Annotated in this window: 54 protein-coding genes, 3 tRNA genes and 1 other RNA gene (2 of these 58 running past the window's edge); 51 read left to right on the top strand and 7 right to left on the bottom strand. The window is 29.8% G+C overall.

Annotation, left to right across the window (positions count from 1 at the left end):
• The 13 genes from ACZ41D_RS01135 to ACZ41D_RS01075 all read left to right on the top strand — a co-directional run.
• A protein-coding gene (locus tag ACZ41D_RS01135; RefSeq protein ID WP_464152099.1) for a GerAB/ArcD/ProY family transporter crosses the window boundary here: on the top strand, positions 1-1,050 show its 3' portion. The gene continues 39 nt to the left of window position 1, outside the view; 1,050 of the gene's 1,089 nt are visible here — the last part of the coding sequence; its start codon lies beyond the left edge, outside the window; the stop codon is at positions 1,048-1,050.
• A 124-nt stretch (positions 1,051-1,174) separates the two neighbouring features.
• Positions 1,175-2,935: a sigma-54 interaction domain-containing protein gene (locus ACZ41D_RS01130; RefSeq protein ID WP_464152098.1), complete on the top strand. Its 1,761-nt coding sequence runs from the start codon at positions 1,175-1,177 to the stop codon at positions 2,933-2,935.
• 268 nt (positions 2,936-3,203) lie between these two features.
• Complete coding sequence (locus tag ACZ41D_RS01125) at positions 3,204-4,490, top strand: L-cysteine desulfidase family protein (RefSeq protein ID WP_464152097.1); 1,287 nt, start codon at positions 3,204-3,206, stop codon at positions 4,488-4,490.
• Between the two features lie 347 nt (positions 4,491-4,837).
• Positions 4,838-5,857 carry a calcium/sodium antiporter gene (locus ACZ41D_RS01120; RefSeq protein WP_464152096.1) on the top strand — a complete coding sequence of 340 codons (1,020 nt, stop codon included), beginning with the start codon at positions 4,838-4,840 and terminating at the stop codon, positions 5,855-5,857.
• A 96-nt stretch (positions 5,858-5,953) separates the two neighbouring features.
• On the top strand, positions 5,954-7,426 hold the full coding sequence (gene gltX, locus ACZ41D_RS01115) for a glutamate--tRNA ligase (RefSeq protein ID WP_464153100.1): 1,473 nt from the start codon (positions 5,954-5,956) through the stop codon (positions 7,424-7,426).
• Positions 7,427-7,448: 22 nt separating this feature from the next.
• Positions 7,449-7,523, top strand: a tRNA-Gln gene (locus ACZ41D_RS01110).
• Between the two features lies 1 nt (position 7,524).
• Positions 7,525-7,599 (top strand) — tRNA-Glu (locus ACZ41D_RS01105).
• A gap of 132 nt (positions 7,600-7,731) precedes the next feature.
• Positions 7,732-7,968 (top strand): FeoA family protein, encoded by a 237-nt coding sequence (locus ACZ41D_RS01100; protein ID WP_464152095.1) that lies wholly within the window; start codon positions 7,732-7,734, stop codon positions 7,966-7,968.
• On the top strand, positions 7,969-9,786 hold the full coding sequence (locus ACZ41D_RS01095) for a FeoB small GTPase domain-containing protein (RefSeq protein WP_464152094.1): 1,818 nt from the start codon (positions 7,969-7,971) through the stop codon (positions 9,784-9,786). It begins immediately after the preceding gene.
• Between the two features lie 335 nt (positions 9,787-10,121).
• Positions 10,122-11,918, top strand: coding sequence for a methyl-accepting chemotaxis protein (locus ACZ41D_RS01090; protein ID WP_464152093.1), 1,797 nt, complete (start codon positions 10,122-10,124; stop codon positions 11,916-11,918).
• A 323-nt stretch (positions 11,919-12,241) separates the two neighbouring features.
• A complete protein-coding gene (locus ACZ41D_RS01085) occupies positions 12,242-13,054 on the top strand; it encodes a basic amino acid ABC transporter substrate-binding protein (protein ID WP_464152092.1) in 813 nt (270 codons plus the stop codon).
• 15 nt (positions 13,055-13,069) lie between these two features.
• Positions 13,070-13,744: an amino acid ABC transporter permease gene (locus tag ACZ41D_RS01080; protein WP_464152091.1), complete on the top strand. Its 675-nt coding sequence runs from the start codon at positions 13,070-13,072 to the stop codon at positions 13,742-13,744.
• Positions 13,737-14,459: an amino acid ABC transporter ATP-binding protein gene (locus ACZ41D_RS01075; RefSeq protein ID WP_464152090.1), complete on the top strand. Its 723-nt coding sequence runs from the start codon at positions 13,737-13,739 to the stop codon at positions 14,457-14,459. Before ACZ41D_RS01080 ends, ACZ41D_RS01075 begins: the two co-directional genes overlap by 8 nt.
• Before the next feature lie 218 nt (positions 14,460-14,677).
• Here the strand turns inward: ACZ41D_RS01075 and ACZ41D_RS01070 are convergent, their stop codons facing one another.
• Together ACZ41D_RS01070 and ACZ41D_RS01065 are read right to left on the bottom strand one after the other, a co-directional pair.
• A complete protein-coding gene (locus ACZ41D_RS01070; protein WP_464152089.1) occupies positions 14,678-15,850 on the bottom strand; it encodes a CD0519/CD1768 family membrane protein in 1,173 nt (390 codons plus the stop codon).
• Between the two features lie 342 nt (positions 15,851-16,192).
• Positions 16,193-17,335, bottom strand: a complete 1,143-nt coding sequence (locus ACZ41D_RS01065; RefSeq protein WP_464152088.1) for a sigma-54 interaction domain-containing protein — start codon at positions 17,333-17,335, stop codon at positions 16,193-16,195.
• Positions 17,336-17,631: 296 nt separating this feature from the next.
• On the opposite strand from ACZ41D_RS01065, the gene ACZ41D_RS01060 reads away from it, so the two are divergent.
• Together ACZ41D_RS01060 and ACZ41D_RS01055 are read left to right on the top strand one after the other, a co-directional pair.
• Positions 17,632-18,912 carry a LysM peptidoglycan-binding domain-containing protein gene (locus ACZ41D_RS01060; RefSeq protein WP_464152087.1) on the top strand — a complete coding sequence of 427 codons (1,281 nt, stop codon included), beginning with the start codon at positions 17,632-17,634 and terminating at the stop codon, positions 18,910-18,912.
• Between the two features lie 308 nt (positions 18,913-19,220).
• On the top strand, positions 19,221-19,676 hold the full coding sequence (locus ACZ41D_RS01055) for an Hsp20/alpha crystallin family protein (protein WP_464152086.1): 456 nt from the start codon (positions 19,221-19,223) through the stop codon (positions 19,674-19,676).
• A 10-nt stretch (positions 19,677-19,686) separates the two neighbouring features.
• On the opposite strand, the gene ACZ41D_RS01050 is transcribed toward ACZ41D_RS01055, so the two are convergent.
• Positions 19,687-20,088: an NUDIX domain-containing protein gene (locus ACZ41D_RS01050; protein ID WP_464152085.1), complete on the bottom strand. Its 402-nt coding sequence runs from the start codon at positions 20,086-20,088 to the stop codon at positions 19,687-19,689.
• Positions 20,089-20,263: 175 nt separating this feature from the next.
• Here ACZ41D_RS01050 and ACZ41D_RS01045 point away from each other — a divergent pair, with 175 nt between their 5' ends.
• The 15 genes from ACZ41D_RS01045 to ACZ41D_RS00975 all read left to right on the top strand — a co-directional run bounded on the left by ACZ41D_RS01045 (position 20,264) and on the right by ACZ41D_RS00975 (position 33,919).
• Complete coding sequence (locus tag ACZ41D_RS01045; protein WP_464152084.1) at positions 20,264-20,395, top strand: hypothetical protein; 132 nt, start codon at positions 20,264-20,266, stop codon at positions 20,393-20,395.
• 111 nt (positions 20,396-20,506) lie between these two features.
• On the top strand, positions 20,507-20,641 hold the full coding sequence (locus ACZ41D_RS01040) for a hypothetical protein (protein WP_464152083.1): 135 nt from the start codon (positions 20,507-20,509) through the stop codon (positions 20,639-20,641).
• An 86-nt stretch (positions 20,642-20,727) separates the two neighbouring features.
• On the top strand, positions 20,728-22,500 hold the full coding sequence (iorA, locus tag ACZ41D_RS01035) for an indolepyruvate ferredoxin oxidoreductase subunit alpha (protein WP_464152082.1): 1,773 nt from the start codon (positions 20,728-20,730) through the stop codon (positions 22,498-22,500).
• Positions 22,493-23,062: an indolepyruvate oxidoreductase subunit beta gene (locus ACZ41D_RS01030; RefSeq protein WP_464152081.1), complete on the top strand. Its 570-nt coding sequence runs from the start codon at positions 22,493-22,495 to the stop codon at positions 23,060-23,062. Before iorA ends, ACZ41D_RS01030 begins: the two co-directional genes overlap by 8 nt.
• Before the next feature lie 168 nt (positions 23,063-23,230).
• The gene (locus ACZ41D_RS01025; protein WP_464152080.1) at positions 23,231-23,611 is read left to right on the top strand and encodes a RidA family protein; all 381 of its coding nucleotides are present in this window, start codon (positions 23,231-23,233) and stop codon (positions 23,609-23,611) included.
• Between the two features lie 168 nt (positions 23,612-23,779).
• Positions 23,780-24,085: a hypothetical protein gene (locus ACZ41D_RS01020; protein ID WP_464152079.1), complete on the top strand. Its 306-nt coding sequence runs from the start codon at positions 23,780-23,782 to the stop codon at positions 24,083-24,085.
• 28 nt (positions 24,086-24,113) lie between these two features.
• A complete protein-coding gene (locus tag ACZ41D_RS01015) occupies positions 24,114-25,175 on the top strand; it encodes a V-type ATPase subunit (protein WP_464152078.1) in 1,062 nt (353 codons plus the stop codon).
• Positions 25,175-27,127, top strand: a complete 1,953-nt coding sequence (locus ACZ41D_RS01010) for a V-type ATP synthase subunit I (RefSeq protein ID WP_464152077.1) — start codon at positions 25,175-25,177, stop codon at positions 27,125-27,127. The genes ACZ41D_RS01015 and ACZ41D_RS01010 overlap by 1 nt, the downstream gene beginning before the upstream one ends.
• 32 nt (positions 27,128-27,159) lie before the next feature.
• On the top strand, positions 27,160-27,588 hold the full coding sequence (locus ACZ41D_RS01005; RefSeq protein WP_464152076.1) for an ATP synthase subunit C: 429 nt from the start codon (positions 27,160-27,162) through the stop codon (positions 27,586-27,588).
• A gap of 9 nt (positions 27,589-27,597) precedes the next feature.
• Complete coding sequence (locus tag ACZ41D_RS01000; protein ID WP_464152075.1) at positions 27,598-27,906, top strand: V-type ATP synthase subunit F; 309 nt, start codon at positions 27,598-27,600, stop codon at positions 27,904-27,906.
• Positions 27,907-27,916: 10 nt separating this feature from the next.
• Positions 27,917-28,558: a V-type ATP synthase subunit E gene (locus ACZ41D_RS00995; RefSeq protein ID WP_464152074.1), complete on the top strand. Its 642-nt coding sequence runs from the start codon at positions 27,917-27,919 to the stop codon at positions 28,556-28,558.
• Positions 28,551-30,317: a V-type ATP synthase subunit A gene (locus ACZ41D_RS00990; protein ID WP_464152073.1), complete on the top strand. Its 1,767-nt coding sequence runs from the start codon at positions 28,551-28,553 to the stop codon at positions 30,315-30,317. The genes ACZ41D_RS00995 and ACZ41D_RS00990 overlap by 8 nt, the downstream gene beginning before the upstream one ends.
• Before the next feature lie 14 nt (positions 30,318-30,331).
• Positions 30,332-31,720 carry a V-type ATP synthase subunit B gene (locus tag ACZ41D_RS00985; RefSeq protein ID WP_464152072.1) on the top strand — a complete coding sequence of 463 codons (1,389 nt, stop codon included), beginning with the start codon at positions 30,332-30,334 and terminating at the stop codon, positions 31,718-31,720.
• Between the two features lie 2 nt (positions 31,721-31,722).
• Positions 31,723-32,337, top strand: coding sequence for a V-type ATP synthase subunit D (locus ACZ41D_RS00980; RefSeq protein ID WP_464152071.1), 615 nt, complete (start codon positions 31,723-31,725; stop codon positions 32,335-32,337).
• Positions 32,338-32,434: 97 nt separating this feature from the next.
• Positions 32,435-33,919, top strand: coding sequence for a nicotinate phosphoribosyltransferase (locus ACZ41D_RS00975; protein WP_464152070.1), 1,485 nt, complete (start codon positions 32,435-32,437; stop codon positions 33,917-33,919).
• A gap of 91 nt (positions 33,920-34,010) precedes the next feature.
• Here ACZ41D_RS00975 and ACZ41D_RS00970 read toward each other — a convergent pair whose 3' ends face one another.
• Entirely contained in the window at positions 34,011-35,114 is a 1,104-nt protein-coding gene (locus tag ACZ41D_RS00970) for a YibE/F family protein (RefSeq protein WP_464152069.1), read from the bottom strand.
• 386 nt (positions 35,115-35,500) lie between these two features.
• On the opposite strand from ACZ41D_RS00970, the gene ACZ41D_RS00965 reads away from it, so the two are divergent.
• The 12 genes from ACZ41D_RS00965 to ACZ41D_RS00910 all read left to right on the top strand — a co-directional run bounded on the left by ACZ41D_RS00965 (position 35,501) and on the right by ACZ41D_RS00910 (position 48,723).
• Positions 35,501-35,728: a FeoA family protein gene (locus tag ACZ41D_RS00965; RefSeq protein ID WP_464152068.1), complete on the top strand. Its 228-nt coding sequence runs from the start codon at positions 35,501-35,503 to the stop codon at positions 35,726-35,728.
• A 66-nt stretch (positions 35,729-35,794) separates the two neighbouring features.
• Complete coding sequence (locus ACZ41D_RS00960; RefSeq protein WP_464152067.1) at positions 35,795-36,019, top strand: FeoA family protein; 225 nt, start codon at positions 35,795-35,797, stop codon at positions 36,017-36,019.
• A gap of 58 nt (positions 36,020-36,077) precedes the next feature.
• Entirely contained in the window at positions 36,078-38,138 is a 2,061-nt protein-coding gene (gene feoB, locus ACZ41D_RS00955) for a ferrous iron transport protein B (protein WP_464152066.1), read from the top strand.
• A gap of 106 nt (positions 38,139-38,244) precedes the next feature.
• Entirely contained in the window at positions 38,245-38,394 is a 150-nt protein-coding gene (locus ACZ41D_RS00950; RefSeq protein ID WP_464152065.1) for a FeoB-associated Cys-rich membrane protein, read from the top strand.
• Between the two features lie 103 nt (positions 38,395-38,497).
• Entirely contained in the window at positions 38,498-38,671 is a 174-nt protein-coding gene (locus ACZ41D_RS00945) for a FeoB-associated Cys-rich membrane protein (RefSeq protein WP_464152064.1), read from the top strand.
• Positions 38,672-38,976: 305 nt separating this feature from the next.
• Positions 38,977-39,906, top strand: a complete 930-nt coding sequence (locus tag ACZ41D_RS00940; protein WP_464152063.1) for a DnaJ C-terminal domain-containing protein — start codon at positions 38,977-38,979, stop codon at positions 39,904-39,906.
• Between the two features lie 99 nt (positions 39,907-40,005).
• Positions 40,006-42,594: an ATP-dependent chaperone ClpB gene (gene clpB / locus ACZ41D_RS00935; protein WP_464152062.1), complete on the top strand. Its 2,589-nt coding sequence runs from the start codon at positions 40,006-40,008 to the stop codon at positions 42,592-42,594.
• 406 nt (positions 42,595-43,000) lie between these two features.
• Positions 43,001-44,731, top strand: a complete 1,731-nt coding sequence (locus tag ACZ41D_RS00930) for a peptide ABC transporter substrate-binding protein (protein ID WP_464152061.1) — start codon at positions 43,001-43,003, stop codon at positions 44,729-44,731.
• 108 nt (positions 44,732-44,839) lie between these two features.
• Positions 44,840-45,778 carry an ABC transporter permease gene (locus ACZ41D_RS00925; RefSeq protein ID WP_464152060.1) on the top strand — a complete coding sequence of 313 codons (939 nt, stop codon included), beginning with the start codon at positions 44,840-44,842 and terminating at the stop codon, positions 45,776-45,778.
• Between the two features lie 48 nt (positions 45,779-45,826).
• Positions 45,827-46,726 (top strand): ABC transporter permease, encoded by a 900-nt coding sequence (locus tag ACZ41D_RS00920; protein ID WP_464153099.1) that lies wholly within the window; start codon positions 45,827-45,829, stop codon positions 46,724-46,726.
• Positions 46,727-46,738: 12 nt separating this feature from the next.
• Positions 46,739-47,758, top strand: coding sequence for an ABC transporter ATP-binding protein (locus tag ACZ41D_RS00915; RefSeq protein WP_464152059.1), 1,020 nt, complete (start codon positions 46,739-46,741; stop codon positions 47,756-47,758).
• A complete protein-coding gene (locus ACZ41D_RS00910) occupies positions 47,758-48,723 on the top strand; it encodes an ABC transporter ATP-binding protein (RefSeq protein ID WP_464152058.1) in 966 nt (321 codons plus the stop codon). Before ACZ41D_RS00915 ends, ACZ41D_RS00910 begins: the two co-directional genes overlap by 1 nt.
• A gap of 80 nt (positions 48,724-48,803) precedes the next feature.
• On the opposite strand, the gene ACZ41D_RS00905 is transcribed toward ACZ41D_RS00910, so the two are convergent.
• Entirely contained in the window at positions 48,804-50,384 is a 1,581-nt protein-coding gene (locus tag ACZ41D_RS00905) for an ABC1 kinase family protein (protein ID WP_464152057.1), read from the bottom strand.
• Positions 50,385-50,437: 53 nt separating this feature from the next.
• The gene (locus ACZ41D_RS00900) at positions 50,438-50,734 is read right to left on the bottom strand and encodes a phasin family protein (protein ID WP_464152056.1); all 297 of its coding nucleotides are present in this window, start codon (positions 50,732-50,734) and stop codon (positions 50,438-50,440) included.
• 239 nt (positions 50,735-50,973) lie between these two features.
• Here ACZ41D_RS00900 and ACZ41D_RS00895 point away from each other — a divergent pair.
• From ACZ41D_RS00895 to ACZ41D_RS00855, 9 genes are all read left to right on the top strand, one after another.
• Positions 50,974-51,067: transfer RNA gene (locus ACZ41D_RS00895), tRNA-Ser, on the top strand.
• Positions 51,068-51,079: 12 nt separating this feature from the next.
• Positions 51,080-51,344: signal recognition particle sRNA large type (ffs, locus tag ACZ41D_RS00890), an RNA gene on the top strand.
• 339 nt (positions 51,345-51,683) lie between these two features.
• Positions 51,684-53,378 carry a DNA polymerase III subunit gamma/tau gene (dnaX, locus tag ACZ41D_RS00885; RefSeq protein ID WP_464152055.1) on the top strand — a complete coding sequence of 565 codons (1,695 nt, stop codon included), beginning with the start codon at positions 51,684-51,686 and terminating at the stop codon, positions 53,376-53,378.
• A gap of 21 nt (positions 53,379-53,399) precedes the next feature.
• Positions 53,400-53,738, top strand: coding sequence for a YbaB/EbfC family nucleoid-associated protein (locus ACZ41D_RS00880; RefSeq protein ID WP_464152054.1), 339 nt, complete (start codon positions 53,400-53,402; stop codon positions 53,736-53,738).
• A gap of 52 nt (positions 53,739-53,790) precedes the next feature.
• A complete protein-coding gene (gene recR / locus ACZ41D_RS00875; RefSeq protein ID WP_464152053.1) occupies positions 53,791-54,390 on the top strand; it encodes a recombination mediator RecR in 600 nt (199 codons plus the stop codon).
• Between the two features lie 1,255 nt (positions 54,391-55,645).
• Positions 55,646-55,813: a hypothetical protein gene (locus ACZ41D_RS00870; RefSeq protein ID WP_464152052.1), complete on the top strand. Its 168-nt coding sequence runs from the start codon at positions 55,646-55,648 to the stop codon at positions 55,811-55,813.
• Positions 55,814-55,974: 161 nt separating this feature from the next.
• A complete protein-coding gene (locus ACZ41D_RS00865) occupies positions 55,975-56,121 on the top strand; it encodes a hypothetical protein (protein ID WP_464152051.1) in 147 nt (48 codons plus the stop codon).
• On the top strand, positions 56,090-57,025 hold the full coding sequence (locus ACZ41D_RS00860; protein WP_464152050.1) for a hypothetical protein: 936 nt from the start codon (positions 56,090-56,092) through the stop codon (positions 57,023-57,025). The genes ACZ41D_RS00865 and ACZ41D_RS00860 overlap by 32 nt, the downstream gene beginning before the upstream one ends.
• A gap of 176 nt (positions 57,026-57,201) precedes the next feature.
• Complete coding sequence (locus tag ACZ41D_RS00855) at positions 57,202-57,417, top strand: hypothetical protein (protein ID WP_464152049.1); 216 nt, start codon at positions 57,202-57,204, stop codon at positions 57,415-57,417.
• A 141-nt stretch (positions 57,418-57,558) separates the two neighbouring features.
• Here the strand turns inward: ACZ41D_RS00855 and ACZ41D_RS00850 are convergent, their stop codons facing one another.
• Positions 57,559-57,671: the end of a transposase gene (locus ACZ41D_RS00850; RefSeq protein WP_464152048.1), read on the bottom strand. 1,141 nt of this gene lie beyond the right edge of the window; 113 of the gene's 1,254 nt are visible here — the last part of the coding sequence; its start codon lies off the right edge, out of view; the stop codon is at positions 57,559-57,561.

The raw sequence follows: 57,671 nt of genomic DNA, 5'->3' as shown, positions 1-57,671 counted from the left end.
ATGATATTATACTTAACTTCAATATATTCTCCATATGTAAGAACTGTTGCAGGTAATACTGTAAAAGAAGCTCATCAAGCAGCATGGTTAGCACCTGCTGTTAGTTGTGTTTTCACATATTTAATCATTGTTATACTATCAAAATTCTATGTAAAATACAAAAATGAATCATTTATGGAAATTACATATTCTATTACTGGAGGAATAGTTGGTAAAATTATAGTTTTAGTATATTTTGTATGGGTTACTATATTGTTATCTATATATGTAAGATTTTTTAGTGAAAGATTAGTTACATCTATTTATTCTGATACTGATATTAGCTTTTTTATTATATCTATGCTTGTATTTGTATCATTTGTACTGCATTCTGGGTTAGTACCAGTAGCTAGAATGAGTGAGGTTATTTTTATATTTATTACTACAATATTTTTAGTTTTAGCAATATTGCTAATTCCAAATGTAGATATAGATAAATTAACTCCTATTTCTTATTTAGATATATTTCCTATTATTAAGGCGGCAATTAATATTACTGGTATAAATATTTATATTTTTTATTTTATGATGATAAGTGACCAAATAAACAACAAAGAACATTTAAAAAAAATAGGATTAAAGACAGTAAGTTTTGTAGCAGTATTATCATCGTTATTAATTATTTTAACAATAGGAACTCTAGGCCCTAATGTTATCCCGAAACTACCTTCGGCATTTTTATCTGCTGTAAAAATAATATCGGTTTTGGGAATTTTAGAAAAGCTAGAGTCTGTTTTAATTTCAACATGGATTGCCACAGATTTTATTATAATAACTATGTTTTCTTTAATAGCTTTAAAATTATTTAAATCACTTTTTAATTTATCAGATGAAAAACCTTTTATTAATATATTTATTTTATTAATATATTTTCTTAGCTTATATATATGTAATGAAGTTTTTGAGTTACAAGTTTTTTCAACTGAATTTGTAGAGTATATAAACATTGTTCTTGGGTTAATAATTCCTATTATATTATTTATAGTGGCAAAAATTAGAAAAAAGGTATAGTAGAAATAGAGGAATTTGTATAATAAAAAAATATTTTATTATCTAATTTCCTTAATGGACATTATATGAAATGTTTTGATAAAATTAAATATAGATATAAGTATTATTATAAGGAGTTGTTTTTATGTCCATGAACAATATTTACGGGGATGTAAGAGTTGTTGCTGAAGCTCTTTCAGCTATGCTTGGAGCAGATGTTACTATAGTTGATAAAAATTTTAAAAGAATAGCTGCTACAGGTAAATATGAGAATCTTGTAGGATATAGAATACCTAAAAACTGCCTTTTTGAGAGGATTTTTAGAGAAGGTAAGCTTGGATATATAGATAGATCTGATAGCAATAATCCTTGTAAAAATTGTTCTGCAAAGGATATTTGTACTGAGCTTGCAACAATAGGACAACCTATAATAGAAGATAACACTAATACTGTTGTGGGTATAATAGGAATAAGTGTATTTAATGAAGAACAAAGACAAAAAATTATTTCAAATATAAACTTTACTAATGAAATATTGAATAAGTTTAGTAAGATGCTTATTTATGATACTTTGATACATCGTATGGAACAAAAGCTTTGGGTGCAGAATAAAGAAATTGAAAAAATTATAAATAGTATAAATTATGGCATTATTTCATTAGACCAGAATGATAAAATAAAATATATAAACAGAAGTGCTGAGATTATGTTAAATATTAATGGTAAAGATTATATTGGTAAACCTTTAGATAGTCTTGATTCGTGTGAGGGCATAGGACAGTTAAAACGAAACAAAAATGATGGTGAAATAACACTTCATAAATCAAATGTAAATTTGATAGCATCAAAGGATAGTATTCATATAAATAGAGAAAAGGTTAGTTCGATTATTACAATTAAAAAGAAAGAAAATATAAAAGAAAATCAATGCTGTAGAGTAAAGAAGATTAATTTTGATGATATAATAGGACGAAGTGAGAGTATAAATGAAGCAAAAAATATTGCTAAGAAAGTGGCAAAACGCAATTGCTCAGTTATATTAAGAGGAGAAAGTGGGACAGGTAAAGAGTTATTTGCAAGGGCTATTCACTTTGAGAGTGATCGTAAAGATAAACCTTTTGTGGCTATAAATTGTGCATCAATTCCTCAAAATTTACTAGAAAGTGAGTTTTTTGGATATGAAAGAGGGGCTTTTACTGGAGCAAAAAGGCAAGGGTATAGTGGAAAGCTTGAACTTGCAGATAAAGGAACATTGTTTTTAGATGAAATTGGAGATTTACCTCTCAGCATTCAGCCTAAACTATTAAGAGTACTTCAAGAAAAAGAGTTTAGAAGATTAGGCGGTAAAGACTTAGTTAAAGTAGATATAAGAATTATAGCAGCAACTAATAAAAATCTTGAAGAAATGGTGAAGAAAGGTGAATTTAGAGAGGATTTGTATTATAGAATAAATGTAATACCTATACAAATACCACCTTTGAGGGAAAGAAAAGATGATATTTTAATTATATCCAATTATTTATTAAAGAAGTATTGTCAAGAGATAGGAGTAAAATTAAAGACCTTTTCCAAAGATTTAATAGATGTTTTGTTAAAATATGATTGGCCAGGAAATATAAGAGAGTTGGAAAACGTTATCCAATACCTTGTTAATATTGCTGAAGGTGATATTATCGATAGTAGTTATTTGCCGTATTTGATAAGAGAGAGAATGAAGGATAACAAAATATATAGTAAGGATGATACTACATTAAAATCTCAAATGGAAATGTATGAATGTAGTATTTTAGATTCAATGCTTAAGAAGTATGGTACATCAACTGAGGCTAAGGAAAAAATAGCTTCTATTCTTGGAGTAAATCTTTCCACTTTATATAGAAAATTAATGAAGTACGGATTGTGTTAGAAATTAAAAATGATTATATTTTGCAAATGTGAGAATTCTTTTGCAAAGTTTCAAATTATTTAATCATTTTTATAATGCATTAGGAAAACGTTTTATAAATATTTTTTTATAAAACGTTTTAAAAATAGAAGAGTAACTATATTCCTATAAAAATTATATATATCCACTTCTTTGGCATTCTTCTTGCAATATTATTTAATGTGTTGCTTATAATTATGAAAATATTTATAAAACTAAAGTTATTTTTATGAAAGGAAGATGATGGAGGGTGGATATAACTAAGGATATTATATCAAAATTAATAAATTTAGTTAGAGAAGAAACAAAACCAGCTGTAGGATGTACTGAGCCTGTTGCAGTAGCTTTTGCTGCAGCAAATGCAAGGAAGTATTTAGAAGGAGAAATTAATAGTATTGATGTAAATGTAAGTTTAAATATTTTTAAGAATGGGAAATCTGTTTATATTCCAAATACTAACGAATGGGGGCTTGAATTAGCTGCAGCGCTTGGCGCAATATGTGGAAATCCTGATAATGGATTGTGCATTTTTAATAATGTAAATGATGAATATTTAAATGTTGCAAAAAAAATGTTAGAAAATAAAATAGTAAAAGTTTATCCTATTGACAACGGAGAAAGTATTTTTATAGAAGTTAAAATCAAATCAGATTGTAATTGTGTGAAAGTAATAGTTAATAAAGCTCATACTCACGTTCAACAAATTGAAGTTAATGGGAAAGTAATATTTGAAGATAATATCAAGGAAGAATCAATTAAAGAAGACCATATTCTAAAACAATTAAGTTTTAAAGATTTAAGACAAGTAGTTGAAGAAGCAGATAAAGAAGAAATACTTTTTTTACTAGAGGGAATAGAAATGAATAAACGTGCTGCAGAAGAAGGGCTTAAAGGTAATAAAGGTATAAATGTAGGTGCTGAATTGATAAGGATGCAAAATAAAGGTATCTTATGTAATGATATTTTTACAAAGGCAAGAATTTTAACAGTTTCTGCAGCAGGCTATAGAATGAGAGGTGGCAAATGTCCTATTATGACTAGTGGAGGTAGTGGCAATCAGGGTATAGGTGTAACTTTACCAATATATGTAGTAGCAAAGAAAGAAAATCTTTCTGATGAGATTATTTCAAGAGCTCTTTTATATGCTCATTTAGTTAATTTATATATAAAAGAATATACAGGTAAACTATCATCAATGTGTGGTTGTGCAATTGCTGCTGGAGCAGGTGTTAGTGCAGCTGTAGCTTGGTTGTTAGGAGGAGATGATACTCAGATAGAAGGTGCTGTTAAAAATTTACTTTCTAATTTAACTGGAATGCTATGTGATGGAGCAAAAGAAAGCTGTGCGTTAAAACTATCGGTTTCTGCTGAGGAAGCTTTGATAGCTGCTTATTTATCAGTTTCAAATAAAATAGTTTCTTCTGGAACTGGTATTATAGGTAATACAATAGAAAGTACTATATCAAATCTTGAGATTTTATGTAGAGAAGGATTAAAGAATATGGAAATGGTGTTAGTTGATGTAATGAATTCTTAATAATTAACACTCAAATCAATCTAAAAAATTTAAAAATTCAAAAATTCGCAGTGACATATAAAAGGAATTTTTATATTATGAACTATTATATTATACATGTTTTTCAATTAAATAAATCATTGACAATCATAGAAATATTAGTTATATTTAATGAGTAAGTAAAAATTAAAATATTGCAGGGGAGTAACTAGCACTTTTGTGGATTTTAGTCAACATCATGATAAACTGTGTTTATCTGGCTAAATTTGAAACGGTGAGACCTGTGTGTAACGAGTATGCGTTATACATAGGTTTTTTTTGATTAAAAACTAAATATAAGGTTAAATTAATAAATAGGAGGTACTATTATGGACGCTTATATTGCAAGTTTTATTTCGGGGTTACCTTTACTATTTTTATTTGCAATAATAGCTGTATCTTTATATACTTTAAGTAAAGGCGCAGATATTTTAGTAGATGAAGCTGTTGCTTTGTCGGAAGAGATGGGAATTTCAAAAATGATTATAGGGGCTACTATTGTAAGTCTTGGCACTACATTGCCAGAAGCCACCGTTTCTATTATGGCTGCATTATCTGGAAATCCAGATTTATCCTTAGGAAATGCTGTTGGTTCAATTATATGCAACACAGGTCTTATTCTCGGAATATCAGCTGTTTTACGTCCCCTTCCATTGCCAAAAAAAATTATTAATAAACAAGGACGAATTAAATTTGGAACAGGAATATTGCTCATTCTTGTAACTATTCCATATAAATCTTTAAATAAGATGTTTACTGAAGGTGGTCACATTAGTCAGGAGATGGGCTTTATTTTTGTAGGACTTTTAATTATATACATATATTTATCTATTAAATGGGCTAAAGAGGATAATGAAACTGTTTCTACAGATATTAAGGAAATAGAAACTTCAAGTAAATTATCAACATTTTTAAAGTTATTTCTTGGGATTTTTATAGTAATAATTTCTTCAAAAATATTAATACCTACTGTACAGGAAACTGCCTTAAGAATGAATGTTCCCAATAGTGTTATAGCTGCTACATTAGTTGCATTTGGTACTTCACTACCTGAACTTGTTACTGCTATTACAGCTACATTAAAAGGACATGGTGAATTAGCTGTAGGAAATGTTATTGGAGCAGATATATTAAATGTTTTATTTGTGATTGGTTCAGCTGCTAGCTTTTCTAAGACTGGACTTTATGCAACGCCAAAGTTTTTTACCTTATATTTTCCAGCAATGATATTAGTATTAGGTGTATTTAGAATAGGTTCACTTCTTTCTAAAGGTTACATGAAGAGATTTTTTGGTTTTACATTACTTAGTGTATATATATTGGTGAGTATTTTTAGCTACATTATGTAAATTTTTATTTCAAAAAATGGTTTACAAATATTACTTAGTGTTGTATAATATCATATGTGTTCAATGTAGAGTGTGTATCAAGAAGGGAGTCTTTTGATGAGCCAAGTCAGAGTTCGCTTTGCTCCAAGCCCTACAGGTTATCTCCATATAGGTGGAGCAAGGACAGCATTATATAATTGGATACTAGCAAGACAAATGAATGGAAAGATGATTCTAAGAATAGAAGATACTGATACTGAAAGGCTTAAAGATGACTCCATATCTCAAATTTTAGCTAGCTTACGTTGGTTGGGATTAGATTGGGACGAGGGTCCAGAAAAGGGAGGAGATTTTGGACCATATTTTCAATCACAAAGGCTGAGTTTATATAAAAAAGAAGCACAAAGATTAGTTGACGAAGGTAAAGCATATTATTGTTTTTGTACTAAAGAAGAACTTGAATTAGTTAGAGAAGAGCAAAGAAAAAATAAACTTCCGTTTCGTTATTCTGGTAAATGTCGTAGATTGACAAGTGAGAAAGTTCAAAAATACCTAAACGAAGGACGACCTTACGTAATAAGGCTTAAGGTGCCTTATGAAGGTGAAGTTGTTGTAAATGATTTAATAAGAGGAAAAGTTACATTCCAAATGGATCAAATGGATGATTATATTATACAGAAATCTAATGGAATGCCAACATATAATTTTGCTTGTGTAGTAGACGATAATGCTATGAATATAACTCATGTTCTTAGAGCAGAGGAACATTTGTCTAATACACCTAAGCAGATTTTGATATATGAAGCATTAGGTTACAAGTTGCCTAAGTTTGGTCATATGCCAATGATATTAGCTCCTGATCGTAGTAAACTTAGTAAAAGGCATGGAGCTACTTCTGTAGAGGAATTTAAAGATCAAGGGTTTATGAGTGAAGCTATTATAAATTATCTCACTCTTTTAGGATGGTCTCCTGGTGAAAATCAAGAAATATTTAGCATAGAAGATACTATAGCTAAGTTTTCGCTTGATAAGGTTTCTAAAAATGCTGCAATCTATGATACTAACAAACTTAGTTGGATAAATGGTCAATATTTAACATTGTTAGATGCAGATACTATTACTAGGCGGGCTATTCCTTATATGATTGAAAGTGGGTTAATTAGTGAAAAAGATGTAAAAGATAATTATGAGTATATAAAAGAAGTTGTTAGTCTTGTCAAAGAAAAAGTAAGATTATTGCCTGAGATTGCAAGTGCTAGTGAGTATTTCTTTAAAGAAGTTAATGAATATGACCCAAAAGGGGTTAAAAAGAGATTTCTTAAAGATAATGTGGTAGATGTATTAGAAGAAGGTAAAAAAGCTCTTGAACAACTTGAAGAGTTTGATATTGAAAATACTGAAAAAGTTTATAGAGAAGTAATAGATAGGCTAGGTATAAAGAGTGGAGATTTAATACATCCTACTAGGCTTGCTATAAGTGGTCGTACTGTAACACCTGGATTATTTGAAGTTATGGCTCTTTTGGGCAAAGAAGTATGTATAAGACGTATTGATAAAGCAATAAAATATATAAAAAAACAAGTGAACTAGCAGTTTTCTGCTTTGCATATATTCCGAGATGGTGTAATTGGTAGCACATGTGACTCTGGATCATATAGTCTAGGTTCGAGTCCTAGTCTCGGAGCCATGGCCTCATGGTCAAGCGGTTAAGACGCCGCCCTCTCACGGCGGAAACAGGGGTTCGATTCCCCTTGAGGCTGCCATAATATCTATAAAAAGAGTGACTATATGGTCATTCTTTTTTTTATATCTATTGACAATGAAAAATTTTTTTTATAAACTGATAATGAAAATAGTTATCAATATATAAAGGTTATCATTCTAGGGGGGATTGTATGACTACTTGTACATTATATGAAGTAAACGAAGGTAAACAATGTAAAGTTATTGCAATAAATGGAGGCAATGGATTGATAACTAAGCTTGACAATTTAGGTATAAGACTTGGAAAAGAAATTGTAAAGATAAATAACTCATTTTTCGGTGGGCCTATCGCTGTAAAAGTTGATAATATTAAAATTGCTATAGGAAAAAATATGGCTAATAAGATTATAGTAGAGGCGGATAGATAAATGAAAGTATTATTGATGGGGAACCCTAATGTTGGTAAAAGTGTTATTTTTTCAAGGCTTACAGGAACTAATGTAGTATCATCTAATTATGCTGGTACTACAGTTGAATATACAAAGGGTCATATAAAATGGAAAAATGAAATAGTAGAGATAATTGATGTCCCTGGAACTTATACATTAAACCCTACTAATAAAGCTGAAGAAGTAGCTGTACAGATGCTAAAAGAAGGAGATTTAATAGTAAATGTAGTTGATGCTACTAATTTAGAGAGAAATTTGAACTTAACTTTACAGCTTCTAGAGAAAGATATACCTATGATTATATCTTTAAACCTTTGGGACGAAGCTCAACATAAAGGAATAATGTTAGATATAGATAAGCTAAGGGATAAATTAGGTGTGCCTATTATTCCTACTATAGCAGTAAAAGGTAATGGTATTAAGGAAATAATAGATTACTTTGATTATGATAAGATAGTAAAACATAACTATGGGGATGCTAATCAAAGATGGGCTAAAATAGGTGAAATCATTAAAGAGGTACAGAAGATAGATTATAAAAGTCACTCATTTCTTGATATCTTAGAAGATATATCCATAAAGCCTTTAACTGGATTGCCATTAGCTATTTTTATATTATATATTTCTTTTTCTGTAATAAGATTTATTGGAGAAGGACTTATTACTTATGTAACAGAACCTTTTTTTGAATATTTATATAAGCCATTGATGTTAAAATTGAGTGTTTTTCTTGGTTCTGGAGGTTTTATTCATAATATATTAGTTGGAGAACTTATTAACGGTGATATAGACTTTGAACAATCTTTTGGACTGCTTACTACAGGTATTCATATACCCATTGGAGCTGTATTGCCGTATATAGTATCCTTTTATTTAATATTAGGATTATTAGAAGATACGGGGTATTTGCCACGTATATCAGTACTTGTTGATAATATTATGCATAAGGTTGGACTTCATGGATTTTCTATTATTCCTATGATCTTAGGGTTTGGCTGCAATGTTCCTGCAGCTCTTGCTATACGTAATTTAGAGAGTACTAGAGAAAAATTTATAGCAACAACATTGATGTCTATTGCGATACCCTGTATATCACAAACAGCAATGATTATTGCTTTGTTAGGTCCATATGGAAATAGATATATTTTTTATGTTTTTGCTACATTATTGGTAGTTTGGATTATAGTAGGGTCATTGCTCAATAAATTAATACCGGGTTTTAGTTCTGACTTGTTGTTAGAGATACCATCATTTAGAATACCAAGTATTAAAACAATATTTAAAAAACTTCAAGTTCGTATACTAGGTTTTTTAAGAGAAGCTATTCCACTTATGATATTTGGCGTATTTATTATTAACATTTTTTATACGATTGGTGTATTTGATATGATGGCATCTACATTAGGGCCATTTTTAAATAAAGCATTTGGGCTTCCAGACCAAGCTATTAATGCACTTTTAATGGGATTTTTGAGAAAAGATTTAGCTATGGGAGTTCTTATGCCTATGGGACTTAATCCTAAACAAATGCTTACTATAAGTATATTGCTAGTCATTTATTTCCCTTGTATAGCTACATTTGTGGTATTAATAAGAGAATTAGGGGTTGTAAATATGTTAAAAGCGACAGTTATAATGCTTATATCTACTTTTTTGGTAGGAGTATATATAAATTTTGCTTTCCAAGGTGAAAGATTTAGCTTGATAAGATTAAGTATAATTGTACTATTATTTATAATAATACAAATGATACCTAAAAGAAAAGATAAAGAAAAAATACTTCATTATAATGTATAAACTAAATATAGTATAAAATACCCATAGAGTTTTTCTATGGGTTTTGTTATTTTTGTAATATATTATCGAAATTTATAGAACATTGACTATTTTTAAGTAAAATTATAATATATATACTATAGATTACATTAACATGATACATATTCATAAATTACTATTATTTAGTTGTTTTATTATGTGAGGAAATTGCATAATTACTGAAGAATTAAGGTTTTACAAGTTATAATTTTTATAAAATTCCTTAAAGTGTATTATTATGCAATTCCCTTATACCATTTGTTTAAATTTTTTAATTAAGATTTTTATTTAATTTACTTATTAAGGGGGCTCATGACATGAAAAAAAGCATTAAAAGTAAAATTTCTAAAAGTAAATTAAGAGAAAAAGCAAAAAGTAAAGGTAAAAGAAAGTTTAAATTTCAAAAATCTTTTTCATTTAGATTAAGAAATTTAAACATAGGAGTTAAATATTTATTGGCATTATTTGTAGTTATTATTTTGTTTTTAAGTTCAGCATTAACAACTGTAAGGCTTTTAATTAGTATTCAAAAAGATATATTTACTCTTGAGGAAAAGGGAAGACAAGCGTTAATGGTAACAAAATTAGGTTCTATTTTTAGAGAAAAAGATATTATTATATCTGATTATTTAAAGTCTAAGGACGAGGGATTAATAGAAGAATATGATAATAAAAGTAAGGAATTTAGTGAAATATTAAATGGCATGGAAAAATATATGGATACACCAGAATTACAAGATGTATTTGCAAATATTCAAAGTAGAGATAATGCAATAAACTCCATTTTTATGAATGAGGTTGTTCCTTATTCTAAAAAAAGTTATGAAAGTATTATTGATTATGTTAGAAATAGGGTATCTACTATAAGGGAAGACACGATTGTTTTTTTGGATCAAATACGAGATCACCAAATGAAACAAAGGGAAATAGCAGTAAATAATGCTTCAGCTAATATAAAAAGAACTATTTATCTTTTAGGTGTATTTTTTGTACTTTCAACAGTATTAGGAATAATTACAGTTTTAATTATAAGTAGATCTGTGAGTAGAAATTTAAATAAAGTAGTCAATATAAGCAATAAAATAACAGAAGGAGATTTAGCTGTAGAAAAAATTACTTACGAAGGAAAAGATGAGATAGGAAAGCTTGCTAGATCTATAAATGAAATGGTAGATAGCTTAAGGAATATGGTTATGGAGACTTCATATGCATCTAAAAATTTGAAAAGCCAAAGCGATGAATTAGATGCTGTGGCTAAGGAAGTTTTACAAGGTAGTAATGAAATAACTGGTACTATGCAAGAAATGGCTGCAGATATCGAAGAACAAGCAGGAACTTCTAATAATATAGCTAATATTGTAAATGAATTTAGCAAATTAATTGAAAAGTCCAATTTAGAAGGAAAGAAATTAAATGAATCATCTCAAGTTGTATTAAGAATGGCAGATGAAGGCAATCGTCAAATGGAAGAATCAGTAGACCAAATGAATATTATTAATAAGATTATTAAAGATTCAGTAGAAAAGATAAAAGAATTAGAAATTAATATAGGTAATATAACTAAATTAATAAATGTTATAAATGATATATCTCAACAGACCAACCTATTGGCTTTAAATGCTTCAATAGAAGCTGCAAGAGCTGGTGAAGCTGGAAGAGGGTTTGCAGTAGTAGCAGAGGAAATAAGGAAATTAGCAGAGCAGGTAGGAAAATCTGTAACAGAGATAACAGAAATCGTTAAAGATATACAAAAAGAATCCAACATAGTAACAGAAGCTTTAAAAATAGGATATCAAGAAGTTGAACAAGGAACAAATCAAGTTAAAAATACAGGAGAGTTCTTTGCTAAAATAAATAATGAAGTAAACAACATAGGAAAGATGATAGAAGAGCTTACAACAAACCTTGAAAAAGTAGCAGAAAATAGCGAAAATATAAATAAGTCAGTAGAAGAAGCAGCTTCTATTTCAGAAAGGAATGCAGGAGGAGTTGAAGAAATTTCAGCACTTGTTGAGCAACAAAATAGCTCTATGGAAAATGTAAAGAAGAATGCTGAATTAATGGAAAAATTAGTTGAAAAATTAAATAATTCAATAAAGAAATATAAGATCTAAAACAAAAGTGGCATACTAGTATGCCACTTTTGTTTTATAATAAATAAAATATTATAACAAATTAACGGGAAAAATTAATGTATTATAAATATTTTAAACCAGTTGTAATTTCTATATTTTCTAGCAAAAATATAAAAAGAAAAAATATTAATACAATGCATAAATATAAATAGCTATTTTAATACTAAAATTTTTTTTGCTAAATAAACAATTTTTATAAAAATAATATAAAAAATCATTGAAAATATATACAAAAATATGTATAATAATCAATATACAAAAACATACTTGCTTGCAAGCTAAAATATTAAGGGGGAATTGTGATGTTAAAAAATAAGAAAATTAAGGTGTTGTTATTTCTAGCTTTGGTAGTAATGATTCTTACTTTCACAGGATGTGCAAATACAAATAATAATAGCAGTCAAGATGAAACAGGTTTACAAAAAGATGTTACAGAATTAGATAAAATAAAGGAAAAAGGAGTAATAGTAATGGCTACTAGCCCTGATTATCCACCTTTTGAAACAGTAGATGATGCTGGAAATGTAGTAGGTTTTGATATAGATCTTGCAAATGAAATAGCTAAAGAATTAGGAGTAGAAATTGATCTAAAGGAAATGAGTTTTGGAACAATTATTGATGCAGTTAGAAATGGTCAAGTAGATATTGGAATATCTGGTTTTTCTATTACTCCAGACCGTCTAGAAAGTGTAGATATGACAGATCCTTATTTAATAGGAGGGCAAGTCATCGTTACTACAAGTGATTCGGGAGTAAATGGGCCTGAAGATCTTAATGGTGAAAAGGTAGCAGTTGGCATGGGAAGTACCTGTGAGAAAGCAGCTATGACTATTGAAGGTGCTGAGGTTGTGTCTCTTGATGATTTTAATTTAGGTTTTGTAATGCTTGAAAATGGTAGTGTAAAGGCGGTAGTTGCGGATATTTCAGTAGCTAATGATTATATAGAAAAAAATGATAATTTTGTAATAGCAGGAGAACCATTGACTTATGAGGAAACAGCCATAGTTGTAAAAAAAGGAAATGATGATTTAACAGAGGCTTTAAATAAAATTATCAAAGAACTTAAAGAAAATGGTAAGATTGATGAACTTAAAAGTAAATGGGAAATTCAGTAAAAGGAGCGAATACATTTGAACGGGTTCTTAAGAGTATGGCAGTACAAGGGGTTTTTACTTACTGGAACATTAGTAACATTGGAAATGACAATTGGTGCTACTTTTATAGGAATAGTACTAGGGACTATATTTGGACTTTTTAGAATATCACACAATAAAATACTAAGAGCAATTTCTGGATTTTATCTGTGGATTATTAGAGGAACTCCAATGTTGCTTCAGATAATATTTGTTTATATAGGTATACCTCAAATTTATAAAATATTAACAGGAAATGTTGTATTTTTTGATCCAGTTATGGCTGGAATAGCTGGTATAGGAATTAATAGTGGGGCATATGTAGCTGAAATAGTAAGAGCAGGTATTCAATCAGTAGACAAAGGTCAAATGGAGGCTGCACGATCTTTAGGATTGACACATGGTCAAGCTATGAGATATGTAATACTGCCACAAGGATTTCGTACCATTATACCTGCTTTAGGAAATGAACTTATTGTATTACTTAAAGATACATCCCTTGTTTCTGCTATAGGAGCAAGAGAACTGATGAACTCAGCTAGAATTATGGGTGCAAAGTATTACCAATATGCAGAATTTCTTACTGGGGCAGCAGTCATATACCTTATATTGACATTTTGTATTTCTCAATTAGTTAATTATACAGAAAGGAAGTTTAAAACAGTTGATTAAAGTAAAAGGATTATTTAAAAGTTTTAATGATTTAGAAATTATTAAAGGTATTGATTTACACATAAATAAAGGAGAAGTAGTAGTAATAATAGGTCCTAGTGGATCTGGAAAAAGTACTTTATTAAGATGCCTAAACCTTCTTGAAAAGCCGGATAAGGGAGAGATAATTTTTGAAGGTATATCCATAACGGATAGCAAAACAGATATAAACAGTCTTAGACAAAAAATGGGCATGGTATTTCAACAATTTAATTTATTTTCTAATATGAATGTTTTAGATAATATTACGTTAGCTCCTAGAAAAGCAAAAAACTTACCAAAAGATGAAGCTGAAATATTGGCTTTTAAGTTTCTAGATAGAATTGGGCTTAAGGATAAGGCATATGTTTATCCAACTCAGCTTTCTGGAGGGCAAAAACAAAGGATAGCTATTGCTAGAGCATTATGTATGGAGCCTGATGTCATTCTTTTTGATGAACCAACTTCAGCATTGGACCCTGAGATGGTAGGAGAAGTGTTAGATGTAATGAAGAAACTAGCTTATGAGGGAATGACGATGATTATAGTTAGTCATGAGATGGGATTTGTTAGAGAGGTTGCTGATAGAGTAATATTTATTGATGATGGTATTATTGTAGAAGAAGGAACACCAAAAGAAATTTTTTCAAATCCTAAAAATAAGAGAACAAAAGAGTTTTTAAGTAAAGTATTGTAAATTGTATAGGTATCTAAAATTAACACTTTAATTATTATCTCTTGGAAAGTCAACTTTTCATATTATGGTATTTAAATACGTTGTTAAGGTAATATTTAAATAAGTCGTGATGAAAGTTGACTTTCCGTAAACTTATTTTGATTTTTAAAACCTGTTTATTTTTATAGTTAATGAAATTGCAAAATTTTTATGTTAAATTAAAGAATCATATAAATTTCTTAACTTATCAATAACATAATTAAATGAGCAACTATTCCAGCTACTAAGCCGCCTATAGCGTGACTTCCTATTGCTTTACTAGTGAATTTTCTATAACCTAAAATATCCATCATAGCTACATGAGTACTTAAATATCCACTCCAGCACATTCCCATTGCAGTAAAGACTGCTATTTCATTAGCTCCAATAAGTCCTTCTTCCAGAAATTTTGGAACAAGGCTAAGAGCTGACCCTACTGCACCTAAAGCAGTTATAGGAAATGCTATTGCTTCTGGACTATGAAATCCAAATAAAGGTTTTAATATAAAAGATAATTTTTCGCCAATATATGGCAGGACTGCTACTCCTTCAAATGCTTTTCCTTGATATCCTACTGATGGGTCTGCTGGACCGAAAGTTAACATCATAACTATTGTACATATAATAAGAACTCCAGGGATTATACTTAATCCTACATCAACTCCAAATTTTCCTCCATCAAGCAATGCAGTTAAAAATCTTTCAAAAAAACTTCCATTATTTCTGGATATAAAAGAATCACTTAAATCTGCTTTTTTATCGATTTTTTTATTTACGTTTTTTACTTGAATATTCATAGATTTTTTAACTCTAATTTGCATAAGTCTTACACTTACTATACTTCCTATGACAGCAGCTAAATTTCCTACTAAAGCTGCTTTAAAGAAACCTGTTCCTTTTAATCCAATCATAAAAGTAGTCACTATAAATCCCATTCCAAAAGATGTGCCTAAGTTACACAAACATGGGATTTCATACTCTTCATAATATTTTAGGTACTCTTTATCTTCAGCAAGTGCTATGATAGCTGGATTATCTGATAAATACGTTGTAATAATACCTAAAAAAGCAACTCCTGGCATATTATATAAAGGTCTCATTAATGGTGAAAATATTTTATTTAATATATTAACAACTCCGAATTCCATAAAAAGCTTACTAATTGAACCTGCTAATACTGCAATGGCCATGATATATAGTACTGTTTCTAATAGGAGTTTATAAGCTGTTTCCATTAAAGAAGAGAACATATTTCCTATTCCCATTTTGCTGCCTAATAAACCGAAAAACAGAGTTAATATTGTTATAAGTGCTAGAGTGTCTAAATACGGAATGTATTTTTTAGTAGTTATTGCTTCATTAGATTTTTTCATTTTTCAAGCTCCTTTATATAATTTTATTTATTCTGATTTATCAAATTTAACTAAAGCAAGAAATATGCCAAGTATAAGTAATAAACAAATTATTAATTTTTCAACTAAATAAAAAGGTTTTCATACAGCATACAAATACTTACAAGACATTATTTTGACACTTTTTAATTACTTATTATATAGAAAAAATATATAGGTACAAATTTAAAATTTGAATTTCTATATAAATTGCAATATATAGTCATATACTTATCGAGACAAAAATACAGTCAATTAATTGACGACAATGTCAATTAATTGACTTTTCTATAGCAATTATGCAATTTTGTCAATAAGTAAAAATCAAAAATTTAAGTTATATTTTTTGATTTTAAAATGTAGGGTACTTCTAGGTATATTTAACAATTTTGCAGCTTTAGTTTTATTATTATTAGTTAAATTCATAACTTTAATTATTAGTTCCTTTTCAGTATTTGCTATTGCTTTATTTAAATCATATTGACAATCATTTTTAACAGATATTTTTTTATCATATATATTGTTAATGATATCTTCAGGCAAGTATTCAAGTTTAATTACATTAGAGTGTTGATTTTTAGCTAAAACAACAGCTCTTTCTATGACATTTTTTAGTTCTCTTACATTTCCTTCCCACCGATAATTTATGAGTATATTCATTATATCCGATGGAATATTTATCATATTAGTATGATATTGAGTACAGAAATCCTCTGCAAATTTATTCACAAGAATAGGGATATCATCTTTCCTTTCTCTGAGTGGAGGAATTTTAATTTGTACAGTGTTTAATCTATAATATAAATCTTTTCTAAAGGATCCTTTTTTAACCATATCAGCTAAATCTTTATTTGATGCTGATATTACTCTTACATCTACTTTTATAGAATTTTGGCTACCAACTCTAGTAATTACTCTATCTTCTAATGCTCTTAAAAGTTTAGCTTGAAGGTTTAATGGCATATCTCCTACTTCATCTAAAAAAATAGTTCCTTTGTGGGCAAATTCAATTTTACCCATTTTACCTGTTTTTAATGCTCCTGTAAATGCACCGGCTTCATAACCAAAAAATTCGCTTTCAATTAATTCACTTGGGATAGCACTGCAGTTAATTGGAACAAAATATCCTTCTCTTTCACTTTCTGTGTGTATTGCTCTTGCAAATAATTCTTTACCTGTACCACTTTCTCCCAATATGACTACGCTAACATTGGATTTAGAAATTCCTTTAGCTAAATTTATCATATCTCTAAATGTTTTATTATCCCCTAGTATTTGTGAAAAAGAGTTTTTTATTTTATTCATCTTAGTTATTTCTTGTTCAAATAATTGTAAATTACTATAATTTTTTTTAAGGGATTCTGCTGTTTCAATAAGTTCAGATATATCTCTGTCAAGGCTTAATCCTCCGATTAATTTACCTTCTTTATATAACGGGGTTGCACTTATGATATTATAGCATGTCAAGTATATTTTTTAGCAGATCATTTTCATTAATATTTAATAAGTCAAATTTATCTTCCATTTATAATCACCTTGTTTAATATATTATTACACCTAAAAGATATTTACATCTTAAGTGTATATGAAAATAGGCTAAATTTCAATCTTTACGTTTCTATGCTTTATATATAGTATTTCAATTTTAAGCTTTTAATTATATTACATTTAAAATTAAAAATTAGTTTGCAATGGATATAGTGAACCAAAAGATATTAAATTACATATATTAAACTACCAAGAAATTGAAAGGTGTGATTAGTGTGATTATTCACGTGGTTAAACCAGGAGAAAATATATATTCCATTTCGAGACAATATGGAGTTATGCCGAATAAAATAATAGCAGATAATGAGTTAACTAACCCAGACCGTTTAGTTATAGGGCAGACTTTAGTTATACTGGGTGGTACTATACGCCATGTGGTTATACCGGGAGAGAGTATATATTCTATAGCACAAAATTATGGTGTAAGTGTGGACATTATACTAAGAGCAAATCCCCAAATAACAAATCCAATGCTAATTTATCCAGGGCAGATAATACTAGTTCCTAATGTAACTCAGAAACTAGGGAACATAGATGTAAATGGTTATGCCTTTCCTAATATAAACATGGAGGTTTTAAGAAAAACATTACTTTATTTAACTTATTTAAGTATATTTAGTTATGAAGTAAGAGAAGATGGTTCTTTAAATTCAATAAATGACAAATCTCTTATTGAAATTGTTAGGGAAGCAGGAGTTGCTCCTGTAATGGTAATAACTAATCTTGAATCTGGAGGCGGTTTTAGCAGTGATTTAGCTAGAACTATATTGACAGATGAAGAAGTACAGGCAAATTTAATAAATAATATAATTACAACACTTGAAGAGAAAAATTATTATGGAGTAGATGTTGATTTCGAATATATATACCCTGAAAATAGAGAGGATTACAATAATTTTTTGAGGAAGCTTAATGTGAGGTTAGACCCTTTAGGATATGCATTGATAACTTCCTTAGCTCCTAAGATTTCAGGAGACCAACAAGGATTACTGTATGAGGCACATGATTATCCAGTTCATGGAGAAATAGCCGACCATGTAATATTGATGACTTATGAATGGGGGTATACATTTGGCCCTCCAATGGCAGTCGCTCCAATTAATGAAGTAGAGAAAGTATTAAAATATGCAGTTACAGCTATTCCAAGAGATAAAATACTCATGGGGATACCTAATTATGGATATAACTGGGTTTTGCCTTATCAAGCTGGAACTAGGGCTTCAACAATATCTAATACAGGTGCAGTAGACTTAGTTGCTGCAGTAGGTACTATTATTCAATATGATGAAACATCACAATCTCCTTTTTATTACTATTATGATGAGATGGGAAGAAGACATGTAGTATGGTTTGAGGATGCAAGAAGTATAGACGCTAAACTTAAATTAGCAAATGAGTATGATTTAGAAGGTGTAAGCTATTGGACTATTGGACGATATTTTCCTCAAAATTGGTTAGTTTTAAATTCTTTGTTTAATGTAAATAAAGTGCTTTAATTCATAATATGTCGATTATAGAAATATTTCCCGGGGAAATGTATAAGAAGAACAAATGAAAGTATAATCAATTTAGATTAGAAGTGATAATTAGAAAAAAAAAGATATATTGAGAAATTAATAGATAATTAATATTAAATACAATTAATTAACAATAAAAGTCAAAGAAAGTCAAAGTCAATGTTTGTATTAAAATGATTTGGTGATATAATATAGACAAAGGTCAAAGATAGTCAAAGTCAAATAATAATTTCTATATTTTAATCAAATAATATTAATAAAAATAAAAAATTTTGGAGGTGTTCTTTATGTTTGATTTGACTCCTTATGACAGATGGCAAAGAAATATTGAAAAGAGCATGAGGGATATGTTTAATCCATCAAAATTCTTCGAATCATTTTTTAATGACTCGTTTTTCCCCGCTACTTATATGAATATGAATCAATTTAAAGTAGATGTAAAAGAAAACGAAAAAGAATATATTGTAGAAGCAGAACTTCCTGGGGTAAATAAAGATGATATAAATGTTGAATTAAATGATGATAGACTTACAATATCAGTTGAAAGAAATGAAGAAATTAGAGATGAGAGACAAAATTATATAAGACGTGAAAGAAGATATGGTTCAATGTCTAGAAGTTTTTATGTAGATAATGTAGATGCTGACAAAGTTACAGCTGGATTTAAAAATGGGTTATTAACTATATCCCTTCCTAAGAAAGAAAAAGGTAAATCCAGATCAAATAGAATACAGATAAACTAAAAGGAGTATCCTAAAGGGTACTCTTTTTAGTTATTAATTTTAATGCTTCTTTACTTGGAGGGAAGATATTTTCTATATTTTTAACCTCTGACAAATCAAACCATTTGTACTCTATCATTTCTTCTAATCTTAGTTTTATTTCTCCACTAAATTCATTGCATATGAAAATATGAGGTTTGACTTGACAGGTTACTCCTCTTATTATTGCTTGAGATGATACTTGACCAATATATTCAAGTTTATTTGCTGTAAGATTAAACTCTTCAAAAAGCTCTCGTTTAGCACATTGTTCTACACTTTCGCTTTCTTCCATTTTACCTCCAGCTAGAGACCAACCTTGACCGTCTGTTCTTAATCCTAATAAAACTTTATTATTTTTTATTACTGCCACACCTGTAGCTCTGTCAAACATGTATATCACTCCAATCTATGTATTATTACAAAATAGGAAATTGAATAATAAAATAATTATATTTTATACTAAAATAATAACATATATGATAAAATTATACATATAAACACTAGAATAAAATTAAGCAGAAAAAAGCTTAGGACAAATTCATGTTAAAAGGAGGAGAAATATAATTATGCCTTTTGCAATAATAGGAATGTTGATACCTATACTTCAATGTATGACTTATATAGCAATTATATTTGTAGCATATAAAGCAATTAAAGCTTTAAATGTTTATATTAATAAAAACGATAAATTTTATTAAAAAAAGGGTTGTTTTTAGCTTATTTATAAGTTATGAAACAACTCTTTCTTTTTTCTAAGTTATTTATCCACGTCTTTGTGAGGGGAATGTAATCACGCCTTTCTATTTGTTTTGATCAGAAATTCAGTAGGCCTTGAAGATATGGACGACATTATTAAAGACTTAAATGTTGCTTTATCTTGTATTAAAAAATTAAATTTTTGTCATAATGAAAACATTTTCACAGGTATAGAAGGGTTTTTTTAAAATAGTATTGAATATCTACATTAAGATAAAAAAGATTACCGTGGCAGAGATCTATTTATGTCACGGTTAAGATAGGAGGTAAGTGTATGAAGAAGCTTTTGACAGGTAATGAAGCTGTAGCTAGAGGAGCTTATGAGGCAGGGTGCTTGGTAGCGGCTGCTTACCCAGGGACTCCAAGTACAGAGATATTAGAAAATGTTGCTAAATATAAAGAAATATATTCTGAGTGGGCTACTAATGAAAAAGTTGCATTAGAGATTGCTAGTGGAGCAGCTATTGGAGGAGCAAGAGCACTAGTAGCTATGAAACATGTTGGTTTGAATGTTGCGGCAGATCCGCTGTTTACTATTGCATATGAAGGGGTAAACGGAGGGCTAGTTATTGTTACTGCTGATGAACCAGGTATGCACAGTTCCCAAAATGAACAGGACAACAGACTATATGCTCAACATGCAAAGGTGGCCTTGGTAGAGCCGTCAGATAGCCAAGAATGTAAAGATTTTATGAAGTATGCATATGAAATAAGCGAAAAATTTGATACCCCTGTACTATTTAGAATTACCACGAGAGTATGTCATAGCAAGGGATTGGTAGAATTTAATGAAAGAGAAGAAGTGGGAGTTAAAAAATATGAGAAAAATACTCAAAAATATATTATGGTTCCTGCCAACTCTAAAAGAAAGCATGTAGAGATGGAAGAAGTTAGATTAAAAAATTTAAAGAGGTATTCTAATAATTGCCCATTAAACAGGATACAATGGGGAGATAAGAAGATAGGTATTATAACTAGTGGTATATCTTATCTTCATGCTAAAGAAGTTTTTGGAGATAGTGCTTCTTATCTTAAAATAGGCTTTAGCTACCCTCTTCCTGATGAAATGATAAGAAAGTTTGCTTTAAGTGTAGATAAGCTATACATTATAGAAGAAAATGAACCTTATATTGAAAATTTCGTTAAAGCTATGGGTATAGAATGTATAGGCAAGGATTTTATTCCAATTTGTGGAGAATTAACTCCTGAAATTATAAGAGAGAAACTCTTACCAACTAATAATAACAAATCATATAATATAGACTTACAGATACCAGCAAGACCTCCTGCTTTGTGTGCTGGATGTCCTCATAGAGGAATATTTTATGCAGTTAGCAAGTATAAAGATGTGATTTCTACTACAGACATAGGATGCTATACTCTTGGTATGATGCCTCCATTAAATGTAGGAGATACTTGTATATGTATGGGAGCAGGTATATCAGCTGGTATTGGATTTGAAAGAGCAGCAAGGCAAGGGGGAAGAAAGGATAAAATATTTGGTTTTGTTGGAGATTCTACTTTCTTCCATTCAGGCATAACTGGTCTAATAGACGCAGTATATAACAAAAGTCCTATAGTTGTTGTAATACTTGATAATAGGATAACTGCCATGACAGGCCATCAAGAAAATCCAGGCACTGGTAAAACATTAATGGGAGAACCTGCTCAGATAGTTGACATTGAAGCTATAGTCAAAGCTGTAGGTATAAAAGAAGAAAATATAAGGGTTGTTGATCCATACAATTTAAAAGAAACACAAAAAGCTGTAAAGGATGCGTATGAAGCTAATGATCCTTTTGTCATCATCACTAAGCAGCCCTGTGCATTGATAAAGGAAGTTCAAAAGAAAAGAGCAAATATTTATTGTGAAATAGATTATGATAAATGTAAGAATTGTAAGGCTTGCACCAAAATAGGTTGTCCTGCTATTTCAATAAGGGAAGGTAAAGTTGTAATAGACAGCGTTTCATGTAATGGTTGTACTATATGTAAGCAGGTATGCAAATTTGATGCAATTAAAAAGGTAGGTGAGTTAAATGAATAAAAATTTACTATTAGTAGGTGTAGGTGGACAAGGAACTATACTTGTATCAAAGGTACTTTCCCAGGGACTTATAGATGCAGGTTATGATGTGAAGATGTCAGAAATTCATGGTATGGCACAAAGAGGTGGTAGTGTAACTACTCAGATTAAATTTGGAGAAAAAGTGTATTCACCTTGCATAGGAAAAGGTGAGGCAGATGTGATGGTTGCATTTGAAAAACTAGAGGCAGCAAGATGGATATCTAATTTAAAGAAAGGCGGTATACTTTTAGTTAATGATGTTGAAATACATCCATTATCAGTTTTGATTGGCAAAGAGAAATACCCAAGTGGAATTTTACAAAAACTAGAAGACGAGGTTGAAAACATAAAAATAGTTGATACTTATTCTGTAGCTAAAAAACTAGGGGAACCAAGAGCTCAAAACATTGTTATGTTGGGAGTGCTTATAAAAACTTTGAAATTAGAAGAAATAGATTGGGAAAGAGTATTAAGAGATATTCTTCCTGATAAGATTTTAGAAGTCAACATAAAAGCTTTAAAAAAAGGAATGTTAATGTAAGAATTATTTTTTAACATTTGAAGGATTTTGTATTTTTATAAAGAATAAATATATAAGTATATAGGAAAATAAACTTTAAACAAAAAAAGCCTATTTTCCAAGGCGAGATAAATATAACTTTTTTTACTTATATACAATATGACATAAAAACTGAAGGGAGAGGTTATTATGACAAAAAAAGTTATAAGTACTGATGCTGCACCAAAGGCTATAGGTGCATACTCACAAGCTATTGAAATTGATGGTTTTGTATTTACTTCAGGACAATTACCTATAAATCCTGAAACTGGCGAAATGCCACAAGATGACCCTGCAGCTCAAGCAAAACAATCTATGGAAAATGTAAAGAATATTTTAAAGGCAGCAGGTATGGATTTAAGTAATGTAGTAAAAACAGTGATTTTCATTGCAGATATGAATCACTTTGGAAAGATTAATGAAGTTTACCAAAGCTATTTTGAAGGCGATTATCCAGCTAGATCTTGTGTACAAGTAGCGAGACTTCCAAAGGATGCATTAGTAGAAATAGAAGTTATTGCAAAAAAATAATTATTAAAAAATGGGGAGACTTTTGTCTCTCCATTTTTTAATAGAACAATTATGCAATTTCCTCAAACAAATATAAATGTAAATATTTTATATATTTGTAGGAATAATAAAAAAAGCGCCTAATATTTATATATATGTATTTCTTATGTAAGAAAGCGGGTGAGTTATGTGGAAGACATTATAAACAAGATTATTGAAATTGACAATTTGACGTTAGAGATGAAGAAAAAAACAGATAATAAAGTAAAAGAAGAAAAAATCCGGATTGCTGAGAAGATTAAGATAATTAAAGAAGAAGGAATGAAAGAAGCTAAGGAAGAAGCTGAAGAAAAATACAGAGTTATATTAGAAAGTGCACAAAAAGAAGTTGAAAGTATTAATCATAAGGCAGATGAGGAATACAAAAGAATTGAAGAAATTTATAAAAGGCATAGTTCAAGACTAGCAGAAAAAGTGTTTAAAAAAATATTATAGGTATAAGCTTTCTAGGGAGCTGGATTAGATGGGAAATGTAAAACGTTTTGCTGCTGTAAATACAAAGATAAAAGCCTTAAAAGGAAATATGCTTACAAATGAAGATTACGTAAATTTATTAAAACAAGGTTCTGTTACTGGAGTTGGCCAATATTTAAAAGAATATACTTCCTATAATGAAGTTTTAAAAGGTGTAGATGTAAGTGTTATTCATAGGGATGATTTAGAACTAACATTAAATAAATATATGATATTAATTTTGGAAAAACTACTTCATTATTTTGAAGGTGAGTATAAAAAGCTTTACAAGACTATATTGACCCGATATGTTATAGAAGATATAAAGCTCTATATTAGGGCATTGATAAGAAATGAGGAATTAAATTTAATTGCTAAGCAAACTTTATATATTAAGAAATGTCAAAATATTGATGAAAATCAATTATCACAGTCAAAAACTATAGATGAGCTTGTTGAAAACCTTAAAGGTACTCCTTATTATCAAGCTTTACGACCGTTTTTAAATGATGATAAAGATAAACTTATATTTTATATGGAAATGAGCTTAGATAGACTATATTTTAATTTACTATATAATCAAATTCAAAAGCTAGAGAAAAATGATAAAAAATTTATAATAGAGATACTGGGTAAGAATATTGATTTATTAAACATAGAATGGATGTATAGAGGGTTAAAATATTATTTTCTTTCGCCTGAAGAGATTATCAATTATACTCTTGAAGGTGGATATGATTTAAATTATAGGAAAATTAAGGATATATGTTATTCTAGAGATGAAAATGAGTTTATTGAAAAAATACTTAAAACAAGATATGCATTTTTATTTGATAATAAAGATACTATAGATTTATTTATGGAACGGCGAATAAAAAGATATCTATATTATGAGCTTTTAAGATTTTATAAAAAGGGAAAGATGGATATTATACAATCTATAACTTATATTCATCTCCTCGAATACGAAATAAGAGATATTGTTTCCATTATTGAGGCTTCAAGGTACAAATTAAATAAAAACGAAGCAAAGAAATACCTTGTAAGAAATATAAAAGGAAGTGATGGATAATGGCAATAGAAAAAATGACTATGATGAATGTAGTAGGGCCAATAGAATACGTAGATAATGTTACAAGAGATATTGTTTTGATGGAAAACGTTGACATAGTAAATGCTTTTAATGAAATTAAAGAAAGCCACTTTACTATAAATGTCGCTGAAGAAAATGTTAAGGAACTTGTGGACATGAATTTTATAAAGCCTTTATCTGAGAATAGAGATTATAAGAAACTATGGGATAAAATGAATACTATAAAGAATATTTACAATAAGGAATTTATAATAAATAAGAAATGTCTAAATAAGCATTATGATTTTAATGAATGTATTATTGAAATAAATGATTTGTTTAATAAATTAGTGAATCCATATGAAAAATTGTCTTCATTGAAAGAAGAATTGGTTAAAATAGAAAAATTTTATAAAAATTTTAGTCATATGTCAGAATTTAATATTCCAATAGAAAAACTTAAGAATATGAAATACTTTACAACTATAGTAGGTGTTTTATCTAAGGAGGCAAAACTAAAGCTTAAGAAAAATTATGAAAATATATCTGCAATAGTTGTTCATGTAGGGAGTAGTGAAATAGGAGAAGTATATATGATAATCTCTCCAAGGGACTTAGAAGTGGAGACTAATAGGATATTAAGATCATTAAATTTTCATGAAATTGGTATTCCAGATGGTTATACAGGAACACCATCTGAAATATCTAAAAAACTGGAATTAAGGAAAAAGAAAATAGTTGATGAAATAAATCAATTAGAAAGAGAACTGGAAAAATTAAAGAATGAAAATGTGGTTAAAGCTACTGATTTATATAGTAAGTTGAAAATGGAGCAAAGGGTAGGTGAAGTAAAAAAGGAGATGGTATTTACTCAAAACTTCTTCTATTTTTCAGGATGGGTACCGGAAACTCAAAAAAGAAAGATAAAAGGCACTCTTGGAAAATACAAGGGAATGATCATTATGTACAAAGAAGATGAAAATATAGATAGTTTTTTAAGACCTCCAACAAAGTTAAAAAACAACATGATATTCCGACCTTTTGAATATCTGGTAAACATGTATGGAGTGCCTTGCTACGATGAATTAGACCCTACTCCATTTTTAAGCATAACATATATGGCTTTATTTGGAGCTATGTTTGGAGATTTTGGGCAAGGTCTTGTACTTTTTTTAGCAGGAATACTATTAAATAGGAAAAATAAAAAAAGTTTACTCTCTGGAATATTGAGTAGATTAGGAGCTAGTTCTATGGTTTTCGGAGTATTATATGGTGCAGTTTTTGGATTTGAGGATATTATACCAGCTTTATTTATAAGACCTTTTAACAACATAAATACTGTTTTAATCGGTGCTGTTTTGATTGGAATAATCTTGACATTGATAAGCTATATTTTCAGTATAATTAATTTGCTAAAACGAAAAAACATTGAAGAAGGTGTGTTTGGGAGAAATGGAATTGTAGGGCTTTCATTTTACTTAATTTTACTCTTATTAGTTGGAAGTATAATAAAAAAAATAAATATATTGCCCAATTCTATATACATATTGCTTTTAGTAATTTTAGCAGTTTTAATGGTATTAAAACAACCTTTAGCTAACATTATTATTAAAAAGAAACCTTTATATAGCGAATCACCTTCAAGCTACTATATAGAAAGTGGATTTTCTCTTTTAGAAACTTTACTTAGCATGCTTAGCGGTACAATATCATTTATAAGGGTTGGAGCCTTTGCATTGACTCATGTTGGCTTATTTATAGCTTTTGAAACTATAGCAAAATTGATGGGCAGTTTTGCAGGAAGTATTGTAATGTTGATAGTAGGAAACATCATAATCATAGGACTAGAAGGGCTTATAGTATTTATACAAGGATTAAGGTTAGAGTATTATGAATTATTCAGTAAGTATTACAGAGGAGAAGGTAGAGAATTTAAACCAGTGAGATTATGATATAAGTAAATTATAATTTAGGAGGAATAAATATGGAAATTATAATGATTTGTACAATATTAATAGTGTTATTAACTATTGGATCTGGAATTTTTTTAATATATAAAGATGATAGTGTTGGTAAGGGTAAGCTAAAAAAAATATTAAGATTTAACCTATTTGCTTTTATACCGTTGATGGCTTTTTCTATTATTATGCTCGTTCCTCAAATTGTTACTGCTATGGCAGAAGGCAATTCATCCACATCTCCTTCTGGTTTAGGCTTTATAGCTGCAGCAATATCAACTGGGCTTGCTACTATAGGAGCAGGATATGCTGTAGGTGCAGTAGGAGCTTCAGCACTAGGAGCAGTTTCTGAAGATTCTAAAATACTTGGAAAAACATTGATCTTTGTTGGACTTGCTGAAGGAATTGCTATATATGGATTGATAGTTTCTATATTGATATTAGGTAGATTGTAGGAGAATAATATGAGGAGTTTATTAATAAGTGATAATAAAGATACTCAATTAGGGTTAAGATTAGCAGGAATAGACGGGGTTGTTCTTCACGAAAGAGAAGAAATATTAAGAGAATTAAACAAAGCTATTTGTGATAAAGATATAGGGATAATTATAATTACTGAAAAAGTTATGGAAAAAGTTAGAGATGAAGTTACAGAAATAAAACTTAAACATTCTATTCCGCTTATTATAGTTATACCAGACAGACATGGATTTAAAGAAAAAGGCAATTACATTACTAAATACATTAGAGAGGTTTTAGGGATTAAGATATGAGGTGATTTGTGTGATAACAGTAGAGGAAAAATTAAATGTCTTTTCAAAGTTAGTATTTGAAAAAGAGCAACATGAATGCAAAAGAATATTAGAAGAATTAAATAAAAAAAATAACGAATTATTGAAAAAGGCGAAAAGCGAAGTTGAAGATAAAAGAAAAGCACTAATACAAAAGTATACTAAAATGGCTCAACGAGAGAAAGACAGGTTGATTTCAGAAGCTAAGGTAAATAGAAGGAAAAAAATATTAGCGAAAAAAAACAAATTGCTACAACAATTTATAAAAGAAATAGAAGAAAATGCTCTTTTGTTTACTAAAACAAATGAGTATAAGATATATTTAAAAGAAAAAATAACTGAAGTACTTTCTAATTTTAATAAGAACAAAATAATAATATTACAGCTTACAAAAAAAGATATAGAAAGACATGAAAATGATATATACGAATTAATCGAAGAGCTTGGATATATTAAAGATAGGGTAAAATTAGCTTGTGTAAATGAGGATATTATTGGAGGCTTTATAGCTATAAATGAAGATTTTACTTTTCGTATAAATTGTACTTTAAAAATGCAAATACTTGAAAACAAACATATAATAGGTCAAATTCTATATAAAGATTTAAAACGGGCTGGTGATTTAGGTGACTAAAGGGACGATAATATCAATAAATGGCCCAGTTATTAAAGGTAAAGGTATGAAGAGCTTTAAAGTTAGAGATATGGTTATGGTTGGAGATAAAAAACTTATAGGAGAGGTTATATCTTTAGATGGAGATAATGGTACCATACAAGTTTATGAGGAAACCGAGGGGTTAAAGGTAGGAGAAGAAATAATTCCTACAGGAAAACCCTTATCTTTAAAACTTGGTCCAGGAATGATAGGTAATATGTTTGATGGTATAGAGAGACCTTTAAAAAAGATAAATGAAGTAGCAGGAGATTTTATTCCTGAAGGAGTAGGACTATTATCACTTGACACTGAAAAAAAGTGGCAAGTAAAAATAATTGTCAACAAAGGTGATTATCTTAAATCTGGAGATGTTTTTGGAGAAGTACAAGAAACACCACTTATTGTTCACAAACTGATGATATCGCCAGGAATTGAAGGACGAGTTGTAAAGGTAAAGAATAGTGGTAGCTACAATATAGAAGAAGTACTTTTAGTAATAGAAGATAATAAAGGGATAACTCATGAGGTTAAAATGTATCAGGAATGGCCTGTGAGGATGCCAAGACCTGTAGAAAAAAGGATTTCTATAAATAGACCTTTAATCACAGGGCAGAGGATATTAGATATTTTTTTCCCTATTGCAAAGGGAGGGACTGCTGCTATACCTGGAGGATTTGGAACAGGAAAAACTATGACTCAGCATCAACTTGCTAAGTGGTCTGATGCAGATATCATAGTGTATGTTGGCTGTGGTGAGAGGGGTAATGAGATGACAGAAGTTCTTGAAGATTTTCCAGAGCTCATTGACCCTAAGACAAACAGACCTATAATGGAAAGAACTATATTGATAGCTAATACTTCTAATATGCCAGTTGCAGCTAGAGAAGCTAGTATATATACAGGTATTACAATGGCTGAATATTTTAGGGATATGGGATATCACGTTGCTATTATGGCTGATTCTACATCCCGCTGGGCTGAGGCTTTAAGAGAAATATCAGGTAGACTTGAAGAAATGCCTGCTGAAGAAGGGTATCCTGCATATTTGGCATCTAGAATAGCAGAGTTTTATGAAAGAGCTGGGTATGTATCTACCTTAGGCGGACAGGAAGGTTCAATTACTATCATAGGTGCAGTATCTCCAGCAGGTGGAGATTTTTCTGAGCCAGTTACTGAAAATACAAAGAGATTTGTTAATGTATTTCTAGCATTAGACAGAGAGCTAGCTTATTCTAGACATTATCCTGCAATAAATTGGCTTACAAGTTATAGTGGCTATATTAAGATGATGGATGCTTGGTATCATGAGAATATTGCTGATGATGTTATAGATTTAAGGGCTAAAATGCTTAGCTTATTACATGAAGAAAAAAAACTTCGTGAAATAGTTCTTTTGGTTGGAGAAGACGTATTGCCAGATGAACAAAGGCTAATATTAGAAATATCAAGGGTAATTAAAATAGGATTTCTTCAACAAAATGCTTTTCATAAGGAAGATACATATGTTCCTCTAAACAAACAGTATAAAATGCTTAAAACTATAGATTTACTCTATGAAAGAAGTTTTGATGCAGTAAAAAAAGGTATACCAATATCTCAAGTAAAAGATGAAAAATTATTTGATGAAGTAATAAAGATGAAATACAACATACCTAATGATAATTTAGAAGGCTTAAAGATTTTAGAAGATAAAATAAATGACTATTATGATGAATTAGAACAAAAATATATGAACTAGTAGGAAGTGATTATATGAAGAAAGAATATTTGATTCTCGATAGGGTTGAAGGTCCCCTTATAGAATTATCAGGGGTAGAAGGTGCAGCTTATGGTGAAATAATAAAGATAAAATTAAACAATGGAGAAGAAAAGAGAGGTAAAGTCATTAAAATAGATAATGATAAGGTTATAGCCCAAGTATTTGAAGGAACATCTGGGTTATCTACTAATAATAGTTTAGTTAGTTTTACAGGCAAACCATTAGAGATTTTTGTTTCTAAGGAAATACTAGGAAGAACGTTTAACGGAGTAGGAGAACCAATAGATGGAGGAGGGGAAATATTTAGCGGTGTCCCTGTAGACATAAATGGTAGGCCCATGAATCCTGTTGCTAGGAAATATCCTAGAGATTACATACAAACTGGAATATCGTCTATAGATGGGCTTATAACCCTTATTAGAGGACAAAAACTTCCTATATTTTCAGGTAACGGTCTTTCGCATAATGAATTAGCTGCACAAATAGTTAAGCAAGCACGTATTAGTTCTAAAACTAATGAGGATTTTGCAGTAGTTTTTGCTGCTATAGGGGTTAAACATGATGAAGCGGATTTTTTCAGGAAAAGCTTTGAAGAGTCTCAGACATCAGATAAAGTTGTTATGTATTTAAATTATGCTGATGACCCAATAGTAGAGAGAATTGCGACACCTAAATGTGCTCTTACTGCTGCGGAATATCTTGCTTTTAATGAAAACATGCATATACTAGTTATAATGACGGATTTAACTAGCTATTGTGAAGCATTAAGAGAGGTTTCATCTGCTAGAGGGGAAGTACCAAGTAGAAAGGGATATCCAGGATACCTTTATTCTGATTTGGCTTCATTGTATGAACGAGCAGGAATGCTTAAAGATAAAAAAGGATCTATAACTTTACTTCCAATTTTAACTATGCCAAACGATGATATAACCCATCCTATACCAGATTTAACTGGATATATTACTGAAGGACAAATTGTTTTATCAAGGGAGCTTCAACAACAAAACATATATCCTCCTATAAGCATACTTCCATCTCTTTCTAGGCTTATGAAAGATGGTATAGGTAAAGGGTTTACTAGAGAAGACCATCCAGACGTAGCAAATCAGCTTTTTGCTTCTTACTCGAAAGTGCAGGAAGTAAGGGCATTGTCACAAATTATTGGGGAAGATGATTTATCAGAAGTTGATAAAAAATATATGGAATTTGGCAGGGTTTTTGAATCAAGATTTATAACTCAAGATTATAATGAAAATAGAAGCATTTTAGAAACATTAAATATAGCTTGGGATGTGCTATCTATATTACCTGTTGAAGAGCTAGATAGATTAAAACCTGAATTAATAAAAAAATACCTTGGAAATGGAGAAAGGAAGTACTAGCTATGGCTATTAATATAGCGCTTACTAAAGCAAACTTAATAAAAGTTAAGAACTCTAAGGAATTTTCTCAAAAAGGCTTTGAACTTCTAGATAAAAAAAGAACCGTATTGATAAAAGAAATGATGTCTCTTATAGATAAATCTAAGAGTATTCAAGAGGACATTGATAAAATTTTTAGAGAAGCTTATGAAGCACTGCAAATGGTCAATATAACTATGGGCGAAAAAAATGTAAAGGAAATTTCTTTGTCTATATCTAAAGAGAAAGAGTATCAAATATTGTTTAAAAGTGTAATGGGAGTAGAAATACCAACTATAAAATTCCAACCTTCAAAGATGAGCACCCAATATGGATTTTTTAGGACAAATTCTGTTTTAGATATGGCTATAGATAAATTTAGAACTGTTAAAGATCTGATTTTTGAATTGGCAGAGGTAGAAAATTCCGTTTTCAAATTAGCTATGGAGATTAAGAAAACTCAGAAAAGGGCTAATGGCTTAGAAAAAATTCAAATTCCAAAATACGAACGAGAGATAAAGGTAATAGAAGATTTTTTAGCAGAAAAAGAAAGAGAAGATTTTTATAGGCTTAAAAAAGTTAAGAATAAAAAATTTTAAGGGAAAAATATTCAAATTCTTTATTGAAAAATAATTTATTTAGATTATAATTAGTACAAAGGAATATATTAAATTATATTAGAAGGAGAAAATGTATATGATTAGCGTTAATAAAGATGACAGGCAAAATTTAACTATGCTTGCAGACTTTTATGAATTTACAATGGCAAATGGTTATCTTGAACATGGGATGAAGGACAAAATAGCATATTTTGATATGTTTTTTAGGAGGATCCCAGACGATGGTGGATTTGCAATAATGGCTGGAGTAGAACAACTTATTGATTATTTAAAAAATTTAAGATTTACAGAAGAAGATATAGATTATTTCCGCAGCAAGAAAATGTTTTCCGAAAAATTTTTAGAATACCTTAAAAATTTTGAGTTTAGTTGTGATGTGTGGGCTATACCAGAAGGAACACCAATATTTCCCTCTGAACCTATTGTTGTAGTAAGGGGACCAGTAGTACAAGCACAATTTATTGAGACAATGGTACTATTAACTATAAACCATCAGAGCCTTATTGCTACTAAGACAAATAGGATAGTTAGAGCTGCAAAGGGTAGGCCGGTAATGGAATTCGGATCACGTAGAGCACAGGGATATGAAGGAGCTATACTAGGAGCTAGAGCAGCTTATATTGGAGGTTGTGTAGGCACTGCTTGTACGATAGCTGATAGAGATTTTGATGTTCCAGCATTAGGGACTATGGCACATAGCTGGGTTCAAATGTTTGATACAGAACTAGATGCATTTAAAGCATATGCTAGGACTTATCCTGAAAATTGTGTATTATTAGTTGACACATATGATGTGCTAAAATCTGGTGTTCCCAATGCTATAAAAACATTTAAAGAAGAAGTAATTCCAAGAGGGTATAGACCTAAAGGTATAAGATTAGATAGTGGAGATATAGCTTATTTGTCTAAGAGAGCTAGAAAAATGCTTGATGAAGCAGGGCTTAATGATTGTCCTATAATTGCGTCAAATTCATTAGATGAATATATTATCAGAGATTTATTGCTGCAAGATGCTAAGGTGGATTCTTTTGGAGTAGGAGAAAGATTAATAACTGCCAAATCAGAACCTGTATTTGGTGGAGTATATAAAATGGTAGCAATAGAGGAAAATGGGAAAATAATACCTAAAATAAAGATTAGTGAAAATGTTGAAAAGATAACTATACCAGGACATAAGCAAGTTGTAAGGATTTTTGATAAAGATACTAACAAAGCAATAGCTGATGTGATAACATTAGCAGACGAAGTAATAGATGAAAATAAACCGTACGAGATTTTTGACCCATTATATACATGGAAAAGGAAAACTATTACTAATTTTTATACTAAAAAACTTCTAGTAAAAATATTTGATAAAGGTAAATGTATATATAAAAGTCCTACATTAAAAGAAATAAAACAATATTGCAAAGAACAAATAGATAGTCTTTGGGATGAAGTTTTAAGGTTTGAAAATCCTCATAAATATTTTGTAGATTTATCTAAGCCTTTATGGGAAATAAAAAATAATTTGTTAAAAGAACATTCAATGAGTAAAAAATATGTAGGGAAACAGTATTAAAATAAAAAAGCCTCTGGAAAATATACTTTTTATACTAATGCTTGAAAAGTTAAGACAAAAGTATATTTTCCAAGGCTCGAAAATTTAAATATTAAAGTTTCTTATTATTTAAAAGCAATACACTAACTAAAACTGTAGCTGGTATAGCGACAATTAACCCTATGCTTCCTGCCATAGCTCTAATTATCTCAGTAGCTATTAAGTCCATGTTTATGATATTAATTAAAGATGTTTCATAGGCCATGAATAATAATAAAAGGGATATAGAACTTCCAGTATAAGCTAGTATTAAAGTGTTAGTCATCGTACCCATTATATCTCTCCCAATATTTAATCCAGATTTCATAAGCTCTTTTTGACTTATTTCAGGATGAATTCCTTTCATTTCATACATTGCTGATGAAATAGACATAGCTACATCCATTACGGCACCTAGTGCTCCTACGATAATGCCTGCAAATAAAAGACCTTTAAAATCAAAATTTACATTTTGAGGTATATACATTAACATATTAGCTTCTTCGCTGCTTAATCCGGTAAGTTTAGCGAGTGAACCAATAAAATAAGCTAAAAATCCTGCTACTAAAACTCCTATTAATGTTCCAATTATAGCAGATACAGATTTTGAATTAAAACCTGATACAATTAAAAAAGTAATAACTGTAATTACAATGGCTGATAAAACTGACACGATTATTGGATTGTGTCCTTTTAAAATCATAGGTAACATAAATTTAATTACAATAAAAGCAGTTAAACTAAGAGTTATTAAAGATTTTAATCCAGATATTTTGCCAATTATTAATAAAAGAATTACAAAAATTATTATAGTTATTAATACATATCTGTCCCTAACAAAATTAGATATATAAAAAGTGGGTCCGTTTTCAATTTCTTCGTCAATATATAAAATCACTCTATCTCCTTTATTAACTTTAATTTCGAAAGCAGGATTACCACTTAATTCATTCTGAATTATTACTTCTTTTCCTTTATATTTCCCAGACAATATTTTCACTTTAACTACTTGTTGGCCTGCACCAAAAACCCCCTCGTTTTCATTGCTACTTATTATTTCCAGTACTTCAGCTTTTGCAGTGTCTTCGCTAGCTTCATTTGCATAACTAAAATTTGAACTAAATATAAAGACAAGCATTAGAATAAAAGATAAAAATATTGCAACGTGTTTTTTCAAATTTGCCCCTCCTTTTATACAATTTTACTAATTATAGGAAATTGCATAATAAAATTTTGATTTATCAGTAACTATGTAAATTCATTAATTAAATTATAGCATGAATAAATATTAGGGACAAATTATAAAATGTTTATATTTGGATCAATTTTAACTTTTTAATTATTATGAATTGAAAAAATTATATATGGACTATTGACTATTAGAAAAAGATATGATAAATTATAAATGATAATGAAAACCATTATCATTTAATTATAAAATCGTATTAATATTCATGATAAAATTTGTATTTTAAGAGATAAAAATATAAGTTTTCAAAGTGATTTATTTTTCTATACATAGTTATAAGGCTATAACAAAGCAATATTATGGAGGTGTCAGATATGAGTGCATTGCCGTTAAATTTTTTTAATGTTGGTGAAAGAGGTATAGTTGACGGAATAGTTGGGGGCAAGAGCATAGTAAAGAGATTAATTTCAATGGGAATAAATAAAGGAGCTAGTATTGAAGTTGTCAGAAATGACAATGGCCCTATGGTTATATTATTAGAAGGATGTAAAATAGCAGTTGGTAGAGGTGTAGCACAAAAAATAATGGTAAGTCCTGAATAAATGAATTATTGGTAAGAATTAATTTTAAATTGTATTGAGAGAAATATTAATATAGGAGGTAGAAATATGGAAACCACATTAAGGCATATAAAACCAGGAGAAACAGTAAAAATAAAAAAAATAATTGGGAAAGGACCTGTACGAAGAAGATTAATGGATATGGGAGTAACTAAAGGAGAAGAGATTTTTGTAAGAAAAGTAGCACCATTGGGGGATCCTATTGAAGTAAACTTAAGGGGATATGAATTGACTTTTAGAAAAGAAGAAGCAGAGAATATTATAGTGGAATAATTTTTTTTAACAATTAAATGAGAATAATTATCATTATCGAACAAGGAGTGATTATGTTTTGGATAATATAGCAGCAGTTAAGAATGTTGATAAGCAATATAAAATAGCGCTGGTTGGCAATCCAAATTGTGGGAAAACTACATTGTTTAATGCATTAACAGGAAGCACCCAATATGTAGGAAATTGGCCAGGAGTAACAGTAGAAAGGAAAGAAGGTAAAGTAAAAAAATCAGAAAGAAAAATTAGTATTATAGATTTACCTGGTATATATTCTTTATCTCCATATACTTTAGAAGAGGTAATTGCTAGAGATTATATTGTAGAAGAAAAACCAGATGCAATTATAAACATAATAGATGCTACGAATATTGAGAGAAATTTGTACTTAACTACCCAATTAAGAGAAATAGGGATACCTATTGTTATTGCATTAAACATGATGGACATAATCAACAAAAATGGAGATAAAATAAATATTAAATTATTAGAAGAAAAAATAGGAATTCCTATAGTTCCTATATCAGCTAATAAAGGCACAGGTGTAGAAAAACTTGTAAACGAGTGTATAAGAGTAATTGATAAAGGGATTAAACCATCAGAAACAATAAGCATATTCGATAAAGATATAGAATCTGTGATACATGATATAGAAAATATGGTAGAAGAAATAGCTAAAGAGAATGAATACAATAGTAGATGGTTATCTATAAAACTTTTAGAAAAAGATGAAAAAGTAATAGAAAAAATAAAAATCAATAAAGAGCTAAAAGACCAAGTTGACCAAAAAATACAAAAAATAGAAAAGAAATACGATGATGATATAGAAAGCGCTATAGCTGATCAAAGATATCAATATATTAATAAAGTTGTAAGATCAGCTGTAAAAAAGAAAAATAAAGGCAAGATGACTGTGTCAGATAAAATAGACAAAGTTGTAACCAATAGAGTACTATCTATACCTATATTTTTAGTAATTATGTGGGTAGTTTATTATGTATCAATTCAAACATTAGGTGATTATACGATAGGATGGGTAGAAAGTGGAATAGCATTTTTATCAGACAATATTTCTGCCTGGTTGGTAAGTATAAATACAGCTGAATGGCTACATGCATTAATTGTCGATGGTATTTTTGGAGGGGTAGGATCTGTACTAGTGTTTGTACCACAGATTATGATATTATTCTTTTTCATATCGATTTTAGAAGATAGCGGATATATGGCAAGAGTTGCTTTTGTAATGGATAAATTTTTCAGAAAATTTGGTTTGACTGGAAAATCATTTATACCAATGTTAGTAGGCTCAGGTTGTTCTGTTCCTGGTATCATGGCAACTAGGACACTAGAGAATGATAAAGATAGAAAGTTAACTATATTATTAACACCGTTTATTTCCTGTAGTGCTAAAATGCCTATTTATGTAATGTTTGCGTCAGCATTTTTTCCACAACAAAAAGGACTAGTAGTGTTTACTATTTATTTAATAGGAATAATAATTGCCATATTATCAAGTATATTGTTAAAAAAGACAATTTTCAAAGGAGAAAGTGCACCGTTTGTGATGGAATTACCACCATATAGAGTTCCAACAATAAAAGGCTTACTAATCCATATGTGGGACAGAGGGAAAGGATTCTTAAAAAAAGCAGGAACTATTATATTTTCAGCAGCAGTTATTTTGTGGTTCTTGCAATCCTTCAGTCCATCACTATCTTTAGTTGAGGATGTTTCTAATAGTATATTAGCTTCAATAGGAAGATTTATTGCACCAATATTTAAACCACTTGGATTTGGGACTTGGGTTTCAGCAGTTTCAGTATTTTCTGGTTTAGTAGCAAAGGAAGTTGTAGTTGCTACATTTGGTATTTTAAGTGGGGTAGGAGAAGTAGCGGAAAATACACCAGAACTTGTAAATCATATCCAATTAATGTTTACTCCATTAACAGCTTGGGCGTTTATGGCATTTAACCTTCTTGCGTCCCCATGTATTGCAGCTATTGGAGCTATGAAAAGAGAATTTAATTCATGGAAGTGGACTTTGTTTGCTATGGCATATCAAACTACTGTGGCATATATAGTTGCTTTATTAATTTATCAAATAGGAAAATTATTTGTATAAATAAATGGAGATATTAAAGTGAGGAAATTGCATAATAAAATATTTTAGACTATCAGTAATTATGCAATTTCCTCAAGTTTTAAAATATAAAGGGGGCGTGGTTATTATGGATATATTAATAGGTGGAATTATAGTAGGAACTGCAGCATATATAGCGATAAAAAATACTAAAAAAGTGATAAAAGGAGAAACTAGCTGTGGACATGGTTGTAGCTCATGTAGTATGAATTGCAATAACAAGAATGATGTATCATGAGTATAGTGATAATCAATTTAATTAATTGATTTATGAATAAAAGGGTAATAATGTACTAGATACAATCATAAAATAAATATATTGCTCTTTAGGGGATGAAATTATGAAGTCAATAATAGGTATAATTATATTAATAGGAGTTCTAGCATATTCTGTATATTATTTGTTTAGAAAGCTGAAAAATGCAGCTAAAGGAAGTAATTGTGAAAGTTGTAATGGATGTCCCTATTCAACTACATGCAAAAGTAATGACTTTAAAGGAGAGGATAAGAAGTAAATTATTTACTTCTTATCCTCTCCTTTTATGTTTTTAGATAATATAATTTAAAGTAATTAGCAGGATAAATATTAAAGATGTTATGTTTTTAGTTACAAATTTAGAATTAATTTTAAGAGGAAATTTCTGAAATACGTTTGTGAAAATTAATTTTCTTTATATATAAATTACTTATAAAAACTGATTAAGTAGTTGATTTTTGAAATATTTAGATTTATAATTATATTGAAGGTCAAAGAAAGTCAAAGTAAAACTATACATATTATTTTTATTACGATATAAACTTCCTTATAGGAGGGATAATTGTGAAGTATAAAGATTATTACGAAATATTAGGAGTAGATAAAAACGCTTCTCAAGAAGAGATAAAGAAAGCATATAGAAAACTGGCTAAGAAATATCACCCTGATATGAATGCTGGAAACGAAAAAGCGCAGGAAAAATTTAAGGAAATAAATGAAGCTTATGAAGTATTGGGGGATGAAAATAAGAGAAAAAAATATGACACTTTAGGAAGTGGATATAACTTTTATGGAGGGCAAGAGTTTGATCCTTCTCAATTTGGATTTGGAGATGGTGTTCACTTTGAATTTGGTGGAAGAGGTGGAGGATTTAGTGACTTCTTTAACATGTTTTTTGGTGGTAGCGATTATGACATAGGAGATTTATTTGGAGGAAGGAGAGGATTTTCCAGTACCCGAGTGCAAAAAGGCCAAGATGTAGAATCAGAAATAGAGGTAACATTAAAGGAAGCATATGAAGGAGCTACTAAAAGAGTGTCCTTAAGAATGGGAAATGAATACAAGACTATTTCTGTAAAGATACCAAGGGGTATAATTCCTGGTAAGAAGATTAAAATTAAAGGGCAGGGTTCTCCAGGAATTGGTGGAGTAAATGGAGATTTATATTTAAAAATAAAATTGGTTAAAAATGATCAATTTAAATTGGAAGGGCTAAATATTATTTCTGATGTAAAGATTACTCCTTGGGAAGCTTTATTTGGAGCTAAAGTAGTGGTAAATACCTTAGATGGCAAGGTAAAAGTAAAAATTCCTGCAGGAATTCAATCAGGTCAAAAAATTAGAATTCCACGAAAGGGCTATAGAGATATGAATGGAAATCTTGGAGATATGTATATTGAAGCAAAGATTGTAAATCCTACTCATTTAACAAAAGGAGAGAGAGAATTATATAAAAAACTAAAGGATATATCAAATTTTAATCCTAGAGAATAGATAAAATCAATTTAATTTAAGTAAACTCGATAGACATACTTTAAGCTTAAATTTTGTTTACCTATATATATTTATTCTTAAAGAATAGGAGGGATAAATATGGATATTGAAAAATTTACTCAAAAAAGTCAGGAAGCTATTGTATCATCACAAGAAATAGCAATAAAAAATGAAAATCAACAGGTAGAAGAGATACACTTGCATATGGCACTTCTTTCACAAACTGATGGATTGATACCAAAGATAATATCCTACATGGGAGAAAATATAGATCTTGTTAAAAAGGACGTACAAAGTAAAATAGATCAATTGCCAAAACAGTATGGTTCTGGGGCAAATAATATATATACAGGAAGATTATTTACAAAGATATTATTAAGAGCAGAGGAAGAAGCTAAAAAATTTAATGATGAATATATTGGAGTTGAGCATATATATATATCTATGCTCAAAGAGAGAGGAATACCTTCTGAAGAGATATTTAAGAGATATAAAATCACTTTGCAGAGATTTTTAGAGGCTTTACAAAAAATAAGGGGAAATCAAAATATTACATCTAATAATCCAGAAAGTACTTATAACCCTTTAAAAAAGTTTGGACGAAATTTGGTAGAAGAAGCTAGGTTAGGAAAGCTAGATCCAGTTATAGGTAGAGATAGTGAGATAAGACATGTAATAAGGATACTTTCGAGAAGAACTAAGAATAATCCTGTGCTCATAGGTGAGCCGGGAGTAGGAAAAACTGCTATAGCTGAAGGTTTAGCCCAGAGAATAGTAAACAAAGACGTACCTGAGGGATTAAAAGATAAAACTATATTTGCACTTGATATGGGATCATTAGTAGCTGGAGCAAAATTTAGAGGAGAATTTGAAGAAAGGTTAAAAGCTGTACTTAAGGAGATTGAAAAATCTGATGGAAAAATAATTATGTTTATAGATGAGATACACAATATAGTTGGTGCTGGAAAATCTGAAGGAGCTATGGACGCATCGAATATATTAAAACCAATGCTTGCTAGAGGTGAATTACACTGTATAGGAGCTACTACTTTAGATGAATATAGAAAATATATTGAAAAAGACGCAGCACTAGAAAGAAGGTTCCAAAAAGTTATAGTTGATCAGCCTAATGTAGAAGATACTATATCCATACTTAGAGGGTTAAAGGAAAGGTATGAAATACACCACGGTGTTCGTATATCTGATAGTGCAGTAATATCATGTGCAGTTTTATCTGATAGATATATAACAGATAGATTTTTACCTGATAAAGCCATAGACTTAATGGATGAAGCAGCAGCTATGATAAGGACAGAAATAGATAGTATGCCTGCAGAGTTAGATGAAACGAGAAGAAAGATCATGCAACTTCAAATAGAGAAGCAAGCATTGAAAAAAGAAACTGATAGTGATTCTATAAGGAGATTGGAAAATATAGAAAAAGAGCTTTCAAACCTCCAGGAACATTATAATGCCCAAAAAGCTCAATGGGAATTGGAAAAAAGCAGTATAAGTAAAGTAAAAAAGATTAAAGAAGAAATCGATATAGTAAAAAGAGAAATAGAAGCAGCTGAAAGAAATTATGATTTAGAAAAATTATCTCAATTAAAATATGGGAAGCTTCCAGAATTACAGAAAAAACTAGAAGAGGAAAAACAAAGAAATCTTGGAGAAAACAAAATGCTCAAAGAAGAAGTAACAGAAGATGAAATAGCACAAGTAGTATCAAAATGGACTGGTATTCCTGTATCAAAGCTTGTTGAAACTGAAAGGGAAAAACTTATTCATTTAAATGATATTCTTCACAAGAGAGTAGTAGGACAGGATGATGCTGTTGAGAGTGTTTCTAATGCAGTTATAAGAGCAAGAGCAGGGCTTAAAGATATGAGAAAACCTATTGGTTCATTCATATTTCTTGGGCCTACTGGAGTTGGTAAAACAGAGCTTGCTAAAGCTTTGACCGAATCACTTTTTGACAGTGAAAGAAATATGATAAGGATTGATATGAGTGAATATATGGAGAAGTTTTCAGTTTCCAGACTTATAGGAGCACCTCCAGGATATGTGGGATATGATGAAGGAGGTCAACTTACTGAAGCTGTGAGGAGAAAGCCTTATTCAGTTATATTATTTGATGAAATAGAGAAGGCACACCCAGATGTATTTAATATACTTCTTCAAGTTTTAGATGATGGAAGGCTTACTGATAATCAAGGAAGAACTGTAGATTTTAAAAATACTGTTATTATAATGACATCTAATATAGGTTCTACTTATTTATTGGAAGGATTAAATGATAAAAGTGAAATAAGTAAAGAAGCTAGGGACAAAGTAATGCTAGAAATGAAAAGAATATTTAGACCTGAGTTTTTAAATCGAATAGATGAAATAGTTATGTTTAAGCCTCTTACTAAAAAAGAAATATACAAGATAATAGAACTAGGTGCAGAAGATATTAGAAGACGACTTGCAGATAAACATATTAATATTAAAATAACAGATGAAGCCAAAGAATTGATTATAAACAAATCATATTCAGTTCAATATGGAGCAAGACCTGTTAAGAGGTATTTAGAAAAATATCTTGAAACTGAAATAGGAAAGTTGATAATAAAAGGCGATGTAAAAGAAAATGATAACTTGACAATAAATGTTATAGATGAAAAGTTAAATATTGAGATAATATAAAAATTCGGAGTTAGAGCTGACTCCGAATTTTTTATATTACAGCGATTATACAATTTTGGCTAGTAAATATTAAATTGTTAATATTGTATTAATAATATTAATTTTTATTAATAAAATAAATTTAACAAATATTAAAAGAATGAAATGAAACATTTAAGTTATTGTCATAATTTCAAAAAAAGAAGGATTTATTTTTATTATTATAGAATTTAATTACAGAACGAAATCATTAGTAAATAAAAAAATTAGCACAAATCTTGTTATGAGAATTATAGTGAAAACAATTTCATAACAACTAAAATTTTCACAAAATTCAAATATTTGACATCATTAAAATTTTGTGGTAAATTCTTATTAAATTCTATTTTACAACAAATAACAAAAATAATTTTAAGGGGGAAAAAGTATGTTTAAAGAACACTTAAAGACAAAAAAGTGGTTAGTTTTGTTGTTAGTAGCTGTAATGCTAATGACTACAGTATTAGCTGGTTGTGGAAATGACCAGGCAACAAACGATCAAGAAGGTAATGAAGGGCAAGAAGCAGGAAATGAAGCTGATGAAACAAGTATTGACAGCGAACAATATATCAATACTTTACTTGGTGCAGAACCAAGAACTTTAGACCCTTCTAAAGCAACAGATCTTTATTCATCACAAATAGATGCTGAGATATTAGAAGGTTTGACTAGAATTGAACAAGACGAAAATGGTAATGATGTGATAAGACCAGCAGCTGCTGAAAGATGGGAAACTAGTGATGATGGTTTAGTTTGGACATTCTATTTAAGAGATCTAAACTGGGAAGATGGCAAACCTGTTACTGCTCATGATTTTGAGTATAGTATAAAAAGAACTTTAAACCCTGATACTGGATCTTCTTATGCATACTTATTATCACCTATAAAAGGAGCAGATGAATACAACGCAGGTAAAATAGAAGCAGACGAAGTAGGTGTAAAAGCTTTAGATGATAAAACATTACAATTTACTTTAGAATCACCTTGTGCATATTTCTTACAATTGACATATTTTAAAACTATGCTTCCTCAAAGACAGGATATAGTTGAAAAATATGGAGATTCTTATGGTACTGAAGCAGAAAAAATGCTTGCTTGTGGACCATTTAAAATAGAAAGCTGGACACACAATAATGAAGTAGTTCTTGTTAAAAATGATACTTACTGGGATAAAGACAGTGTAATACTTGAAAAAATTAACATGAAAATTATAAATGATCAAAATGCTAGATACAATGCATTATTAAGTGGAGCAATTGATATGGCTGGAGTATCAAAACCAGAGTGGATTCAGAAATTTGAAGAAACTGGTAAATTCAACAGAATACAAGGATATGATCCATCTTGTAACTATATGTTCTACAATCACAATGATAAATTATTTAGCAATGCAAATGTAAGAAAAGCATTCACATTAGCTATCACAAGAGAAGATATGGCAAATGTTATATTCCATGGTATTTTTGAAGCTGCTTACGGTTGGGTACCACCATCACTACAATTAGATGGCAAAGATTTTAGAGAGCTTGTTGGTGAAGAACCTATTAGAAAATTAGCAGAAGAAAATCCTGATCCAAAAGAATTATTAAAGAAAGGTTTAGAAGAATTAGGTATGGATCCAGACCCAAGCAAAGTTACAGTAACTATGCTTCAATCAGGTACAGATCAATGGTATAGAACATATGCTGAATATATGCAACAAATGTTCAAAAAACAATTAGGAATCAATATGGAAGCTGAATATGTAGAATGGCCTGTATTCCAAAAGAGAACAGATGAATTAGATTATCAAATAGCTGGTATGGCTTGGAATGGTGACTACAATGATCCTATGACATTCTTTGATATGTGGAAATCTGATGCTGGAATAGTTCCAACAGGATGGGTAAATGAAGAATACGATAGTATCATTGAAGAAGCTCAAAATACAAATGATTCAGAAAAAAGATTAGAATTATTTAAGAAAGCAGAAAATATCTTACTTTATGACGAAGCTGTATTCTCACCTACAGTTTATAGAAGAAGAAATTCTTTCAGATATAAATATGTAAAGGGAGTAATGAGTCCATTATTTGGTGAAACTGAATATAAATATGCTTATACTCAAGGTAGACCATAATTAAAAAACCGTATATTGTTAACATGATATTCTCATACACTTAAGTGTATGAGAATATCATGTTATGTTAATTCAATAATGGTTTAAATACTTGATGGGGGTATTAAAATGTTCAAATATATTTTAAAAAGAATAGTCTATATGTTTATCACATTATTTATTGTAATAAGTATAACGTTTTTTTTGATGCACATAATTCCTGGAGACCCCTTAGCTTCGTTAGGTAGAAATTTGCCAGAGCAAATAAAACAAAATTATTATGCGAAATATGGCCTAGACCAGCCTCTTATTGTCCAATATGGAAAGTATATTAAAAGACTTATATTACATGGCGATTTTGGAGAATCATTAACATACCCTGGTAGAAGCGTTACAAAAACAATACAGATTTATTCGCCAGTTTCTGGGAGATTAGGTGGGCAAGCATTAATTATAGGGTTTACTATAGGAATTATTTTTGGTGTAATTGCAGCATTTAAGAGAAATAAATGGCCAGATTATTTAGTAATATTTTTGGCAATAGTTGGAGTATCAGTTCCAAGTTTTGTTATTGCTGCATTATTGCAATATTATTTTACTGTTAAGCACACCATCTTCCCTACTATTGGATGGGGTAGCTTTAAACATACTGTTTTACCTACTATAGCATTATGCTTTGGTTCTATGGCAACTTATGCAAGATATATGAGGACAAATGTTCTGGATGTAATTGGTCAAGACTATATTTTAACAGCTAGAGCTAAAGGAGTTACTGGAGCTAGACTTGTGTGGAAACACATCATTAGAAATGCAATAATTCCTGCCATTACAATTTTAGGACCACAAATTGCAGCTATTTTTACTGGTTCATTTGTAATTGAAAGTATATTTGGAATTCCTGGATTAGGATTTAATTACGTTAGTGCAATAAATGACAGGGATTATACAATGATTCTTGGACAAACTAACTTTTTCACCTTCCTATTTATTTTCTCCTTATTAGTTGTTGACATTTTGTATGTTGTTGTAGATCCTAGAATACGATTAACTGGAAGTAAAGAAAAATAGGAGGGATATCTAGTGACTGAACCTAAGGATTTAGTTAACTCAAAAGAAATGTTTAAAATAATTGGGTGCGATGATCTTAATAAAGAAGAAATATATAGACCTAGTATGACATATTGGCAGGATGCTTGGAGAAGATTGAAGCAAAATAAAATTGCAATTTTATCTATGATAATATTGATCATAATAAGCGTTATGACAATTATTGGGCCAAGCATATCTGGATATTCATATGAGGTTAATGATTCATTAAAAATTAATCAGAAACCAAGCTTAGAACACTGGTTTGGTACAGATCAATTAGGACGTGACCTTTTTGCACGTGTTTGGAAAGGTGGAAGAGTATCAATAATAATTGGGTTGATTGGTGCTTTAATTGATACAGTTATTGGTTGTATATATGGTGGATTAGCAGGTTATTTAGGTGGCAAAGTTGATACAATTATGATGAGAATATTAGAGATAATTTCTAGCATACCATATCTAATAGTAGTAATTTTAATTTCTTTAATATTTCAAGAAAGTGGATTATTCTCACTTATTCTTGCACTTACTATAACCGGATGGTGTGGTATGGCAAGGCTTGTTAGGGGACAAATATTACAGTTAAAAGAACAAGAATATATTATGGCAGCTCAAGCTTTAGGCGTTAAAACAACTGAAATAATTAGAAAACATCTTATACCGAATACAATGGGTGTAGTAATAGTTGCTATTACCTTTGATATACCAGGCTATATTTTTGCAGAAGCATTTTTAAGTTATTTGGGATTGGGAGTTCAATCTCCAAATACTAGTTGGGGAGCATTAGCTTCAGGAGCTCAACAGAACTTAATGTTTTATCCTTATCAATTGTTTTTCCCAGCTTTGTGTATTAGTTTGACTATGCTTTCTTTTACACTTATGGGAGATGGACTAAGAGATGCTTTAGACCCTAAACTACGTCAGTAAGGAGAATGTTTTATGGAAAGAATACTAGAAGTTAAAAATTTAGAAGTATCATTTCACACTTATGCAGGAGAAGTTAAAGCAGTAAGAGGGGTGGATTTTGAATTAAATAAAGGAGAGACGTTAGCGATTGTTGGGGAATCAGGATGTGGTAAATCAGTAACTATAAAGTCTTTAATGAGACTAATTCCTATTCCACCTGGAGAAATTAAAAAGGGAAGTATAATTAATTTTTTAGGTGAAGATGTCTTAAAGATGAACAAGTCTAGATTAAAACATTTAAGGGGAAGAGATATTAGTATGATTTTTCAAGATCCTATGACTTCTCTTAACCCCACAATGAAGATAGGAGAGCAAATAGCTGAAAGCTTGCAGATACATTCTAAGATGAGGAAAAAGGAAGCTTTAGAACGTGCTGTGGAGATGCTTAATTTAGTTAATATTCCTAATCCGAGAAAGAGAGCACAAGAATATCCTCATCAATTTTCAGGAGGAATGAGACAGCGTGCTATGATTGCTATAGCATTAGCTTGCAATCCTAAAATATTGTTAGCAGATGAACCAACTACTGCTTTAGATGTAACTATACAAGCTCAAATCATGGATTTGATGAAAGAGCTACAAGAAAAGTCTAATACATCAATAATATTGGTTACTCACGACCTTGGTGTTGTTGCAAGCGTAGCAGATAGAATACAAGTTATGTATGGTGGAAAAATTATTGAAAGAGGAGCAAAGAGGGAAATCTTTTATAATTCTCAACATCCATATACTTGGGCATTGTTAAAATCGGTACCTAAGCTAACTCAAGAAAATAAATCAGAGCTTTACTCTCTACAGGGAACACCACCTGATTTGTTGATGCCTCCAGTTGGATGTCCATTTATTACTAGATGTGAATATTGTATGCCTATATGTAGAGAGATGGAACCCCCAGTTACAAAAATGAGTGAGACACATAGTGTTTCATGCTGGTTAAAGCACGAAAACGCTCCCAAAATTGAAATACCAGATTTTACAGGGGGTGAAAAATAATGAATAACAGTTACAAGACACTAGTACAAGTAAAAGAATTAAAAAAATATTTCAATGTAGGTAAAGGTGCTATATTGAAGGCTGTAGACGGTGTTAGTTTTGATATTAGAAAAGGTGAAACTTTAGGTTTAGTTGGAGAATCTGGATGTGGAAAGACAACTTGCGGAAGGACGGTTATAGGACTTTATTCTGCTACTGGAGGACAAGTTTTATTTGATGGTATAGATGTTCATAAATTATCACAAAAGGAGAAAGTTAATTTTAAGAAAAGAGCTCAAATCATTTTTCAAGATCCATATGCATCATTAGATCCTAGAATGACTGTTGGTAGTATTATATCAGAAGGATTAAATGTGCATTTTCCAAATTATACTCAAAAGCAAAAACAAGAGAAAGTTTATGAACTCCTTAATCAAGTAGGATTAAATAAAGAGCATGCATCCAGATTCCCTCATGAGTTTTCTGGTGGACAGAGGCAGAGAATTGGCATAGCGAGAGCACTTGCAGTTGAGCCTGATTTCATTGTATGTGACGAGCCTATATCAGCTTTGGATGTATCAATACAAGCTCAAATTGTTAATCTTCTTATTAAATTACAAAGGGAATTAGGATTGACATATTTGTTTATTGCTCATGATCTTTCTATGGTTAAACATATATCAGATAGAGTAGGTGTTATGTATTTAGGGGCTATTGCTGAGTTGACTAGTAGTGAAGCATTATATTCTAATCCTTTACACCCTTATACTAAAGCGTTAATATCAGCTATTCCTATTGCTGATCCAGATGTTGAAGAATCTAAATCAAGGATTAAGTTAGAAGGAGAAGTTCCTAGTCCAATTAACACTAAACCAGGGTGTAAATTTGCACCAAGATGTAGGTATGCAAAGGAAATTTGTAAACAAGAAACACCAAAACTTAAAGAAGTTGAAAAAGATCATTATGTTGCTTGCCATTTATTTTAGTTTTAGAAACTTAAAATCCCCTTTCAAAAATGAAAATATTTAGCAACATATAAAAAGTCAAGGTGTATACACCTTGACTTTTAAATTCTACCTGAACGAAGTATTGAAATTAAAAGAAGAAGTCCTAATGTAACTGACCCAACATATCCAATAAGTCCAAAAATAGACATATCAAGAAATTTTGGTCCTACATTGGAATTTATAACTATTGATGAACCAATTAACAAACCTGCTACTATCATTCCAAATACAATTCTATTGACCATTTTATTTAGTTGATTGATATGTTTTTCTAAGTTACTTAATTCAATATTAGCTTTTAGTTTACCACTAAGCCCATAGTTAATTAGTTCTAAAAGTCTAGTAGGAAGTTTTAAAGTAGATTGAGCTGATGAATAGATAATATTTAACTCATCTACCCAATTTATTTTGTTTAACTTATTTTTAACGAAATAGTTTTTCACATAAGGTGTAATAATGTCCATGATGTTAAATTCTGGTGAAATTTTAACTAATAATCCTTCTAAGGTCATCAAACCTTTTAGTAATAAAGTTACATCCTTAGGCATATAAATGTTATTTCTTTTACATGCTTTAAATATTTCATCTAACATTTGAGGTAAATCAAAATCAAATAATGATTCATCAATATATTCATTATATATATGTTCAATATCGGAATATAATTTTTTGCTATCAACTTTTCCTCTTTTTAAACCTATTCTTATTACTGATTTTGTCATAGAGCTTATATCTCTTGATGCTATAGCTTCAAGAAATGTAGTAAACTTCTTTTGAAGATTTTCTGACAGGTCTCCCATAAGACCAAAATCTAAATATCCAATTTTGTTAGCATGAATTAATATATTTCCAGGATGTGGGTCAGCATGAAAAAATCCATGTTCAAATATTTGTTGGCAATAGTTATAAGCTAATTTACTTGCAATATCTTTTAAATCATATCCTTCTTTATTTAATCGTTCTATATTATCAATTTTAATACCGTCTATGTATTCCATGACTAATATGCTAGATGTTGTGTATTCATCATATACTTGTGGACTGACAATGAATTTTACATCTTTATTATTTTTATAAAATCTTTTTATATTTTCTGCTTCATTTAAAAAATCTAATTCTTTTTCGGTAGCATTTTTAAGTTCTTCTACGACTTCTTTTATATCTATGGCACTTCCAGGTGTGGTGAAATTAATAAATGGAGCTACTTTACCTAATATATAAATATCATTTAACATGATTTCTTTTACTTTTGGCCTTTGAACTTTAACGACTACTTTTGTACCATTTTTTAAAGTAGCAAGATGAACTTGTGCTAATGAAGCAGAGGCTATAGGTGTTTTGGAAAAATTTACAAATATTTCAGAAATAGGTTTTTTAAGTTCGGTAGTGATAACTTTTTCTATAACTTCGTATGATTCAGGTTTAACATCATCTTGAAGTTTTTGAAGTTCCTCTATATAAGCATGGGGTAATATATCAGGCCTTGTTGATAAAATTTGCCCAATTTTAACAAAAGATGGTCCTAATTCTTCAAATGCAAGTCTTAGTTGCTTTGGGTTATTTATTCCTTTTTTAAAACCATGGCTTATAAAGACAGCTGCTATTTGTTTTATCCGTTTTCTTGCATTTATTTTTTCCATTACAATTATTTGAAAAATACCTTGCAAATGCAAGGCATTTTTCAGCCTCCTAACTAATTGTTTTCAAGTTTTTCTATTCTTTCTTTAAGCATTTCTATATCATCTTTTGTTGCTAAGTTAAGAGTTTGAATATAAGCTTTTAAGTCATCTAATGCTATACCTTGCGTTGAACTATTGCATGAGCTATTAATGTCATACTTTCTTTTTAATTCTTCATTTAAGTCTTTTGCTTGACTGACAGTAAGCTGACCTTTTTTTACTAATTCGTCAACTATCTCTATACCTTTCTCATATGTGTAAGCAACAGTGCCTATTCCTGCTAAAATAATATTTTTTATATTCATATCCATGATATATCGCCTCCTTATTGTATTTTAATAAATTTTACTAAAATTAATACATATTCTTCTTAACTTAATATTATCAGCATTATGTTTTATCGTCAACAGTGTCGATAAAAATATTACATAAAATTATTAAATATAAATGGTATAAAAAGGAAAAAACTAATATTATATTGACATATTGCTCATATTTATGTATAATATAAATCTGTCGGTGATATGTATTATACAACTAAATTTTTAATGGAGAGATGGCTGAGTCTGGCTGAAGGCGCACGACTGGAAATCGTGTGTACCGCTATAACGGTACCGTGGGTTCAAATCCCACTCTCTCCGCCATAGAAAAGTTTGCCGTGCTAGATGGGGAGGTAGCGGTGCCCTGTAACTTGCAATCCGCTATAGCAAGGTTGAATTCCCGTTTGAGGCTTGCTGCTGTAGGGTCTGCCCTAGATAAGTGGCGTTGACGATTGGGTCTTACGCAACGAGAACCTATGAACCCCGTCAGGTCCGGAAGGAAGCAGCGGTAAGTAGGCACTCTCGTGTGCCGTGAGGTTGCCTGGTTTGAGTTAACTGTCTAGGTAACGCTTGTGGTATCAAGTCGAGGACGGGTGCACGGCTTAAAAAAGGTCATAGTTATGATACTATGGCTTTTTTTATGTTCTAGATTAAATAGAATATTATTATAGAGATTAAAGTGTTAAGTTTAGTATATCTATAGAAAATGAACTTTCCTTGCTTAAGTATTTAAGCATTATTTATGTTAAAGTTTTAGGAAATGCTTAAAAAATTTATAACTTGCAAATTTTGACCCTGTAGTAATTATTCAATTTTCTCAAATAACTTAGAAATGAAGTTTATACTTAATAGATATATTTTAAATAAGATATGTTTATATATAGTAGAATACTCATATATTTGTTATAATATATATATTAGACCAAGTGAAGGTGATAAAATGGCATACCAGTCTCTGTATAGAAGATTTAGGCCCATAAACTTTGATCAAGTTGTTGGGCAAGAACATATAACTACAACACTTAAAAACCAAATAATAAAGGGAAATATAGCTCATGCATACCTGTTTTCTGGGACACGAGGGACAGGAAAGACATCTACAGCAAAGATATTTGCTAGAGCTGTAAATTGTATTAATAACCATGATGGAAATCCCTGTAATGAATGCGAAATTTGCAGAGGAATACTTGATGATAGTATAATGGATGTAGTAGAAATGGACGCTGCATCAAATAATAGCGTGGATGATGTAAGAGAGTTAAGAGAACATGTGAAATATTTGCCAGCTAAAGGTAAATACAAGGTATATATTATTGACGAAGTTCACATGCTTTCAAAAGGAGCTTTTAATGCATTGTTAAAAACTCTTGAAGAACCTCCTAAACATTTACTATTTATATTAGCTACTACAGAACCTCAAAAGTTGCCTGCTACTATAATTTCAAGATGTCAAAGGTTTGAATTTAAAAGATTAAAAGTAGATGACATAGTAAAAAATATGCAATATATATGCAGAGAGCTGGGTATTGAAGTAGAAGAAAGAGGACTATATTTAATAGCTAGAAATTCTGATGGGGCTATGAGAGATGCATTGAGCCTTCTTGATCAATGCATATCATTTACTGAGGGAACAATAACATATGATGATATCCTTTCTATATTAGGTATTGTCAACAAAGATATCCTATTTGATATAAGTGATGCAATACTAGATGGGGATGCTAATGAATGTCTTAATATTATAGATGATTTGATTCAAAATGGTAAAGATGTAAATCAGTTTATTAAAGATATGATTTTGCATTTCAGAAATCTTATGGTAGCAAAGTCGGCACAAAACTTAGAAAATATAATTGATGGTTCTTCAGAGTATATAGATAGACTTGAAATACAAGCAGAAAAAACTGATATGATTAATATAATCAAATGTTTAAACATATTATCTGAGCTAGAAGGAAAAGCTAAATATTCATCTCAACCAAGGATTATACTAGAAGTTGGAGTAATAAGGCTGACTTCTCAGGCGTCATATTTGACTATAGAGGGATTAGCAGAAAGGATTAGGAATATTGAAGAAGGTATAAGTAATGGAAATATATCATATCATAAAGAAGACAATAAAAAGACTGCTATAAAGAAAGAATTTGAGGATGTACGAACAAAGGATAATAAAGATATCTCAAGAGAAATTACTTCCAATAATAAAAAAGAACAAGATATTAGTGGTGATATTAATGAGCAAGATACATCTGAAAAGGAATATGATCAAAGGACAGATTTAAGCTTTAAAGAGATTTCAGAAAAATGGACAGATATTTTAAAGGGAATAAAAAAGGACAAAATAAGAATACATGCCTTGCTTATGGAAGGTAAGCCTGTAGGATTTAAAAATAATACTATAATAATTTCCTTTGATGAAGGATATGGGATTCACAAGGAAGCTGTAGAAAAGGATGCAAATAAAAAATATGTAGAAAAATTTATTAGCAATTTTCTTCACTCAGATATAAAAATAAAATTTATTATGTCTGATGGTAAGGAAGACATAATTAGTGAAGAAGCTATAGGCGAAAAGCTTGTTCAGAAAGCAAAAGAAATATTTGGTGAAGAAATTGTTGAAGTGAGAAATGATTAAATATTAAGGAGTGTGATATTGATGGCAAGAGGTGGATTCCCAGGAGGAATGGGAAACATGAATAATATGATGAAACAGGTTCAAAAAATGCAGAAAAAGATGGCTGAACTGCAAAAGGAATTAGAAGAAAGAGAAGTAGAAGCTAGTGCTGGTGGTGGAGCTGTTAATGTTAAAGTAAACGGTAAAAAAGAAGTATTGTCTATCACTATTGATAAAGATGTAGTAGATCCTGATGATGTTGAGATGTTACAGGATTTAGTCCTTGCAGCAGTAAATGAAGCACTTAGAAGTGCTGAGGAAATGATGGCAAGTGAAATGGCTAAAATAACAGGAGGTATGAATATACCTGGATTATTCTAGCAAATTTAGCGGCCGAGTACTTGGCCGCATTTACTATTAAGAGGTGAGGATATTGGATTATTTTGCTTTACCTGTAGCAACGTTAATAGAAGAGCTTTCTAAGCTACCTGGGGTAGGGAAAAAGACTGCTCAAAGGCTGGCATTTTATATATTGAGTATGGACAAAGATGAAGCAAATAAACTAGCAAAATCCATAATAAATGCTAAAGAGAAGATAAAATATTGCAGTATATGCAATAATTTAACTGATACAGACCCTTGCAATATTTGTAGTGATAAAAAAAGGGACTCTTCAATTATATGCGTTGTAGAAGACCCTAGAGATGTAGTTGCTATGGAGAGGACCAGAGAGTTTAATGGACTTTACCATGTGCTTCATGGCAGTATTTCTCCTATGGAGGGCATAGGTCCTGAGGATATTAAAATTAAAGAACTACTTCAAAGGATACAAGAGTATCCTGTAAAGGAAATAATACTAGCAACTAACCCTACCATTGAAGGAGAAGCTACTGCTATGTATATTTCAAAGTTGATTAAACCTTTAGGAATAAAAGCAACAAGAATAGCTCACGGTATACCAGTAGGAGGAGATTTAGAATACACTGATGAAGTAACATTATCAAAAGCTTTAGAAGGCAGAAGAGAGATATAATGGGACAATAGGTTGTTGTCCACATCAAATAAACTCCTTCCATTTTGTAAATGTTTGAGAAGGAGTAAATAAAGTAGTTTTAGAAAACATGGTTTGTTAGGGATAAGGAAAGCCCTGTAAGCCATGCTTTTTTATTAGGAATTTTAAGGAACAAGGGATAAGGGATAAGGTTTAAATTCAGTAAAATCAATGGATTGAGAGATAGAATGGAAAAGAAAATTGAGAGGAGAAATGGACGTTAATCTCCTTAAACCTTCTCCCTAAAATCTTAATCCTAAAAGTACTTTATTTTCATTTTTGGCACTAAAAAATCCAAAATGCAAGTACTTTACTAAGCCAGATTTAAGGAAAAAGGAATTAAATGGGAAATTGGAAGAGAATAACAAGCCAGTGTTTTCAAGGGTTTGAGGGATGTTTGTGAAAGGGCTTTATTTTAAAGTTCAAAGGACTGAATTTGATGTACACATAGTTAGGATTAAGGAAAAAGGGATAAAGGAAATAGGAAAAAATTTTTTAAGGATTTATGTGGTAATTAGTTGTTTTAAAAGTAAAATAAAGTAGTTTTATTTATAGGAATAAGGAATCACGGAAAATGTTGATAATATAGGGTTTAGTAAGATTTTAAGGTTAAAGGGGTATGGAAGTTATAGGGAATTTATAAAAGTACTTTATTTACTTTTATTGTATAACATAGGGCTTTTTTTCTGTTTCTAAAAATGACATGGTTGAAATTGGAAGAAACAGAAAAGTTATTTTATTGCTGAAAAGTGGTTTTAAAAAGAAAATATAGTTATTACATTAAAGTTTTGTGCGCATTTCTTGATACAAGAATCAGGATAAAGTATAAAAAATACAAGTGAAATGGAAATAAAAGTATATAAAAATAAGGATATTATTTACTTTTCATAAGCACTTGCTGCATTTTTTCTGTATTAGAAATAATAAAGAACAAGTTTTAAAAACAGAAAAGAAAATTTTATGTGCAGTAAAGTTCTTTTATTATGAAAATAAAGTTGTGATATTATGCAATGTAGGGAATAGGGAAAAAGGTTGGAAATATAGGAGTTAGATATAATTGTTTGAGGTTTAAGGAGTAAGCAAAATAAAGGGTTTTGCAATAGGACTTTATTTACTTTAACTATTAATATATGCGTTTATTTTTGTTTACTAAAAAGATAGCATGACAGTTTTACAAAAAGAGAAATAAAATTATAACTGATAAAGTTCCATTAAAATGATAATATAGTTGTAGTATTTGAAATACAGGATACGGGAATATAGAATTAGGATAAAAAGGTTTAGTGAGACAGGTAAAAGAAAAATAAGGCATAAACGTTTTGTAAAAGAAATCAATCGTGATTTTAGATTAAGGAGGATTCTTTGGCCATTTAAGGAATTAGGGAAAAAAGCAGAAGAACTGTAAATGTGGAAGATAATGAGGAAGACCGGAATAAAGAATATATATAAAATTACAATACGATTTGAAGGAAGTGGTAATTTTAAATAAAATATATACAAGTATAAAATATATTATTTCTCAAAAATAAGTAAATTAATTCATTATAGACAGAAAGAAGGGTAAATATGGATGAGTTAATTATTGAATTAAAAGGAAAATTAAGCCATTATAAAACGGATGAAATTTTGGGTTATGTTGCAAATGATTTTTTATATACACCTTTTGGAGTCAATTCTATACATGAAAAAAACAAATTTGGATTCACCTGCTAAACAATTAACTTATTTAATAGGGCTATTAATGTCTACTGAATATGTAGATAATAAGGATTATAGAAAAGAAGATGAACAATTTAAGAATGATGATTTTAAAAAATATAAAAAAGAAATAGATAATTTATATAAAATAGTTCAAAAAATAACATTCAAATATCTTGATTATTTTTTTCCGAAAGATAGTATAGAAAATTATGATGAAGACTGGAAAAAAAGACGAAAAGCAATGTTACCTGTTTTTCTAAGTTATTTTAATAATATTACACTCTGCTTTGAAGAACAAATTATTAATAGGATACATAATTGGTTTTCAAGATTTGATAATAAATTAAAAGAAAACTACAATTTTGATACTAAAACGCTAATAGAATTCTATGAATTTGTTAAAAACAAATTAGAAAATGAGTTTAATAATTTTCAAGAAGTTGTTAAAAAGTGTCAAGATGAATTGTTCAAGTTAGAAGATGAATTTCAAAGAGATATAAATTATACAGGAGATAAGGAATCAAGTAATTGGAACTTTGAAGAATTATTTCAAAAACACTCTGATTTTGAAAAGATTAAAAACCAATTTTTCGAGATGGCTAGAGGAGTACAGGAGTTATTTATAATAAAGAAACAAGATATTGAAAATGCTTTTGGAAATGAAGATACAATATTGTTTGAAGAATTATTTGTTCTAGAGAGGAGAAATAGAGAGTTTAAATACTATACGGAAAATAATCCGGTTTTAGAGAAACCTTTATGTAAAGTAGATGATGATAAATATTTTCTAATTCAGCCAAGGTTTCTACTAGATACTATCTATAATCTATGTTATTCAAAACTTGAAGAACTTCATAGAGAAAATAAAGTAATTTTTTATAAAACTCGTGGAGAAATAGTTGAAAAAAAGTATTAAATTTATTTAATCAGTTATTTAAAGATAAGGCTAAATACTATACTGCAGTTTGTGAGATTCCTAACTATAATGAGCATGACATAATTATTTTATATAAAGACAATATATTAATTATTGAAGTTAAAAGTTCAAAAACTAAAGAACCACTCAGGAATCCTGACAAAGGATTTGAAAGAATGAAAGAACATTTCAATTCCGAAACAGGCATTGGAGGAGGTTTTATTCAAGCCAACCACTTAAAAAAATATATTTTAGAAAATGAAGAAGTTATACTCTATAATAAAAAAGTTGAACCATTTAAAATATCTAGAAAAGATTATAATAATATATTTTGTATAGTAATTACAGCGGAACAGTTTTTTTCCAGAGATTTCGCATCAAATTTCCAGTGAAAAATTGAATTATTCTAAATATGTATTTCTAAACAATTATTTGAATTATTGGTAGGCTAAAAGACCGTTAGGTCATAAAAATGGTTACAATTCCCCCTACCCCAATAAAACTTCATAATGAATTTCCAGTTTTATTTCAATTTAAGTTTTCATAAATATTGGATTATCCCAATTATTTTCTATGATAAATCTTTCATCTCTTATATCTTCTATAATATCTATCTGAAGCATATCTTTTCTCCTAAATCCTCTTA

Source organism: Brassicibacter thermophilus, assembly GCF_055378355.1.
Note: the sequence above shows the minus strand (reverse complement) of the source record. Positions and strands in the feature narration are given on the sequence as shown.

Coding starts and splice junctions, on each gene's coding strand:
- ACZ41D_RS01025 (WP_464152080.1), top strand. CDS start 23,231: ATGACAAAAAAAGTTATAAGTACTGATGCTGCACCAAAGGCTATAGGT.
- ACZ41D_RS00910 (WP_464152058.1), top strand. CDS start 47,758: ATGAATAACAGTTACAAGACACTAGTACAAGTAAAAGAATTAAAAAAA.
- ACZ41D_RS00960 (WP_464152067.1), top strand. CDS start 35,795: ATGGAAACCACATTAAGGCATATAAAACCAGGAGAAACAGTAAAAATA.
- ACZ41D_RS00900 (WP_464152056.1), bottom strand. CDS start 50,734: ATGGATATGAATATAAAAAATATTATTTTAGCAGGAATAGGCACTGTT.
- ACZ41D_RS00905 (WP_464152057.1), bottom strand. CDS start 50,384: ATGGAAAAAATAAATGCAAGAAAACGGATAAAACAAATAGCAGCTGTC.
- ACZ41D_RS00965 (WP_464152068.1), top strand. CDS start 35,501: ATGAGTGCATTGCCGTTAAATTTTTTTAATGTTGGTGAAAGAGGTATA.
- ACZ41D_RS00930 (WP_464152061.1), top strand. CDS start 43,001: ATGTTTAAAGAACACTTAAAGACAAAAAAGTGGTTAGTTTTGTTGTTA.
- ACZ41D_RS01005 (WP_464152076.1), top strand. CDS start 27,160: ATGGAAATTATAATGATTTGTACAATATTAATAGTGTTATTAACTATT.
- clpB (WP_464152062.1), top strand. CDS start 40,006: ATGGATATTGAAAAATTTACTCAAAAAAGTCAGGAAGCTATTGTATCA.
- ACZ41D_RS00915 (WP_464152059.1), top strand. CDS start 46,739: ATGGAAAGAATACTAGAAGTTAAAAATTTAGAAGTATCATTTCACACT.
- ACZ41D_RS01100 (WP_464152095.1), top strand. CDS start 7,732: ATGACTACTTGTACATTATATGAAGTAAACGAAGGTAAACAATGTAAA.
- gltX (WP_464153100.1), top strand. CDS start 5,954: ATGAGCCAAGTCAGAGTTCGCTTTGCTCCAAGCCCTACAGGTTATCTC.
- ACZ41D_RS00865 (WP_464152051.1), top strand. CDS start 55,975: ATGGATGAGTTAATTATTGAATTAAAAGGAAAATTAAGCCATTATAAA.
- ACZ41D_RS00855 (WP_464152049.1), top strand. CDS start 57,202: ATGAAAGAACATTTCAATTCCGAAACAGGCATTGGAGGAGGTTTTATT.
- ACZ41D_RS00860 (WP_464152050.1), top strand. CDS start 56,090: ATGAAAAAAACAAATTTGGATTCACCTGCTAAACAATTAACTTATTTA.
- ACZ41D_RS01070 (WP_464152089.1), bottom strand. CDS start 15,850: ATGAAAAAATCTAATGAAGCAATAACTACTAAAAAATACATTCCGTAT.
- ACZ41D_RS00950 (WP_464152065.1), top strand. CDS start 38,245: ATGGATATATTAATAGGTGGAATTATAGTAGGAACTGCAGCATATATA.
- ACZ41D_RS01055 (WP_464152086.1), top strand. CDS start 19,221: ATGTTTGATTTGACTCCTTATGACAGATGGCAAAGAAATATTGAAAAG.
- ACZ41D_RS01015 (WP_464152078.1), top strand. CDS start 24,114: ATGGGAAATGTAAAACGTTTTGCTGCTGTAAATACAAAGATAAAAGCC.
- ACZ41D_RS01095 (WP_464152094.1), top strand. CDS start 7,969: ATGAAAGTATTATTGATGGGGAACCCTAATGTTGGTAAAAGTGTTATT.
- ACZ41D_RS01085 (WP_464152092.1), top strand. CDS start 12,242: ATGTTAAAAAATAAGAAAATTAAGGTGTTGTTATTTCTAGCTTTGGTA.
- ACZ41D_RS00980 (WP_464152071.1), top strand. CDS start 31,723: ATGGCTATTAATATAGCGCTTACTAAAGCAAACTTAATAAAAGTTAAG.
- ACZ41D_RS00920 (WP_464153099.1), top strand. CDS start 45,827: ATGTTTAAAATAATTGGGTGCGATGATCTTAATAAAGAAGAAATATAT.
- ACZ41D_RS00945 (WP_464152064.1), top strand. CDS start 38,498: ATGAAGTCAATAATAGGTATAATTATATTAATAGGAGTTCTAGCATAT.
- dnaX (WP_464152055.1), top strand. CDS start 51,684: ATGGCATACCAGTCTCTGTATAGAAGATTTAGGCCCATAAACTTTGAT.
- iorA (WP_464152082.1), top strand. CDS start 20,728: ATGAAGAAGCTTTTGACAGGTAATGAAGCTGTAGCTAGAGGAGCTTAT.
- ACZ41D_RS01000 (WP_464152075.1), top strand. CDS start 27,598: ATGAGGAGTTTATTAATAAGTGATAATAAAGATACTCAATTAGGGTTA.
- ACZ41D_RS01030 (WP_464152081.1), top strand. CDS start 22,493: ATGAATAAAAATTTACTATTAGTAGGTGTAGGTGGACAAGGAACTATA.
- ACZ41D_RS01090 (WP_464152093.1), top strand. CDS start 10,122: ATGAAAAAAAGCATTAAAAGTAAAATTTCTAAAAGTAAATTAAGAGAA.
- ACZ41D_RS00880 (WP_464152054.1), top strand. CDS start 53,400: ATGGCAAGAGGTGGATTCCCAGGAGGAATGGGAAACATGAATAATATG.
- ACZ41D_RS01130 (WP_464152098.1), top strand. CDS start 1,175: ATGTCCATGAACAATATTTACGGGGATGTAAGAGTTGTTGCTGAAGCT.
- ACZ41D_RS00975 (WP_464152070.1), top strand. CDS start 32,435: ATGATTAGCGTTAATAAAGATGACAGGCAAAATTTAACTATGCTTGCA.
- ACZ41D_RS00925 (WP_464152060.1), top strand. CDS start 44,840: ATGTTCAAATATATTTTAAAAAGAATAGTCTATATGTTTATCACATTA.
- ACZ41D_RS01120 (WP_464152096.1), top strand. CDS start 4,838: ATGGACGCTTATATTGCAAGTTTTATTTCGGGGTTACCTTTACTATTT.
- ACZ41D_RS01045 (WP_464152084.1), top strand. CDS start 20,264: ATGCCTTTTGCAATAATAGGAATGTTGATACCTATACTTCAATGTATG.
- ACZ41D_RS01010 (WP_464152077.1), top strand. CDS start 25,175: ATGGCAATAGAAAAAATGACTATGATGAATGTAGTAGGGCCAATAGAA.
- ACZ41D_RS01050 (WP_464152085.1), bottom strand. CDS start 20,088: ATGTTTGACAGAGCTACAGGTGTGGCAGTAATAAAAAATAATAAAGTT.
- ACZ41D_RS00985 (WP_464152072.1), top strand. CDS start 30,332: ATGAAGAAAGAATATTTGATTCTCGATAGGGTTGAAGGTCCCCTTATA.